Source organism: Patescibacteria group bacterium (genome assembly GCA_041664365.1).
GTDB lineage: Bacteria > Patescibacteriota > Patescibacteriia > UM-FILTER-42-10 > UM-FILTER-42-10 > JAHJEX01.
The window spans coordinates 172,356-229,453 of the sequence record JBAYKW010000001.1; the positions used below are offsets into that span (position 1 = coordinate 172,356).

General features: G+C 39.2%; 70 protein-coding genes (2 of these 70 cut by a window edge). 58 read left to right on the top strand and 12 right to left on the bottom strand.

The window, feature by feature from the left end; all coding sequences use genetic code 11:
• The 5 genes from WCW66_00920 to WCW66_00940 form a co-directional block, all read left to right on the top strand.
• Positions 1-265, top strand: the 3' portion of a protein-coding gene (locus WCW66_00920) for a hypothetical protein (protein ID MFA6391300.1). The gene continues 14 nt to the left of window position 1, outside the view; 265 of the gene's 279 nt are visible here — the last part of the coding sequence; its start codon lies beyond the left edge, outside the window; its stop codon occupies positions 263-265.
• A 135-nt stretch (positions 266-400) separates the two neighbouring features.
• Positions 401-601, top strand: a complete 201-nt coding sequence (locus WCW66_00925; protein MFA6391301.1) for a hypothetical protein — start codon at positions 401-403, stop codon at positions 599-601.
• A 331-nt stretch (positions 602-932) separates the two neighbouring features.
• Positions 933-3,224 (top strand): PAS domain S-box protein, encoded by a 2,292-nt coding sequence (locus tag WCW66_00930; GenBank protein MFA6391302.1) that lies wholly within the window; start codon positions 933-935, stop codon positions 3,222-3,224.
• A 39-nt stretch (positions 3,225-3,263) separates the two neighbouring features.
• Entirely contained in the window at positions 3,264-3,647 is a 384-nt protein-coding gene (locus WCW66_00935) for a response regulator (GenBank protein ID MFA6391303.1), read from the top strand.
• A 95-nt stretch (positions 3,648-3,742) separates the two neighbouring features.
• On the top strand, positions 3,743-4,372 hold the full coding sequence (locus WCW66_00940; GenBank protein MFA6391304.1) for a methyltransferase domain-containing protein: 630 nt from the start codon (positions 3,743-3,745) through the stop codon (positions 4,370-4,372).
• 157 nt (positions 4,373-4,529) lie between these two features.
• Here WCW66_00940 and def read toward each other — a convergent pair whose 3' ends face one another.
• Complete coding sequence (gene def / locus WCW66_00945; protein ID MFA6391305.1) at positions 4,530-5,009, bottom strand: peptide deformylase; 480 nt, start codon at positions 5,007-5,009, stop codon at positions 4,530-4,532.
• A 188-nt stretch (positions 5,010-5,197) separates the two neighbouring features.
• On the opposite strand from def, the gene WCW66_00950 reads away from it, so the two are divergent.
• From WCW66_00950 to WCW66_01040, 19 genes are all read left to right on the top strand, one after another.
• Positions 5,198-6,004, top strand: a complete 807-nt coding sequence (locus WCW66_00950) for an FTR1 family protein (protein ID MFA6391306.1) — start codon at positions 5,198-5,200, stop codon at positions 6,002-6,004.
• A gap of 82 nt (positions 6,005-6,086) precedes the next feature.
• A complete protein-coding gene (locus tag WCW66_00955; GenBank protein ID MFA6391307.1) occupies positions 6,087-6,644 on the top strand; it encodes an NUDIX hydrolase in 558 nt (185 codons plus the stop codon).
• 10 nt (positions 6,645-6,654) lie between these two features.
• Entirely contained in the window at positions 6,655-7,110 is a 456-nt protein-coding gene (locus tag WCW66_00960) for an NUDIX domain-containing protein (protein ID MFA6391308.1), read from the top strand.
• Between the two features lie 8 nt (positions 7,111-7,118).
• Positions 7,119-7,559, top strand: a complete 441-nt coding sequence (locus tag WCW66_00965; protein ID MFA6391309.1) for an NUDIX domain-containing protein — start codon at positions 7,119-7,121, stop codon at positions 7,557-7,559.
• 73 nt (positions 7,560-7,632) lie between these two features.
• Positions 7,633-8,061: a MarR family transcriptional regulator gene (locus WCW66_00970; protein ID MFA6391310.1), complete on the top strand. Its 429-nt coding sequence runs from the start codon at positions 7,633-7,635 to the stop codon at positions 8,059-8,061.
• A 32-nt stretch (positions 8,062-8,093) separates the two neighbouring features.
• Positions 8,094-9,029, top strand: a complete 936-nt coding sequence (locus WCW66_00975) for an NAD-dependent epimerase/dehydratase family protein (GenBank protein MFA6391311.1) — start codon at positions 8,094-8,096, stop codon at positions 9,027-9,029.
• 61 nt (positions 9,030-9,090) lie between these two features.
• Positions 9,091-9,453, top strand: a complete 363-nt coding sequence (locus tag WCW66_00980; GenBank protein MFA6391312.1) for a DUF1801 domain-containing protein — start codon at positions 9,091-9,093, stop codon at positions 9,451-9,453.
• Positions 9,454-9,464: 11 nt separating this feature from the next.
• Entirely contained in the window at positions 9,465-9,953 is a 489-nt protein-coding gene (locus WCW66_00985; GenBank protein MFA6391313.1) for an HAD family hydrolase, read from the top strand.
• A gap of 2 nt (positions 9,954-9,955) precedes the next feature.
• Complete coding sequence (locus tag WCW66_00990) at positions 9,956-10,693, top strand: SDR family NAD(P)-dependent oxidoreductase (GenBank protein ID MFA6391314.1); 738 nt, start codon at positions 9,956-9,958, stop codon at positions 10,691-10,693.
• A gap of 16 nt (positions 10,694-10,709) precedes the next feature.
• Positions 10,710-11,141, top strand: a complete 432-nt coding sequence (locus WCW66_00995) for a hypothetical protein (protein ID MFA6391315.1) — start codon at positions 10,710-10,712, stop codon at positions 11,139-11,141.
• Positions 11,142-11,207: 66 nt separating this feature from the next.
• Positions 11,208-12,167: a calcium/sodium antiporter gene (locus WCW66_01000; GenBank protein ID MFA6391316.1), complete on the top strand. Its 960-nt coding sequence runs from the start codon at positions 11,208-11,210 to the stop codon at positions 12,165-12,167.
• A 20-nt stretch (positions 12,168-12,187) separates the two neighbouring features.
• On the top strand, positions 12,188-12,715 hold the full coding sequence (locus WCW66_01005; GenBank protein MFA6391317.1) for a cysteine peptidase family C39 domain-containing protein: 528 nt from the start codon (positions 12,188-12,190) through the stop codon (positions 12,713-12,715).
• Positions 12,716-12,834: 119 nt separating this feature from the next.
• Entirely contained in the window at positions 12,835-14,592 is a 1,758-nt protein-coding gene (gene typA, locus WCW66_01010; GenBank protein ID MFA6391318.1) for a translational GTPase TypA, read from the top strand.
• A gap of 110 nt (positions 14,593-14,702) precedes the next feature.
• The gene (locus WCW66_01015; GenBank protein MFA6391319.1) at positions 14,703-15,194 is read left to right on the top strand and encodes a hypothetical protein; all 492 of its coding nucleotides are present in this window, start codon (positions 14,703-14,705) and stop codon (positions 15,192-15,194) included.
• Between the two features lie 211 nt (positions 15,195-15,405).
• A complete protein-coding gene (locus WCW66_01020; GenBank protein ID MFA6391320.1) occupies positions 15,406-15,813 on the top strand; it encodes a hypothetical protein in 408 nt (135 codons plus the stop codon).
• Positions 15,814-15,844: 31 nt separating this feature from the next.
• The gene (locus WCW66_01025; protein ID MFA6391321.1) at positions 15,845-16,402 is read left to right on the top strand and encodes a magnesium transporter; all 558 of its coding nucleotides are present in this window, start codon (positions 15,845-15,847) and stop codon (positions 16,400-16,402) included.
• Positions 16,403-16,427: 25 nt separating this feature from the next.
• Positions 16,428-16,967 carry a hypothetical protein gene (locus WCW66_01030; protein MFA6391322.1) on the top strand — a complete coding sequence of 180 codons (540 nt, stop codon included), beginning with the start codon at positions 16,428-16,430 and terminating at the stop codon, positions 16,965-16,967.
• Between the two features lies 1 nt (position 16,968).
• Positions 16,969-17,613: an HAD family phosphatase gene (locus WCW66_01035; GenBank protein ID MFA6391323.1), complete on the top strand. Its 645-nt coding sequence runs from the start codon at positions 16,969-16,971 to the stop codon at positions 17,611-17,613.
• A 2-nt stretch (positions 17,614-17,615) separates the two neighbouring features.
• Positions 17,616-17,906: a hypothetical protein gene (locus WCW66_01040; GenBank protein ID MFA6391324.1), complete on the top strand. Its 291-nt coding sequence runs from the start codon at positions 17,616-17,618 to the stop codon at positions 17,904-17,906.
• Between the two features lie 36 nt (positions 17,907-17,942).
• On the opposite strand, the gene amrB (WCW66_01045) is transcribed toward WCW66_01040, so the two are convergent.
• Positions 17,943-18,737 carry an AmmeMemoRadiSam system protein B gene (gene amrB / locus WCW66_01045; protein ID MFA6391325.1) on the bottom strand — a complete coding sequence of 265 codons (795 nt, stop codon included), beginning with the start codon at positions 18,735-18,737 and terminating at the stop codon, positions 17,943-17,945.
• Positions 18,738-18,755: 18 nt separating this feature from the next.
• Positions 18,756-20,177: a hypothetical protein gene (locus WCW66_01050; protein MFA6391326.1), complete on the bottom strand. Its 1,422-nt coding sequence runs from the start codon at positions 20,175-20,177 to the stop codon at positions 18,756-18,758.
• 83 nt (positions 20,178-20,260) lie between these two features.
• Between WCW66_01050 and thpR the strand changes: the two genes are divergently transcribed.
• The 22 genes from thpR (at position 20,261) to WCW66_01160 (ending at position 34,407) form a co-directional block, all read left to right on the top strand.
• Positions 20,261-20,809, top strand: a complete 549-nt coding sequence (thpR, locus tag WCW66_01055) for an RNA 2',3'-cyclic phosphodiesterase (GenBank protein MFA6391327.1) — start codon at positions 20,261-20,263, stop codon at positions 20,807-20,809.
• Positions 20,806-21,570 (top strand): WecB/TagA/CpsF family glycosyltransferase, encoded by a 765-nt coding sequence (locus WCW66_01060; protein ID MFA6391328.1) that lies wholly within the window; start codon positions 20,806-20,808, stop codon positions 21,568-21,570. Before thpR ends, WCW66_01060 begins: the two co-directional genes overlap by 4 nt.
• Positions 21,571-21,787: 217 nt before the next feature.
• The gene (locus tag WCW66_01065; protein MFA6391329.1) at positions 21,788-22,075 is read left to right on the top strand and encodes a GIY-YIG nuclease family protein; all 288 of its coding nucleotides are present in this window, start codon (positions 21,788-21,790) and stop codon (positions 22,073-22,075) included.
• A gap of 179 nt (positions 22,076-22,254) precedes the next feature.
• Positions 22,255-23,709, top strand: coding sequence for a glutamate--tRNA ligase (gltX, locus tag WCW66_01070; protein MFA6391330.1), 1,455 nt, complete (start codon positions 22,255-22,257; stop codon positions 23,707-23,709).
• Positions 23,710-23,726: 17 nt separating this feature from the next.
• The gene (locus WCW66_01075; GenBank protein ID MFA6391331.1) at positions 23,727-24,323 is read left to right on the top strand and encodes a CYTH domain-containing protein; all 597 of its coding nucleotides are present in this window, start codon (positions 23,727-23,729) and stop codon (positions 24,321-24,323) included.
• 8 nt (positions 24,324-24,331) lie between these two features.
• The gene (locus tag WCW66_01080; GenBank protein ID MFA6391332.1) at positions 24,332-24,880 is read left to right on the top strand and encodes an NUDIX hydrolase; all 549 of its coding nucleotides are present in this window, start codon (positions 24,332-24,334) and stop codon (positions 24,878-24,880) included.
• A gap of 104 nt (positions 24,881-24,984) precedes the next feature.
• Positions 24,985-25,926: a hypothetical protein gene (locus WCW66_01085; protein ID MFA6391333.1), complete on the top strand. Its 942-nt coding sequence runs from the start codon at positions 24,985-24,987 to the stop codon at positions 25,924-25,926.
• Between the two features lie 58 nt (positions 25,927-25,984).
• Positions 25,985-26,248 carry a DUF3850 domain-containing protein gene (locus tag WCW66_01090; GenBank protein MFA6391334.1) on the top strand — a complete coding sequence of 88 codons (264 nt, stop codon included), beginning with the start codon at positions 25,985-25,987 and terminating at the stop codon, positions 26,246-26,248.
• A gap of 46 nt (positions 26,249-26,294) precedes the next feature.
• Positions 26,295-26,792 carry an NUDIX hydrolase gene (locus WCW66_01095; protein MFA6391335.1) on the top strand — a complete coding sequence of 166 codons (498 nt, stop codon included), beginning with the start codon at positions 26,295-26,297 and terminating at the stop codon, positions 26,790-26,792.
• 190 nt (positions 26,793-26,982) lie between these two features.
• Complete coding sequence (locus tag WCW66_01100) at positions 26,983-27,459, top strand: hypothetical protein (protein ID MFA6391336.1); 477 nt, start codon at positions 26,983-26,985, stop codon at positions 27,457-27,459.
• Positions 27,460-27,477: 18 nt separating this feature from the next.
• Positions 27,478-28,386 carry an NAD(P)-dependent oxidoreductase gene (locus WCW66_01105; GenBank protein ID MFA6391337.1) on the top strand — a complete coding sequence of 303 codons (909 nt, stop codon included), beginning with the start codon at positions 27,478-27,480 and terminating at the stop codon, positions 28,384-28,386.
• A 78-nt stretch (positions 28,387-28,464) separates the two neighbouring features.
• On the top strand, positions 28,465-29,094 hold the full coding sequence (locus WCW66_01110; protein MFA6391338.1) for a GDSL-type esterase/lipase family protein: 630 nt from the start codon (positions 28,465-28,467) through the stop codon (positions 29,092-29,094).
• 3 nt (positions 29,095-29,097) lie between these two features.
• Positions 29,098-29,607: a GNAT family N-acetyltransferase gene (locus tag WCW66_01115; protein MFA6391339.1), complete on the top strand. Its 510-nt coding sequence runs from the start codon at positions 29,098-29,100 to the stop codon at positions 29,605-29,607.
• Between the two features lies 1 nt (position 29,608).
• Entirely contained in the window at positions 29,609-30,082 is a 474-nt protein-coding gene (locus tag WCW66_01120) for a hypothetical protein (GenBank protein ID MFA6391340.1), read from the top strand.
• Positions 30,083-30,084: 2 nt separating this feature from the next.
• Positions 30,085-30,489, top strand: coding sequence for an NUDIX domain-containing protein (locus WCW66_01125; protein MFA6391341.1), 405 nt, complete (start codon positions 30,085-30,087; stop codon positions 30,487-30,489).
• Positions 30,486-31,073, top strand: coding sequence for an MBL fold metallo-hydrolase (locus tag WCW66_01130; protein ID MFA6391342.1), 588 nt, complete (start codon positions 30,486-30,488; stop codon positions 31,071-31,073). The genes WCW66_01125 and WCW66_01130 overlap by 4 nt, the downstream gene beginning before the upstream one ends.
• Positions 31,074-31,104: 31 nt before the next feature.
• Positions 31,105-31,422, top strand: a complete 318-nt coding sequence (locus WCW66_01135; protein MFA6391343.1) for a hypothetical protein — start codon at positions 31,105-31,107, stop codon at positions 31,420-31,422.
• A gap of 4 nt (positions 31,423-31,426) precedes the next feature.
• Complete coding sequence (locus WCW66_01140) at positions 31,427-32,074, top strand: hemolysin III family protein (protein MFA6391344.1); 648 nt, start codon at positions 31,427-31,429, stop codon at positions 32,072-32,074.
• Positions 32,075-32,114: 40 nt separating this feature from the next.
• Positions 32,115-32,546: an EamA family transporter gene (locus WCW66_01145; protein MFA6391345.1), complete on the top strand. Its 432-nt coding sequence runs from the start codon at positions 32,115-32,117 to the stop codon at positions 32,544-32,546.
• A gap of 20 nt (positions 32,547-32,566) precedes the next feature.
• Positions 32,567-33,184, top strand: a complete 618-nt coding sequence (locus tag WCW66_01150) for a histidine phosphatase family protein (GenBank protein ID MFA6391346.1) — start codon at positions 32,567-32,569, stop codon at positions 33,182-33,184.
• Positions 33,185-33,187: 3 nt separating this feature from the next.
• Positions 33,188-33,985 (top strand): endonuclease/exonuclease/phosphatase family protein, encoded by a 798-nt coding sequence (locus tag WCW66_01155; protein ID MFA6391347.1) that lies wholly within the window; start codon positions 33,188-33,190, stop codon positions 33,983-33,985.
• A 14-nt stretch (positions 33,986-33,999) separates the two neighbouring features.
• Positions 34,000-34,407: a DUF5655 domain-containing protein gene (locus tag WCW66_01160; protein MFA6391348.1), complete on the top strand. Its 408-nt coding sequence runs from the start codon at positions 34,000-34,002 to the stop codon at positions 34,405-34,407.
• Positions 34,408-34,477: 70 nt separating this feature from the next.
• Here the strand turns inward: WCW66_01160 and WCW66_01165 are convergent, their stop codons facing one another.
• The gene (locus tag WCW66_01165) at positions 34,478-36,565 is read right to left on the bottom strand and encodes a radical SAM protein (GenBank protein ID MFA6391349.1); all 2,088 of its coding nucleotides are present in this window, start codon (positions 36,563-36,565) and stop codon (positions 34,478-34,480) included.
• Positions 36,566-36,755: 190 nt separating this feature from the next.
• On the opposite strand from WCW66_01165, the gene WCW66_01170 reads away from it, so the two are divergent.
• The 10 genes from WCW66_01170 (at position 36,756) to mscL (ending at position 48,085) form a co-directional block, all read left to right on the top strand.
• Positions 36,756-42,101: an alpha-2-macroglobulin family protein gene (locus WCW66_01170; protein ID MFA6391350.1), complete on the top strand. Its 5,346-nt coding sequence runs from the start codon at positions 36,756-36,758 to the stop codon at positions 42,099-42,101.
• Positions 42,094-42,972, top strand: coding sequence for an AmmeMemoRadiSam system protein B (gene amrB, locus WCW66_01175; GenBank protein MFA6391351.1), 879 nt, complete (start codon positions 42,094-42,096; stop codon positions 42,970-42,972). The genes WCW66_01170 and amrB (WCW66_01175) overlap by 8 nt, the downstream gene beginning before the upstream one ends.
• 4 nt (positions 42,973-42,976) lie before the next feature.
• Complete coding sequence (locus WCW66_01180) at positions 42,977-43,204, top strand: DUF1653 domain-containing protein (protein MFA6391352.1); 228 nt, start codon at positions 42,977-42,979, stop codon at positions 43,202-43,204.
• Between the two features lie 384 nt (positions 43,205-43,588).
• Positions 43,589-44,425: a nitronate monooxygenase family protein gene (locus WCW66_01185; GenBank protein MFA6391353.1), complete on the top strand. Its 837-nt coding sequence runs from the start codon at positions 43,589-43,591 to the stop codon at positions 44,423-44,425.
• A 128-nt stretch (positions 44,426-44,553) separates the two neighbouring features.
• Positions 44,554-45,018, top strand: a complete 465-nt coding sequence (locus WCW66_01190; protein MFA6391354.1) for a hypothetical protein — start codon at positions 44,554-44,556, stop codon at positions 45,016-45,018.
• The gene (locus WCW66_01195) at positions 45,002-45,679 is read left to right on the top strand and encodes an HD domain-containing protein (protein MFA6391355.1); all 678 of its coding nucleotides are present in this window, start codon (positions 45,002-45,004) and stop codon (positions 45,677-45,679) included. The genes WCW66_01190 and WCW66_01195 overlap by 17 nt, the downstream gene beginning before the upstream one ends.
• 563 nt (positions 45,680-46,242) lie before the next feature.
• Positions 46,243-46,866, top strand: coding sequence for a GyrI-like domain-containing protein (locus WCW66_01200; GenBank protein MFA6391356.1), 624 nt, complete (start codon positions 46,243-46,245; stop codon positions 46,864-46,866).
• 27 nt (positions 46,867-46,893) lie between these two features.
• Positions 46,894-47,211, top strand: coding sequence for a MazG nucleotide pyrophosphohydrolase domain-containing protein (locus WCW66_01205; GenBank protein ID MFA6391357.1), 318 nt, complete (start codon positions 46,894-46,896; stop codon positions 47,209-47,211).
• A 35-nt stretch (positions 47,212-47,246) separates the two neighbouring features.
• Positions 47,247-47,672, top strand: a complete 426-nt coding sequence (locus tag WCW66_01210) for a DUF3795 domain-containing protein (GenBank protein ID MFA6391358.1) — start codon at positions 47,247-47,249, stop codon at positions 47,670-47,672.
• A gap of 23 nt (positions 47,673-47,695) precedes the next feature.
• The gene (gene mscL, locus WCW66_01215) at positions 47,696-48,085 is read left to right on the top strand and encodes a large-conductance mechanosensitive channel protein MscL (GenBank protein MFA6391359.1); all 390 of its coding nucleotides are present in this window, start codon (positions 47,696-47,698) and stop codon (positions 48,083-48,085) included.
• Between the two features lie 86 nt (positions 48,086-48,171).
• Here mscL and WCW66_01220 read toward each other — a convergent pair whose 3' ends face one another.
• On the bottom strand, positions 48,172-48,678 hold the full coding sequence (locus WCW66_01220) for a hypothetical protein (GenBank protein MFA6391360.1): 507 nt from the start codon (positions 48,676-48,678) through the stop codon (positions 48,172-48,174).
• A 109-nt stretch (positions 48,679-48,787) separates the two neighbouring features.
• Here WCW66_01220 and WCW66_01225 point away from each other — a divergent pair, with 109 nt between their 5' ends.
• Positions 48,788-50,098 (top strand): peptidoglycan DD-metalloendopeptidase family protein, encoded by a 1,311-nt coding sequence (locus WCW66_01225; protein MFA6391361.1) that lies wholly within the window; start codon positions 48,788-48,790, stop codon positions 50,096-50,098.
• Between the two features lie 39 nt (positions 50,099-50,137).
• A complete protein-coding gene (locus WCW66_01230; protein ID MFA6391362.1) occupies positions 50,138-50,536 on the top strand; it encodes a cupin domain-containing protein in 399 nt (132 codons plus the stop codon).
• Between the two features lie 116 nt (positions 50,537-50,652).
• Here WCW66_01230 and WCW66_01235 read toward each other — a convergent pair whose 3' ends face one another.
• The 7 genes in view from WCW66_01235 to lysS are tightly spaced (at most 15 nt apart) and all read right to left on the bottom strand, a layout consistent with a single transcriptional unit that may run on beyond the window.
• A complete protein-coding gene (locus tag WCW66_01235; GenBank protein ID MFA6391363.1) occupies positions 50,653-51,708 on the bottom strand; it encodes an FtsQ-type POTRA domain-containing protein in 1,056 nt (351 codons plus the stop codon).
• On the bottom strand, positions 51,708-52,859 hold the full coding sequence (locus WCW66_01240; protein ID MFA6391364.1) for a D-alanine--D-alanine ligase family protein: 1,152 nt from the start codon (positions 52,857-52,859) through the stop codon (positions 51,708-51,710). Before WCW66_01240 ends, WCW66_01235 begins: the two co-directional genes overlap by 1 nt.
• Positions 52,860-52,874: 15 nt before the next feature.
• On the bottom strand, positions 52,875-54,011 hold the full coding sequence (gene alr, locus WCW66_01245; GenBank protein ID MFA6391365.1) for an alanine racemase: 1,137 nt from the start codon (positions 54,009-54,011) through the stop codon (positions 52,875-52,877).
• A 3-nt stretch (positions 54,012-54,014) separates the two neighbouring features.
• On the bottom strand, positions 54,015-55,268 hold the full coding sequence (gene serS / locus WCW66_01250) for a serine--tRNA ligase (GenBank protein MFA6391366.1): 1,254 nt from the start codon (positions 55,266-55,268) through the stop codon (positions 54,015-54,017).
• A 4-nt stretch (positions 55,269-55,272) separates the two neighbouring features.
• The gene (locus WCW66_01255) at positions 55,273-55,857 is read right to left on the bottom strand and encodes a non-canonical purine NTP pyrophosphatase (GenBank protein MFA6391367.1); all 585 of its coding nucleotides are present in this window, start codon (positions 55,855-55,857) and stop codon (positions 55,273-55,275) included.
• A 2-nt stretch (positions 55,858-55,859) separates the two neighbouring features.
• Positions 55,860-56,411, bottom strand: coding sequence for an HDIG domain-containing metalloprotein (locus WCW66_01260; GenBank protein MFA6391368.1), 552 nt, complete (start codon positions 56,409-56,411; stop codon positions 55,860-55,862).
• On the bottom strand, positions 56,412-57,098 hold the 3' end of the coding sequence (gene lysS / locus WCW66_01265; GenBank protein ID MFA6391369.1) for a lysine--tRNA ligase. It continues 786 nt past the right edge of the window; only the last 687 of its 1,473 coding nucleotides appear in the window; the start codon falls outside the window, past its right edge; it ends in the stop codon at positions 56,412-56,414.

Genomic DNA, 57,098 nt, shown 5'->3' on the forward strand with positions numbered 1-57,098 from the left:
GGTTGCCAGGATAGCACTGCTTGATCGGATCATGTATTTTATGGGTATTGCGATACCAATATTGACCTCCTCACAAGTATTGAAAATTTGGCTGAGTAAAAATGCTGATGGAGTCTCATTATTGGCCTGGGCCACTTATGCGATTAATTCAATATTGTGGGTGTACTACGGAAAACTGCATAGGAAAAAACCGGTAATATTTGCAAACCTGATGTGTTTTGTAATCAATATCATGGTTGTTATCGGGACAATAATTTATAGCTAAAATTTCCAGTATTGAGCCCGTTAGAGGATTTTTTTCAAACGGGCTTGACAAAATTATTTTGGAGTGATACAATTCCGAGAAGCTCATTTTGTTTTCACCCCGAACGCGCTGTTTCAGCTTTGAAAGGACAGAGCAATGACGGAAGAACCGCTCAAAGAACTGCATGATTTGGATCAACGTGATCCTCTCATCGATGGGGGCATCGAGTTCTGGAAAGGCGAATGGCACGCGGTGCCGCGCGCCGGAAAGATCTTCATTATTGTCCTTACGGTGGCGTTTATGATGATGTTTGTCCACGACATCTACGTGGAAATCAATCTCCCAGCAGTGCAATAAAGAGTGTCTGAAATGAGCTCTTTTTTTATAGTAAAAATATTTAAATATGGATAATATACTGACGAAAATTATAGAATGACTATTTGTTAGAGACTAAATAAACGCTAATATTAGAACTATACTACAAATAATTCATATGTATGCATATCCTTATTCTTTACATATATATGACAATTTAGTAAAATTAATAGTGTCTTTTATCATAAAATTAGCAGTTTTGCATGAATTAAGTAATGATTCAGCTTCAGCAAAAATTATGTAAATAAAATAAATTATAAAAAATTAAAGAATCATTATTACAAATCAAACTTAATGATTCTAACCAAATTAAATGGTAAAGAACATTACATCTCAAGAATCGAAAAATATATTAATCAAATCTGAGCTTCGTTATCGCAGACTTTTTGAAACCGCACAGGATGGCATACTATTGGTTGATTATAGCAATGGAATGATTCTGGATGTAAATCCTTACTTAATAAAAATGCTTGGTTACCCCAAGTCTATTTTTTTAAAAAAATATCTTTGGGAAATTGGAATTTTTAAAGACATTGCGGCATCTAAAAATAATTTCAAAATACTAAAGAAAAAGAATTATGTCCGCTTTGAAGATCTACCGCTTGAATCAAAAAATGGAAATAGAGTAGATGTTGAATTTGTCTCTAACGTCTATAAAGTCGGTAATGAAACAATCATTCAGTGCAACATACGGAATATCACAGATCGTGTGGATGCGGTAAAGCGCATGAAGGACAGTGAAAGGCAATTCAGGCATCTCTTTGAAAATATGGATAGCGGAGCTATTATTTATCGGCCAATAAAAAATGGTAATGATTTTATAATTATAGATTTAAATAAAGCGGTAGAAAAGATAGAAAAAGTTCAAAAAGATAAGATAATTGGTAAAAGTATTTTGAAAGTATTCCCGGGTATAAAAGATTTCGGTCTTTTTAGTGTTTTGCAAAAAGTATGGAAAACCGGCAGATCAGCACATCATCCAATTTTGTTTTATCAAGATAAACGAATAACCGGTTGGAGAGAAAATAGGGTCAATAAGCTTCCGAACGGAGATATTTTTACTATCTATAATGATCTTTCCGAGCGTCGAGAAATGGAGCATCATATCGAAACATCTGAACTTCGATATCGGAGACTTTTCGAAACGGCTAAAGATGGAATTTTGCTATTAGACTTTTATACCGGTATGATCATCGATGTGAACCAATATCTGATTGATATGTTAGGGTATCCTAAGTCAGTTTTTTTGAAAAAATATCTTTGGGAGATCGGTACATTTAGAGATATAGCAGCTTCAAAAGATAATTTTAAGACACTGCAGAAAAAGAAATATGTCCGCTTTGAAGATCTGCCACTGGTAACAAAAAAAGGAGAAAAGGTGGCGGTTGAGTTTGTTTCAAATGCCTACAAGGTAGATGGGGAAAAAATTATTCAGTGTAACATTCGTAACATTACAGATCGGAAAAGGGCTCAACAAGAGACGATAGATAAAGTAAATGAGATTAGTTTGAGAGATGAGGCAATCTTAGATTCAATCGGAGAGGCTGTCTTTGCGTGTGATCGGAATGGAATAATATTTATCTACAACAGAATTGCTGAACAAATGATCGGTGTTTCTGTAAAAAACGCTATTGGTAAACATTACAATAAAATAGTAGATTTTGTTAAAGCAAGTGACGGTAAACCCGGGGATGATTTTATAAAAAAAGCAATCAAAGAGGATAAAATTACAAGAATGTCTATTAAGACACTTTTAATCAATACCAATGGCGATAAAATACCGGTGCTGGAGGTTGCTTCGCCAATAAAAGATTTAGCGGATAAAATTGTCGGCACGGTCGTTGTTTTTCATGATGTTACGAAGGAATTTCAAATAGATAAGGCAAAAACGGAATTTGTTTCACTTGCATCACATCAACTCCGCACTCCCTTAGCCAGTATCAACTGGACCAGCGAAATGCTTCTTAATAACGATTTCGGCAAAATCTCAGAAAAACAAAAGGAAGGTTTGAAAATAGTTCACAGTTCAGGCAGAAGAATGGCCGTGCTAATTAGCGCGCTTCTGAATGTTTCCAGATTGGAACTTGGTACTTTTCCCGTTAATTCAAGGCCATTAAAATTAGCAAAAATCTGTGATGAAGTGCTGGAAGAATTACGTGAAGATACTAGATCAAAGCAAATCAAGATCGTGAAAGAATATTTTAAAGGTGAATTTCAGATTAATGCCGATCCAATTCTTTTGAAAATTATATGCCAGAATATAATTGCTAATGCTATTCGTTACTCGAAATCACAATCAGAAGTTACTATTAAAATTGATAAAGATAAATATAATATTTTACTGAGTGTCAGTGATCATGGGATTGGTATTCCAAAAGAAGAACAAGTAAAAGTATTTACTAAATTGTTCCGCGCGAGTAACGCTCAGCAAATGGAGACAGATGGTACTGGATTAGGGCTATATATTGTAAAATCAATTTTGGATTCAACTGGTGGTAAGATTTGGTTTAGTTCCGTGCTAGGTAATGGTTCTAAATTTTATGTGTCAATTCCACTGACTGGCATGCTATCTAAAAAGGGGACCAAACCACTCGAAATTTTATAACAAAATAAATTTAAATATTAGAACAACTATTTCACACCTATGACAAATACAAAAAAGAAACTACTAATTATAGAAGATGATGAGGCAATCCTTTTTTCTTTAAAGAAAAAACTTGAATTAATACCAGAAATTCAGATTTTTAGTGCTTTGAATGGTGAGGAAGGGTTAAAGATTGCAATCGATGAAACACCGGACCTGATATTATTGGATATTGTATTGCCAAAAATGAATGGTTTAGAGATGCTGAAAAAATTTCGGCAGAAAAATCCATCGAAAGATGTAAAAGTGATTATTTTGTCAAATCTTTCTAATACCAATGTGGAAGCAGAAGCAGTGGAGTTAGGAGTGAAAATGTATATAATTAAGGCGGACTGGAAGCTCGAGGATGTAATAACCAAGGTTAAAGAGAGTCTGGAAATATAATAGTATATTTCAAAATGATAATCTTAATTATCAATGATTTTTGTGATTAATAATATATCTAGGTAAAAATTTGTATAGTAATTTATCATAATAAAATGACAATTTGGAATAATATATATAGCGATTATCAAAAAGGTGGGGAGGCTTGGGCGAGTTTAAAAGAAAGTCTGCTTCCACGTTTTGTCACTTTCGTTCAGAATAATGAATTTAATGAAAAAAGTGCTTTTGATATCGGAGTTGGCACAGGAAAATATTTGGCTTATCTGAAGAATTTAGGATTTGCAATCGCCGGAATTGATTCAAGTGAGGTTGCTGTTGAGATGACCAAAAAAGTTTTGGACAGTGATACAAATGTGCTGTGCGTTAACATGTATGAATATGAAATTCCGGAAAATAGATATGATTTTATATTTTCAATTTCTACAATATATCATGGCACAAAGAAGGAAGTAATAAGCCTGTTAGATCAAATTTATTATAAAATTATGCCTGGAGGCAAGATATTTATAACTCTGCCGGATACGGCAAGTAGCAAAAATTGGAAAACATTTAAAGAGAGTAAAGAAACATCTCCCGGAACATATATCCCTCAAACCGGACCGGAAAAAGGTTTACCACACAGTTTTTTTTCAGCGCAGGAAATTAGTAATATTTTTTCGAAATTTAGTAAAGTTGAATTTGAGTTAGGAGACAAAGGGAAATGGTGTATCATGGGGCAGAAGTAGTTATCAAGTTTGAATAAAGTATTATCTTTGCGACAAACTTATCAAAATGCTTGTCTATGGTGGCAATAAAAAAACAAGCTGTGAAAACAGCTAAGGGTGATGGTAAGATATACCGTGAATTGAAAAATAGTTTTATTAAGTCAATTATCAAAAATAACTAAAGGATATTGTCATCCTGCGGATCGCGGGTTTTTTTGACCATCTTGTCGATAAAAAGTATGCCATTCAGGTGGTCAACCTCGTGCTGGATTACTCTGGCGAGCAAACCTTCCGCCTTAATTGTAAATAACTTTCCAGTGCTGTCCAAGGCATTGGCCTTAATTTTTTTTGATCGCTTAACCATGCCAAAAATTCCTGGTACACTGAGGCATCCTTCTTCAGCAATCTCGGTGCGGATCGATTTTATTATAATTTTCGGATTGATCATCACCAATGGTTTATCTTTATGATTGATAATAATCATCTGAATTGATTCGCCGACCTGCGGGGCGGCGATACCAATCCCGTCCTCTTGAATCATAGTTTCTGTAAGTATTGGGATCAGTTTCTGAATAGCTGCATCTAGCGGATTTTTGATTGTTTCCGCTTTTTTTCTCAATATTGGACTAGGGTTGATAACAATGGGTAGAGTTGGCATTTGATTGAAATATTGGTAATTTTGCACAAATCACGGGTTATAAGTATAATTAGACTACCGCATGTTTGCAAAATGTGCAAATTTGCCTGAATTTAGATTTTAGAGTACTGCTTGGCTAGAGGCAGGCTCAATAAATATTAAACTGTAGAGAATTAATCTATTTGAGCAACTTGTTACCCGGAATCATCATGTCATTTCGGGAGGGGCTGGAGGCATTTTTAATCCTAATATTGATATTCAGATTTTTAACAAAAACTGAAAATCAACATTTAAATCGAAGCGTTATCTATGGCTTTATATCCAGTATCGTCTTTTCTTTAGTTTTCGGGGGGCTACTGTTTATTATCGGATCACAGTTCGATAACCTGGATGAAATCGGTAAGGTATGGGAAAGCATAATCAGCATTGTAGCTGTCGGATTTGTTACGTCGTTTATTATCTGGATGATACGTCATGGCGACGGTATAAAAAGTTATGTAGAAAGCAAAACGGCTTTCAGACTTACAAAAAAGGGGATATACATTATATCGTTTGTGCTGGTGGGTAGAGAGGGTGTGGAAATCGCGTTATTCTCATTTGCCGGTCAGTACCATTACTTATCAGTTGTCATCGGAATATTCCTTGCTATGATTGTTGCGCTGGGAATATTCTTCTCACTGTTTAGGATAAATATTTCTGTTTTATTTAAAATCACACTCCTTTATATAATTATTCAGGTTGGTTATTTATTGGGATATGGAATCCACGAGGGATTATCGGCACTTAATTCCACCGGTTACCTGGAATCAAATAGCTTCCTGCTGACCAAAGCATATGATATGTCAAATACTGTTTTGAATCACAAGGAAGGTATAATCGGATTGCCCTTGAATATTCTGGTCGGTTGGTATTCCAAACCGGAATGGACCCAGTTATTTGCACAATATACATTTACAATCTACCTATTACTCTACTGGTTAAGTTACAATCGGAAAAAATCGAAATTAAGCGTATAATGGTATAATATGATAATATAAAGATATTAAACTATTCTTTAGTATTGTAATAATTTATTGAAAATCAGGCATTTCTCATAATATGAAATTTCCAAAAAATTCGAAAAAGGTATTTACAGGAAAAATATTCAGTGTATATCAATGGCGCCAGAAGATGTATGACGGGACGTATAAGATATTTGAAGGTGCCTATCGAAAGGCAACTGTTGATATTATTGCAACGGTTGGTGATAAAATAATCGTACTGAAGCAGGAACAGCCAACTAAACCGCTTTTTCCGTCGCTTCCGGGTGGTGGTATTGAAAGCGGCCAAACTGCTTTACAAACCGTAAAAAGGGAACTGCTGGAAGAAACCGGGTTTGCTGCAAAAAAAATTATTAAATATAAATATTTTGAAGGAACTCCCAAGATAATATTTCATCAGTTTGTTTTTATAGCCAAAGAATGTGCCAAAGTTTCCGATCAGCATCTGGATAGCGGTGAAAGAATTACAGTTACTTTTAAAACCTTTGATCAGTTTTTGCAGCTTTGCCGTGACGAACGTTTTACCGCAGTACTCGGCCTACGATTTATAATGTATGAAGCACTTTTGGATCGGAAAAAATATATGGAATTGAAAAAAGTGATATTCAAAAAATAGACGAAAACTTATGCCCAAGAGAGACTATTACCACATATCTTTAAAGCTGATTTTAAAAAATGAAAAAGACGAAGTTTTGGTATTGGGTTCAGACCCGAAAGGGAGTCTGTTAGGCAAATATGATTTGCCCGGCGGTAGAATTGACGAGTCGGAATTTAGTACTCCCTATGAGCAAATTATCAGACGCGAAGTTTCCGAGGAAGTCGGTAATATTGAATTATCACTAAATCAAAAGCCGGTCGCCATCGGTCGCCATTTAATTCCGAAAAAATTAACGAGTGAGAATAAGGATATTCACATCATGTATATATTTTTTGAAGCAAAAATGATCAGTGGCAACATACAGATCAGTTCAGAACATAATGGATATAAATGGGTTAAACTTGGCGAGAATGATCCCGCTGACTATTTCACATCCGGTATTTTGGAAGGAATAAATATGTATCTATCTAATTCTAATAAATAATTTATAAAATGAAGATCAAAGTCATTTGCGGTGCCGTGGTTGTAAAAGATAATAAATTTGTGATAGTCCAGGAAGCACAAGGTCTCGTGCGCGGTCTGTGGAATATTCCGGCCGGCCATCTGGATGACGAAGAGGATCTTAAAAGTGCGGCTGTACGAGAGGTGAAAGAGGAGACGGGTCTGGATGTTAAACTGGAAGGTCTGATTGGCATTTACCAACATAAAAGCTTGCATGGCAATAATGTCGTTGGCTTTTATTTCAAAGCGTCTGTACTAGGCGGTGAGCTGTTAATTAATCCTGTTGAAATCCTTGATTCCAAATGGGTAACTTTTGAGGAGTTTTTGAATTACCCAGAAAATATTGTCCGAGCGCTACTGTTGAAAACAGTCATCAAAGACTATTTGGATCATGGCTCTGTTGATAATAGAATAAATAGCGGAATTAATTAGTAACCTGTTAACATTGACAGCTAGATTTAGTTGATATATACTTGATATGTTAAGTAAATATTAATTGACCATTATGACAACAGTAAATCCTTCGCTAAAACTATTTATTAATTTATCCCGTGTTCTGACCGAAAACAGCCGTAGATTCAACGGCGGACTGGACGGAATAGGATTTAACGAATTTGTGATACTTTTTCATTTGAACCAAGCGGAAGGTGCTAAAATGCGCCGGATTGATTTGGCTGAAAAAATGGGTCTGACCGCGTCCGGCGTGACCAGAATTCTGGCACCAATGGAGAAAATAGGACTGGTGAAAAGAGAAGCTTCAACCGGTGATGCCCGCGTAAGTTTTGTAGCTATAACTACAAGCGGGCAACGCAATTTAAAAGAGACTCTAGTCCATTCGGAACCGTTTTTTGAGGAGATATTTCCAAGCGAGAAATTGAAAAAAATTTCCGGTCTATCAGATTTACTGATCGAACTGGGTGGGGCGGTTAAATAATATTATTAGCTAATTAGCATTATTGTTAAAACATGAAAAAAATCATTGTCACCGGTGCAACCGGGCAAATCGGGTCGGAACTTGTGGATGAGTTAAGAAAAAAGTACGGCAAGGATCAAGTCGTTGCTGTCGGCCATTCCAAACCTAAAGCGGGCGACGACAATAGCGGACCGTTTGAAAGTGTGGATGTAACAAATAAACAAGCATTGGATGAATTGGTAAAAAAGCATGAGCCGGATACAATTTTTCATTTGGTTGGAATATTGTCGGCTACCGGAGAGAAAAATCCGGAATTAGCCTGGAATGTAAACATGGGTGGTCTGAAAAACGTCCTGGATATTTCTATCGCCCGCGGAGTGAAACATGTTTTTTGGCCAAGTTCAATTGCAGCGTTCGGACCGACTACGCCCCGCGATTTTACTCCTCAGCATACAATTTTAGAACCGACCACAATATACGGTGTAACAAAGGTTGCCGGGGAACTTTTGTGCCAGTACTATTTTAAAAAATTTGCACTGGATATCCGCAGTCTGCGCTACCCGGGGTTAATTAGCTATAAAACCCCTCCGGGTGGAGGCACGACAGATTACGCAGTGGCAATATATTTTGATGCAATAAAAAATAAAACATATGATTGTTTTGTCGGACCGGATACTGTCCTGCCAATGATGTACATGGCTGACGGTGTCCGTGCAACGATAGAATTAATGGAGGCTCCGGCGGAAAATATCAAGGTGCGTACAAGTTACAACCTTACTGCTATGAGTTTTTCTGCGGAAGAGCTGGCAGAGTCAGTCGCCAAGCACATTCCTGATTTTGTATGTACATACAATCCGGATGAACGTCAGAAAATAGCTGACTCGTGGCCGAAATCGATAGATGACAGCGCTGCCAGAGCGGATTGGGGTTGGAAACATGAATTTGATCTGGATAGGATGACGGCTGACATGCTTAAAAATGTGAAATAATTATTGATTATTAATCAAAATTTATAAGGATTAATTTTCTAGGAAGGTCTAGTCATAATTTATGAAGGATTTTAAAACGATTAATGATTACATCAAATCGTTTCCGGAAAGTACGCAAGTGCTGCTAAAGAAGATGAGAAAGACAATTACGGAGGCCGCGCCCACCGCAGATGAAGCAATAAGATATGGCATGCCAACATTCAGGCTTAATGACAGAAATCTGGTACATTTTGCTGGGTATGCCAAGCATATTGGTTTTTATCCGGCGCCGAGCGGTATTATTGCATTCAAAAAGGAATTATTTAATTTCAAAACTTCCAAAGGCGCAATTCAGTTTCCGATTAGTGAAGAACTACCACTTGCTCTGATAAAAAAGATTGTAAAATATCGAGTAAAAGAGAATGCAGGACGAATAAAGAAGTAAAAGAAAGATACATGATAAAAGCAATTGTCAGTGATTTTTCCAGGGTAGTGTTACTACCGAATGATGAAACCTATACCGGGGGTCTTAATGCGTTGCATAAAAAATTATCCAAAGACGGGGAATATGATTTTTGGAATTACTTCCGATTAAACAGTGATTTAGTTGATTTTTACAAATCTATCAGTAGTAAAGTTGATGTATATATTTTTACAAAAGGATATATCCAAGAATACCCTGTATTGAAAGAAAAAATTAGAGGAAGTTTTAAGAATATTTTTAGCGCCTCAGAATTAGGAATAAAAAAAGATAACGACGAATCATATCGGATAATTGCGGATCTAATTAAAATTGAGCCAGAACAAGTAATTTATATCGACGACAATCAGGATAATTTAAATTCAGCAAAAAAAGCAGGTATGCACGTAATTTGCTATAATTCAAATGAACAGGTGATCAATAGTATTAGTGAGGAACTAAAATTAAACATTAATAAAAATTAAATATGAGATTAGAAAATAAGGTCGCAATAGTAACAGGATCAGCATCCGGAATAGGCAAAGCGATCGCTGAACAATTTATAAAAGAAGGAGCCAAAGTTGTTTTCAGTGACATTAACGGAGATGATTCAATTTCTGCGGAATTTGGTGACAAGGCAATATTTGTAAAATGTGATGTATCAAAATCGCAGGATGTAAAGAATTTAGTTGAAAAAACATTAGCACATTTCGGACAGCTGGATGTAATGGTGAATAATGCCGGAATCGGCGGTTTGGGCGGGATTATTGATATTACGGATGAGAGTTGGGAAAAAACAATCGGAATCAACCTTTCCGGAACAATGTTTGGGATGAGAGCAGCGGCTGGCGTCATGAAAGATAAAGGTATAAAAGGTTCAATTATTAATTTGAGTTCAATACTTGGAAAAGTGGGTTTCAGCGGTGCGATAGCCTACTGTGCGTCAAAAGGAGGAGTTGTTCAGTTAACTCATGCCGGGGCTTTGGACTTAGCACCGGACCAAATCAGGGTAAATGCCATTGCGCCGGGATTTATAGAAACGAATATGACTAAGGATGTTCTTGAGATGAAAGAGTTTAACGATTTAGTTATATCATCAACGCCACTCGGTTATGTCGGCAAGACTGAGGACATTGCTAACGCAGCAGTATATTTGGCATCGGACGAATCCGGCTATGTAACCGGTACCGTGATTTATGTAGACGGCGGTTGGACAGCTAAATAAATACAAAAATATTCATATGAAAATAGGATTAATGCACAGCCTGGATTTTTCTAACGAAGTTCTGGCGATAAAAAAGCAACTGGAGGAAAAAGGACACAGTGTTTCCATGTGTTATTCAGTTTCAAAAATAGAGAACGGAATATTCAGTGTTCAGGAAGTATTGGATTTGAAAAAATCCGGTAATTTTTCTGACTATACTATTTCCAAGGATTTGATCAGATGGAATTGGGAACGGATGAAGAAAGATGATGCTATCCTGGTTATCAATCTAGATAAAAATGGAATTGAAAATTATATCGGCGGTAATACATTCCTAGAAATAGGATTTGCGCATGTACTGAATAAGAAAATATTTTTGTGGAATGATGTCCCGGCAATGCCTTATTCTGACGAGATAAAAGCAATGCAGCCAGTGGTAATTAACCACAATTTAGATTTGATTGTTTAGGTATTAGAGCGTTGCCGGTTTAGGTTCACGATGATATAATTACTGATAATATTTAATAAAATTTCAATGCTAACGTATATCTTGTTTGTAATTGGATTCGTAGTTTTAATTAAAGGAGCGGATCTCCTGGTGGACGGCGCGGCTTCGGTCGCCAAAAAAATGAAAGTATCCAGCATCGTGATTGGACTCACGATTGTGGCTTTTGGAACGTCCGCGCCGGAGTTCATTGTAAATATCTTCGCCAGTTTTCAGGGCAATACTGAAATTGCCATTGGTAATATTTTGGGCAGTAATATCGCCAATATACTTCTTATTCTGGGAATCTCAGCCATTATATTTCCATTAGTATCAAAGAAAAATACAGTTTGGAAAGAAATACCACTCGCACTGCTCGCGGCGCTTTTGCTTGGGGTTATGGCAAACGACATTCGAATTGATAATGGAATATATTCCGGTTTGACCAGGATTGACGGTATGGTACTTTTAAGTTTCTTTATCATATTCATGTATTATACTTTCGGAATATCAAAAGTAACTGGAGATGGTGCGGACGATGGTAATATCAAAAAGATGAGTTATCCAATGGCTACACTCTACATAATTGGTGGACTAGTACTATTGATATTTGGAGGAAAATGGATTGTGGATGGTGCGGTTAAAATTGCCGAAGCATTTAATGTTAGTGAGTCGCTGATCGGTTTGACGGTTGTTGCGGTCGGCACATCCCTACCTGAGCTTGCGACGTCCGCAATCGCCGCCCGCAAAAAACAAACTGATATTGCAATTGGAAATATCGTCGGGTCGAACATCTTTAATATTTTCTGGATTCTGGGTGTAAGTGCTTTGATTCGACCACTCCCTTTCAGCCCCACAAATAATGTAGATATTATAATGACGGTTGTAGCAAGCGTGATTCTTTTTATGATTATGTTTATCGGAAAGCGCCATACGATAGAAAGATGGCAGGGGGTGTTAATGATCATGATTTATGTCGGTTATGTCGTATTTTTGGTCATGACTAAATAGATTAAATATTCCTAAATTACTTGAAAGTATTAGATTTCCCGTCAATTCGGCAAACATATAAATGGGACTGCGGAGCAAACGTCGTCCAATCTCTTTTGGAGTATTACGGCATTGACCGGCGGGAAGATAATACAATTAAATCAGTCGGAACAGATCAGAGTGGCACATCGGTTATTCAAATACAGAAAGCATTTAAAAAGTTCGGGTTAAATGTATATGCCGGTGAAATGATGGTAGATGATATAAAAAAATATATCGATAATAAAATTCCGATAATTATACCGCTTCAGGCCTGGACAAATAAGAAAAAAGTAAATTGGGAGGAAAATTGGACGGACGGGCATTACGTTGTGGTTATCGGTTATGATCAAAAGAAAATATATTTTGAGGACCCTTCATCTTTTAATCGCACATATCTTGCATATGCAGAGCTAAAAAAACGCTGGCATGATGAAGGAGTGGACGGAAAAAAATATATCAACTGGGGGATTGCCGTTTACGGAAAAAAACCGGTTTATAACTCCAGAAAAATAAAGCACATGGATTAACAATTAGATAGCGCAATATTAGGCAATATGCGTCAGGAGTTGACAGAAACATCGTTATCAGGCATACTGTACGAGTTAATCAATCTAGTCGCAATTTGCGCGACTTTTTTTAATAAAATATGGAAATTAGAAATATAGCGATCATTGCTCATGTTGATCACGGAAAAACCGCTTTGACGGATGCTTTGATGCGCCAGTGCAACATGGTTGAAGAAGGCGTTAGTATGGACAGCAATGATTTGGAATTGGAAAGAGGAATCACGATTTATTCCAAGAATACGTCGGTTTTTTACAAAGACACAAAAATTAATATCGTGGATACCCCGGGACATGCTGATTTCGGTTCCGAAGTGGAACGGGTATTGCGTTCGATTGATTGCGTATTGCTGGTTGTGGATGCTCAGGAAGGTCCGATGCCCCAGACCACATTTGTATTGAGAAAATCGCTGGAACTGGGATTGAAACCGATTGTTGTTCTGAATAAGATTGATAAGCCGGCAGCGAGACCAGACTGGGCGCATGACGCCGTATTTGAACTGTTTATGAGTCTCGGCGCATCTGACGAACAGCTGGATTTTGCCGTGATATACACAATCGGCAGAGACGGCTTAGCCAAATTAAAAATGGAAGATGAGGCGAAGGATCTGACTCCGCTTCTGGATTTAATTTTGCGTGAAGTACCGCCGGCGTCATCAGAAGTATTTGAAGAAAAGGATTTGGCAGCACAAGTTTTTAATCTGGGTTATGATAATTTTCTGGGTCGTATGGCTGTTTCCAGAATATACACAGGCAAGCTGAAAGTCGGAGATAGTGTATTTATCAAGAAGATCGGCGGTGAGACCAATTCAAATAAGATTACAAAAATATATACATTTGAGGGTATAAAGAAAAAGGAAGTACCTGAGGCCTCCGCGGGAGATATTGTTATGATTGCCGGCATCCCCGATATATTTATTGGTGAAACAATTTGTGAAAAAGAAGATCGCGAGGCACTACCAGCTATTATGGTGGACGAACCGACAATCTCTTTGGACTTCCTCGCTAATAATTCACCATTTGCGGGAAAGGACGGAAAGTATGTTACTACCAGGCAAATAAAAGAACGCCTGCAGAAAGAACTGGAGATCAATGTCGGTTTGAAGATTGATTTTTCATCAACAGATCACTATAAAGTGTTCGGCAGGGGAGAATTGCACATTGCTATTCTGCTCGAGAACATGCGCAGAGAAGGATATGAACTGCAGGTTTCCCAACCGCAGGTCATCATCAAAGAAATTGACGGAGTAAAATGCGAACCTTTTGAGGAGATAACTGTGGATGTTCCGGTAGACTATTCCGGCATTGTGATAGAAAAGCTTTCCAAACGCAAAGCGAACATGCTGGAAATGCGTCCGGAACTGAGTCATATCCGAATAATTTTTGAAATACCAACCAGAGGTTATCTCGGTTATCGTAATGAATTTGTGATTGATACCAAAGGCGAGGGGATCATCAGTTCGCGCATTACAGGATTTAAACCGTATGTTGAAGGAATAGAAAAACACAGCTTTGGTTCCATGATTTCCATGGCGACCGGCAAAGCGCTCGGATTTTCACTTTCCAATTTGCAGGATAGAGGAACTCTGTATATTGGACCTGGAGTAGATGTATATGAAGGAATGATAATTGGTAGCGCTGCAAAGGGATATAATATGGATGTAAACCCGATCAAAGGAAAACATCTGACCAATATGCGCGCTTCGGCAGCCGACGATGCTCTGAATCTGGCGCCTCCGATGGAGCTGACCCTGGAACGCGGTCTGGAAATAATCAAAGAAGATGAATATTTGGAAATAACTCCGAAAAATATCCGCCTTAGAATCAACAAACGGAAATAATATTATTAGTTAAAATCGACTGTAAAATTGAGCAGTCGGTTTTGATTTACAGTTGATTTTTAAGCTAAAATATGCTAAGATACGGTCATCTAAGTATTAATCAAAATATTATGGCAGATCCAAAAATGCCAATGCCTGGCACACCAGATGATAATATGCCTGACGAGACTTCAGTTGATGAGAATAATCAGGAGACAATGGAGGCGGAAGTAAACGAAAAAATAAGAGTATTTTTTGCTGATATAACAGAGTTGCGAGCTACCGGTGAGTTTGCTAGGAAAGACATATATAGTCAGTATTTTGACCAAGTATTTGATTCAATAAGTAAAAGTAAAGGTGAATATGTAAATTTTGATCATGTTGCTAACCAAGTTGACAATGCTACAGATATAATAAGAAGACTTCAGTTTAAATGCGAAGCCGAAGCGCGTCATAAAAAGGATGAAGGAAATGATGTTATTAGTGAAAAAATGAATCAATTAGTAAAAAGAGCAGAAGAGATCTTACATCAGATAATGGTAATAGCTTATAGAAAACATTACGATCTAGATTATGATGAGGTCCAGAGGGCATATGCAGAAATTCAAAAAGACGAAGAATGACATTTTGATGAAAATTTAAACAATAGTAAGAAAGATCAAGTGAAATTGTAACTCATAGAATTGGTGATTGATAGCAATCATCATGATCAGTAATCTTAGAAAAGAATAGTCAGTAAAATAGACCACAATAGTAGGTGGTCTATTGTTTTGTAGCTTGATTTTTAAGCTAAAATGTGGTAAACTTCACTTAATTAAGTATTAAAACAATATTATGGCTGATCCAAAACTACCAACATATGGGCAGGATAAAGAGTCTGAAAATAATGTGGAAGTAATGAAGTCATTAGTAAGTCAAAAAACAGAATCGCTATTTTCTGATTTAATGGAATCATATTCAGAAGATGAAGATCTTAACCTGGAGGATTATCATAGTCAGAATTTTGAATATTATCTAAATAGAATAAGACAATATAGTTATATATATCCAGATGGACAGAATCCTGATATGGAGGAAGATGAGCGTTCCTTTTTAAAAAGAATTAAAACTATATGTGAAATGGAAAAAGAATTTCAGGCAGAAAATATGAATGAAGTTCTGCGAAATAAATATCAAAATTTTACTGAAAGAGCCGAAGAAATTTTACAACTGATAGGTGCCATAATTGATGCGTCAAAATAAATAATTATAGTGATAAATAAAGAAAATATTTATGCAAGAAAAACAAGATCCGATATACGCAGATGATGATTATGAATCTGTCGGACTGCTATTTCGGCTACGCGCGCCGGCACTGATTATTGGGCTGTTTTTGGGCATTATCATTTCTTTTGTTACTTCTAATTTTGAGAAAGTTTTGGAAAAAGACTTTCAAGTTGCCTATTTTATTCCGTTTATTGTCTATATCGCAGACGCGATTGGCTCACAGACGACGGCTATCTATTCGCGCGACTTAAAGTCCGGAACGACAAAGCTTGGGAACTATATGAAAAAAGAGTTTTTGCTCGGCCTGTTATTTGGAACAGCGTTTGGTGTTGTATCAGGATTCGTGACTTATTTATGGCTACATAATTATTTATTATCAATTACGATAGCTATTTCGGCGGTGCTGGCTATTACTACCGCACCATTAGTAGCCTTGGTTGTAGCCACTTTGTTCCAAAGATCGCACAGAGATCCGGCGGCGGGAACCGCTCCTATCGCAACCGTACTCCAGGATATTCTAAGCGTTGTGATATACGGTACTGTGGCAAGTATCATAATATTATAAACACATAATAAACTAACTAAATTTTATGGGAGATCCAAAACCACCGTTACCAGATGAATTTAACGATCCGCAAATTGACCGTGTGCTTGGCGATGCAGAAATGAGTGATACGAACCACCTCATTGATAGTGCTGCAAGTGCGGGCAATCCTGAGCAAGGCACCTACCGTGAACCAGCCGACCTAGAAGCACACATCGCGTTGCGAGACGAGATGTTGGATCAATACTACCGCTATAAAGATAAGTCAAAGCGACCAACTCAAAGAATTGGAGAAAATTTTGAGCCAGCGGCAGATCTGGATGGTCTTTTGCGACAGATAGAGGTTGTTACCGATGAGTGGCACCGTGATCTGGGTCCTGACGATTCACTAGATTATATGCGAAACGAAGCAGTTCGTGTACTAGAACTACCACTTATTCAATCACTCGCAATACGTATTAACGAGATACCTGAAGAAAAGCGTAGCGACGTCATTGCACTTCTAGAAGACTTTGCAACTATTGGTGATGATAGGCGCGCAAGAGAAGAAGCACAATCCATTATTGAACGTCTTCAAGGTGCATAGTATGGTAAAAGCTGTAATATTCGACATGGATGGTGTGATATCAGACACGCAGAAATTCCACTCAAAAGTTGAAAGTGAATTACTTGGTCGTTTCGGGATTGTTATAACCCCGGCGCAGATAACCGAAAGGTATGCCGGAGTAAAGACGACTGAATTTTTTACAGATTTGCTGGAAAAAAACGGCGCAAGTTTTGATCTGGATGAACTGATGAAAGAAAAATGGGTGATGATGGAAAATTTATCAAAGTCACATGTAGATGAAATTACTGGATCCGTCTCTCTGATAAAAATGCTGACTGAGATGAATATTAAACTAGCAGTGGCATCGGCGTCTGATACAAAATATGTAATTTCAGTATTGGATAAATTAGCGATAAGGGACTATTTTGAAGCGGTTGTAACGGGACAAATGGTTTCTCGCGGAAAGCCCGATCCGGAAATATTTCTGCTGGCTGCGGAAAAAATTGGTGTTGATCCGAAAAATTGCGTAGTTATTGAAGACGGAAAAAGCGGGATGCAGGCAGCAGCTGCTGCGCAAATGAAAAGTATTGGCTTGGTTAACGATAAAAATGCTGATTACCCGACAAAAAACCTGGTAACTACTTTGCCTGAAATTACATTTGGATATATTAATAAATTGGTTTGAATATGAACCGTGCACCGTTAAAAAAATCAGAAATGGAAAATATCGGTGATATTTTCAAGAAAAAAACCCCCGGCAAAAAACCGCCCGCTTACCAGTGGCAGGATCTGGCATTGCGGGTGATTGAGGATTTACATATACCCAGTTTCAAAAGGAATTCCGTCTTTAAAGCCTGCCGGGATCATGATAAATATTTTATCCAGAAGTGTGTAGCAGACACGAAAGAATTGGCGGATGAAGGAGAAAAGTGGAAATACTTTTTCAAACTGGTTGGTAAAAAGCCTGAGGAAAAATAAAAAAGAGTTTAGTCGCTAAGCTCTTTTTTTGTTTGATTACCCAAGCAAAAAATTACAGGTCAGATAACCGACGCCGAATGGATGTTCGTACGCCAAAACGTTTGCGCGATAATTAATCCCTTTCAAAATTCCCATCAGCATCACCATTGAACGGTATCCGCATTCTGCAGCTTCTTCCACAAATTTGGGATCCAATTTTAATATGTTTTGTTCCTGTTTATTCTTCAGCATATCGACTATCATTTCATCAAATTCTTTCCCTTTTTCGTTGAAACCGGCCGGAGCTTCGGAAGTTATGGCGTGAGAAAGGTCGCCGGAAGCGATTACGGCAATTCTTTTATTCGTCTTCATTATTTCTCTTTGTAAAAGCTTTCCGAATTCAAAGTGCGTCTTTACGTCCAAAAAACTGAAACTGATCGGAACTATCGGTACGCTTTTAAGATTTTTCATAAGGTAAAAAAGCGGAACAGCACAGCCGTGATCCAGCTTTGATTCACAGATCAGATTTAGAGGAATACCCTCATCCTGAGTGCGCATTTTTATATTGGCGGAAAGTTCCAGATCAGGCTTGAAGGAAAAGGAAGTTTCGAAATCACCAAAATCTTCAAAATCGCAGTTAAATTTTTCGCAAGCATTAATAAAAAAAGTGTCCTCGGAAATCGGAGCGTGCGGGGAAATTATAATAACTGTATCCGGCTTTGAAGCGTAAAGTTCATTCGCCAGACTATGCAGGGCCTGTTCTGATTTCTTAACCCTCTCTAAATTTTCCCGTCCGACATTCGGGATGAGCAGGGGAGGATGCGGTGTGATGGCGCTGAAAATAAGCGACATAACTTTTATGTGAGTTATTTATTCTACCTTAATCGAAGGCCCGGTTGGGTGAATGTCTAGCGATCTTTGATTGGTATGGATGATATTATCCCATTTGTAGCCGAAGGAAACAAAAGCATCGCCATTTTTGAACGGTCTTTTCTCGCCGTTGGAGATAACGTAAACTATACCTGTCTGATCGGATGTAACTAATTCACCATCCTTGAATTTGACGTAATCTCCCTTGGGATATTTTTCCATATCAGCCTGGTCAACCTGTGTCAGCACTCTGTTTCGATAGCGGGATTGCAGAATCTCTTTGGACATTATTGGATGGAGGACGCCGTCTTCAATATAGGCAACACCGCCAGTCTCTTTGGATTGGAGCAGTATGCCCGTTGGAAAAACGGAATCAATTGTAATCGGTTCTCCTTCCGCTATTGAATTAATCTCATTCCAACTGGCAGGGATTACTTCTTCCGGATTGAATCCGAGATACGCAAAAACATCCTGAGAAGTCATCCCACGTCTTTCACCGTTGATAATTATATAAACAGTTCCTTTTGGCGATTGGATCAATACATTATCAGGAAATTTTATCTCAGGCCCGTCTTCATAAGCATCAAGTTCGTTCGGGCTGACGATGATTATTTTGTTCGGGTCATAATTAGCCAGTAAAGTAGTCCTGTTTCGGAATGGATACTTTTTTCCGTTCTTAATCAGATAAACACCGTTCTGTCCTTCTGCCTGAACAAGTGTCCCGTCCAGATAGTGTCTGACAAACCATTCCTGGAAAAGTTTGCCAACAAGCGATGTCCCACCCCAGTTTGTAGCACCGCCGCCGTATTTTCCAACCCATGGCGTATAGGTGTATAGGGCAGCAGTTGCCGCATTTTCAGGAGTAACCGCTATACCTTCTTGCGTTATTTTTGTTATGCCTGGTCCCCAGCCGCTGATAGTTGTACCTGTTGTAGCAATACGGGTTAAATATCCTCTAGGGTTACCATATTTATCAAGTTCTTCATTAATAAAAACTTTTGCACCCCAATTAATCTGATTAAAAAATCCTATATATTCCGGATTACATGGTCGTCCATCCGCGCAGGAATATCCCATAGCATAATCTACTTGTCTCTGAGTAGGATCATTATCATATATCAGGCTTTGTTCCACCTGTAATCTAACTAGTAAATATTTAGGGCTTATTTGGTAAAAATTAGCGGCATCAAAGATAATTTCTGCCGCGGTTTTAGGAGCCCCACCGACACCTTCTGTCATGTAACCAGCAAGATAACTGCCTTTATCTTTCAAAAAATTCTGAATTCTCACTATTGACATAGAATCGTAATCAAGTAATTCCGAATCTGAAAGAATATTATTCCTATTGATTGAATAAGCCTGTGTAATAGTAGGTAAAACCAGTGAGAAAGCAACTGAAAAAATAGCGATTTTTTTGAGCATATTTTGTATCTATTTTAATATTATTACGAATTTAAGTATATCATAAAATGTGATATAATTCAATTGAATAAATATATGAAATTATGAAATATCGTGCATTTTTAGCGATTTATCCTAGCACTGAGATTATAAAATTACTGGGCAGGGTACTCGCGGATTTAAAAGGCAGTTCAATTCCCGCGAAGTGGGTTGAGAAGCAGAATCTGCACCTGACTTTGAAATTTTTCGGCGCGCAAGCTGACGATCGGATATATGATATTGAACAGGTACTGGAGGATGTTTTGTCAGACTTTAATCCCTTTACATTACGATTGAAGGGAGTTTCCATATTTCCTGAGGGCAATCCGAAAATTGTCAGTGCTGATCTGGATGTTTCGCAGGAACTTACAAAAATTAAAAGAACGATTGACAGCGAGGTTTCTAATCTGCCGTTTGTCCAAGGAGACCGGCGTTCTTTCCTGACGCACATTACTCTGGGTAGAATCAGTTCGCAATTGTCGGAAGATCATAGAAAGTTATTGAGCAATATTGTACTTGATGACGTGTGGGAAGTAGGCTCCGTGCATCTGATGGAGAGCGATCTCACAGGAGCATCGCCTAATTATTCCGTATTACAATCATATCAATTATGAAACAGGATATATTAGGGGTACAAGTCAGTAGGATTAATATGAAGGAAGCGCTGGATGTTATAGAACAATGCGTAGTTTTTCCGCGCTTGAATTATATCGTTACTCCCAACCCGGAATTCATTGTACGCGCACAAAAAGATAAAATATTCCGGGACATTTTGAATAACGCTGTGATTGCGCTTCCAGATGGATTTGGTCTGATGCTCGCCGCGAAGTTTTTGAAACGCCCGCTTAACCAGCGCATAACTGGAGTTGATTTTATCTGGCATGTTGCTGAGCTTGCCGAGAAAAATGATTATTCAATATATTTATACGGCGCTGGAAAAGGCATTGCAAAAAAAACAGCACAGAGATTACAGAAAAGATTTCCACATTTGAAAATTCTGGGTGCGGAAAGCGGGTATGACAAAGATGGTAAAATGAATGATGCTTTGTTTGTTGAAGACATCCGGTTAAAATCCCCGGATATACTGCTGGTTGCGCTGGGAGCACCAAAACAGGAAAAATGGATCGCCGCGCATTTGCCGGATTTTACCGGTGTGAAAGTGGCAATGGGCGTGGGCGGAGCATTCGATTATATTTCCGGCAGTATCAAGCGAGCGCCAAAACTTATTCGAAAGATTGGACTGGAGTGGCTCTACCGTTTAATTCTTCAGCCATGGCGCATAAAGCGGATTTTTACCGCTACAATTCATTTTACATATTTAGTTATTAAGGTAAAGATAATGGATTCCCGCCTGCGCGGGAATGACATACAATAACAATTCAATAGTGTCATCTTCGGACTCGACTTTAATGTAATTACCGCTATCTCTCTGTCATTATCGGGCTTGGCCCGGTAATCCAAAAACAATCAATGGATCCCCGGACCACCTTCTGCGAAGGCGTCCGAGGATGACAATACTGGGGTTTACTGACATGTCAAATACAATTTTTAATGTCATCTTCGGACTTGGTCCGGAGATCCACGAATAGAATATGAACCAATACTACGTTTACATAATGGCAAGTAAAAAGAATGGAACGCTTTACATAGGCGTTACGAATAATATTATCAGAAGAGTATATGAGCATAAGAATAATGAAGTTGAAGGATTTTCGAAGAAATATAAAGTGCATAGACTAGTCTATTACGAGCAAACAGAAAATGTGGAGAGTGCATTGAATCGTGAAAAGCAATTAAAAAAGTGGAATAGAGAGTGGAAAATTAATTTAATACAAAAAGAAAATCCGAATTGGAAAGATTTATATAACGAGCTAATATAAAGACATGGATTCCCGTTCCCCGATCAAGTCGAGGACAAGCTTTGCGGGAATGACAAACAATGTAGTATAACAAATGTCATCTTCGGACTTGGTCCGGAGATCCACAAACAATCTAAAACTGTCATTCTCGGGCTTGACCCGGGAATCCAAAAAATAAATAAAATAAGTAATATAACAGCATGAAAAATAAAGAAGTCAGAGTCCGAATTGCTCCATCACCAACCGGCTCCTTGCATTTAGGAACGGCGAGGTCCGCTTTGTATAACTATTTATTTGCCAAAAGAGAAGGCGGAACATTTATTCTGCGCATAGAAGATACCGACCTGGAACGCTCTGAAGAAAGATTCACCAAACAAATTATAGAGGGTTTGGAATGGCTAGGCATAGAGTGGGACGAAGGTCCGACATTAGACGGAAAAGAAAAAGGCAAATATGGTCCGTATTTCCAGACCAAACGAACCGCAACTTATGAAAAATATATAAAACAGCTTCTGGATGAAGACAAGGCGTATTATTGCTACTGCACCAAAGAAGAGCTGGAAGCGGAAAGAAAAGCGATGGGAGAAAAAGGTGAAGCGCCGATCTATAGCGGTAAATGCGCGCATTTATCAAAAGAAGAAAAAGAAGCATTTGAAAAAGAAGGAAGGAATTCAATCATCCGATATCGTGTGCCGGAAAGTACGATCAAATTCAAAGACATGATCAGGGGCGATATGAGTTTTGAAGCCGGGCTGATGGGCGATATTGCCGTGGCACGCGATGTTAAAACTCCGCTCTACAATCTGGCAGTCGTGATCGACGACTACATGATGGAGATATCGCACGTGATCCGTGGAGAGGATCATTTATCCAACACACCAAAGCAGATATTAATGACCGAGGCGCTGGGATTTCCCGTGCCGGAATTTGGGCATCTGCCTTTGATTCTCAATGAAGATAAAACCAAACTTTCCAAACGCAAGACCAAGGTAACGATAGATGATTATAAAGAAGAGGGCTATCTGCCGGAAGCAATCTTAAACTTTGTATTACTTCTCGGTTGGAACCCGAAAACCGAACAGGAAATGTTTACTCTGCCTGAGATGGTTCATGTATTCAATATCGGCGGTGTGCACAAGGGTGGTGCGGTTTTCGCCAAGGATAAATTGGACTGGATCAATTCCCAATATCTGCGCAAACTTTCTCCCGACCAATTCCTGGAACTTGCTTTACCATTCTTAGAAAAAGCGGGGATTAATATTAGCGACAAAGAATATGTGAGGAAAGCAATCGTGTTGGAACAGGAGCGGATTAAAAAACTTTCCGACCTGCCCGAAATGGTGAAATTCTTCTTCAATGACATTTCCTACGACCCGAAACTTTTGGTCTGGAAAAAATCCGATCCGGAAGTTACAAAAGTAAATTTAAAATTGGCTTTGGAATTCTTTGAAAGCCTGGATGAAAAAGACTGGTCCGAGGAGAAAATAGAAAATGGATTGATGAAACTGATTGAAGAAAAGGGATTGAAAAACGGTGAAATCCTCTGGCCGATCCGCGTGGCTTTGACGGGGGAAGAAAAATCCCCAAGTCCTTTTGAAGTCGCGGGGGTTTTGGGTAAGGAGAGGGTGGTGGAGAGGTTAAATAATGTTGTTTAATTTTTTCAAATGTAAATATGAAGTTTGAAGTTGAAAAAAGAAGTAAAATAGATGATGCTGAAGAAATAGAAAGAGTTAAGGAATACTTATCTGCACACGGAGAGTACCTGGGCTCAAAAATGATGCGCTCTTTTCTATTTCGGAATCCTACATCTCTACGAATTCGTCTGATTGAAGGAAAGGATTCAGCATTGGTTACAATAAAGAAAGGTGAATATGCTGATCCGGCGATGGAAGAAGAGGAGTATGAAGTACCATTAACAGAATTAGATGCTTTTATTGAGCAAAAAAAAGTTGAAGGCTATGAGGCATGTTCAGAAGTAAATACTTTTCGCGAAACATATATTTTAAATGGATTGAAAATTGAGATAAATGATATTGATTCTTTGGGTTTGATTATTGAGATAGAGGCATTGACTGAAGATAAAGATGAAATAGATGGTTTAGAAGAACGAATTCGTGAGACAATGCAGGAATTAAATTTGCCGGAACTCGATCCATCTGAATATAAATTGATGATGGACGCAATGCAGGACGAAACAAATAGGCCAGTAAGTGAGCAAGTTTTTACAGTTGATTGGGATGAAGATATTAATGAGAAGAAAATTAAGTAATGAGTCTAATGAGTAGAACCTGGAAAAAATTGAATTCAAAGATTGTATATAGTAACTCTTGGATAAAAGTCCATGAGGATCAAGTTTTGAAGCCGGATGGTAAGGAAGGTATCTATGGTTATCTGGAAAAAAACCAAGCTTGCTTTGTGATAGCGCTGGATAATGAAGAAAATATCTATCTGGTAAAACAGTTCAGATATGCTCTGCAAAAAACAATTCTGGAATTACCGGCCGGTACGGTAAATAATGAAGATATCGCTGATAGAGCAAAAGCGGAACTTTTGGAAGAAGCAGGAATAGAAGCAAAGGAATGGAAAAGGCTGGGTGGGTTTTACGTAGCACCAGGGCATGAATCTACTTATATTAATGTTTACCTCGCGACGGATTTAGATTTATCCAAACTATCTACCAGTGGGCAAGATGATGATGAATCAATATTGGAGATAGTTAAAGTAAGTCAGCCAGAATTAAAGAAGATGTTAACAGATGGAAAGATTGAATGCGGAATATCGATAGCCGCTTTGAATCTGTTTTTTCTGAGTCATAATAAAAGTTAAGATTGTGAGTATGAAAAAGATTGAGAAAAAAGTTTGGCAGGAATATTTTCAGTAAATATTGGATGGTAACAAAAAATTAAAAACTTTATTGTTAAATAAATATTATGCTAGAAAAATCAACCCAGGAGAAAGAGCAAAAACGTATTGTTAAAAAAATTAGCGGTTTTACAATATTAGGAATATTTTTGACTGTAGGTTCCTTGCCGGTTTGGTTTGGTGGTAATATGGTAGGATACTTGCTACGTTTTGAAGAGTGGTATGCCTTCAATATTTTTAATTATTTTGCATTTGTCATGCTTCTTGTTGGTGTGTATTTCCTCATCAAGGCAAACCAAAAAAGCCAACAAAAAAATATACCAACAAATTCTACTAAGTATGCATTTATCGCTGCATCTTTTTGTCTATTGATAATATTCTTAACAATAGTGTTTCCCAGTTTAAACACAATTATTAAAAAAAACATAACTCCTTTATCAACATTTGTTCTTGATGACGGATCATTTATTAGTGTACGTGAATATAGAGAATACTCAAAAAAATTGATTGGCATTTTACCTGGAAATAATTTAAATGAGGATAGAGTTGATGTTGTAAGAGCACGTGTTGTAAACAGCAAATACGAATTTATTTGGGAAAATGTATATTTGAGAAAATCAACACAAGGTTTAAGTGTGACGCCAGGTACAGCAATAGAGGGTGCAAACATTATGGAAGAGATTTCTAATAGAATTCCAAATGTTCTGCATTTGGATAACTATGATGGTAAGACGATTAGGAAATGTTCAGATGGAAGTATTCAAATTGCCTGGGAAAAAACAAGTCGGGATAGTTCCCCAATAAATGATGCACATATAGATATTGATACAGGAAAAACTGTTGCATTTCAGAATGTTGCATTTCCACATCTGGAATTTGAGCAACCATTATGTGACGAAACTATACCTGAAAGTATATGGCAAGATATGAGTCACTGTCTTGGAAACAGCCAGATCGAAACATTATCTGGCAAAGAGTGTTCCGAGGCTGTCTTTAAGACTTTGCAATGAGAATCATTATTAGTAAATATAGATATTAGTTTATATTAGAGTATATAATACCCAGAAAATGAAAAAAATTGAGAAAAAAGTTTGGCCGGAATATTTTCAGCAAATACTGGACGGTGACAAGAAATACGAACTTCGTCTTGCTGATTTTGACTGCCAACCCGGTGATGTATTGCTATTAAAAGAATGGGACAATAAAACCAAAAAATATACCGGCAGGGAAATTGAAAAGGAAGTAACTTCCATTTTGAAAACAAAGGATGTAAAATTTTGGAATGAAGAGGAAATAGATAAACATGGGTTTCAGATTATTTCTTTTAAGTAATGTAATAATCACGTTTAAGAAATTAGATTATTAAATAAATAGTTATATGGAAAAATTCAGTCTGCCGATTATTTCCGCGATTATTGAGAGGCAAAAAGACGGAGAAACAGAAATATTGGTTCAAACTAGGTGGAAACCGGAAGAAGATCCTGTATATACGGGATGTTTGGAAATTCCGGCAGGAAAAATAAGGGAATTTGAAAATGTCTATGATGCTTTAAATAGAGAGGTGAAGGAAGAAACGGGGTTGAAAATAACCAGTATTTTTCCAGATATTAAAACAAAAACGCATTCTCCAAAGGATGACGGATCGTTCGCTTTTCAGCCGTTTTGCTGCCAGCAACAAACAAAAGGAGGACGACCATGGATCGGTTTCGTTTTTATTTGCAATGTTGAGGATAAGACACCATTAAAGGAGGGGGATAATACAAGAGATATTCGTTGGATAAAAAAATCTGAATTGAAGAGAATTTTTGAAGAAACACCAGAAAAGATATTTACCCTGCAATTAGGGGTTTTGGATTATTACTTTAATAAAAGTTAGGTATTATTTTGTGATTAAAACATTCAAGGCATTACATGATCAAAATCAGAAAACACTTGCCGAAAGATATTCCGTACCGTGTTTTATGGTTAATTACCACAAGGTAAACAGGTTCACTGGTGAGGGAGTTTGCTTCGAAACCACAATAAAATGATTTTACTAATTATTTAATGATGTGTTCATAGAATTTATGGCATTAATATACGAGTCAATAAACTATATAGTAGAAGCAGTAGAGAAACCTCATGTGGATAGAAATGATGGTGGTCATATTAAGATATATCCAAAAGTTAGAATCATAGATAGGCAGCAACTTTCTCCAAAACTGGCTATTGAATTGATGAGATTGACAATGGTTGTCGGAGAGGCAATGAAGATCGCAATGGCCAAAAGTGGTATTAAAATAATGAGAGTTAATTATCAGGATATGGGTAATTGGGCTTTTAAAAAAAATGAAAAACCATATTTTCATATCCATATTTATGGGAGAGCAAAAAATGCAAAATTTCAACCATTTCAGGAAGCAGTCAAACTGCCTGATAGAGCTTCTGGATTCTATGATAAATTTATTCCCTTAAATCCTGTAGATATCAAGGGCATAAGAGCTGAGATTAACAGGCTAATAAAAGAAAATAAATATTCTGAGTCTGATTGGGGAATTCTATAAAAAATATATGAATAAAATATGAAATTCAAACAGATAGTATTATTAGACAAGGTGGGACTTTCTGATAACGCGGTTGAGAAACTTGCGAAATTTTCTGATAGCCCGATAAAGACATTTTCCTCTGATCCTGCGGATGAAGCGGAAGTGTGTAAAAGAATCTCGGATGCTGACTGCATCATGCTGACCTGGCGGACATCAATATCAAAAGAAGTGCTTGCAAAGTGTGAGAACCTGAAATTCATCTGCCTTTGCTCTACTAATTCCAATAATATTGATCTGAATGAATGTGCAAAAAGAGGTATCACAGTTTCCAACGTGCGCGATTATGGAGACGAGGGAGTTGTGGAGTGGATTATCATGCAGTTATTGCTCCTGTTCAGAGGAGTCGGAAAAAATCAATATAAAGGGTTTAGTTCAGAACTAAGCGGGAAAACAATCGGGATATTTGGTATGGGTGTTGTAGGAAAACTGCTTGCCAAGGCAGCAAAAGGTCTTGGTATAAATGTTTTGTATAACAGTAAAACCAGGAATTCTGATCTGGAAAAACAGGGGATACAGTTTGTGGAGAAAAGCAGTCTGCTGGCGAAGAGTGATATCATTGGCCTGCATACACCGAAGAATGTAAAGATTTTGGACAAATCGGACTTCGATCTGATGCAAGGAAAAATTCTCGTTAATACAACCCTGGGAAAAGCATTTGATTCAAGCGATTTTATGAGATGGATTAAGCGTGAAAATAATTTTGCGATATTTGATGGAGCGTCAGAATTTGGCGCGGAATTTGAGGGATTGGATAGAGTAATATATTCAGATGTAGTCTCTGGTTTAACAAATGAAGCAATAGAAAGATTGAGCCAAAAAACCTTAGATAATGTAGCCTCATATATTTCGGGTAATCCGATTAATGTAGTCACAGGTTTAAAATAAATATAATAATTCATGCTCAAAATCCGAAAAAATTTACCGAGAGATATTCCATGCCGGTTTTTTTAAACAAAAAAATATATGAATAAAAAAAGAATACTATGTTATGGCGATTCCAATACTTGGGGATGTGTCCCTGGAACCAGGTTTGAAAGATTTTCTGAGGAAATCAGATTTCCAAAGCGCCTCCAAAAACTATTAGGGACTGATTTTGAAATTATTGAAGAAGGACTATACAGCCGGACACTGGCATCTGAATATGATCGACCGAATAAAGAGGGTAGAAATGGGAGTACGTATTTTGTCCCATGCCTTTTATCTCATGATCCGCTAGATTTGGTAATTATAATGCTTGGAACTACAGAATTAAAAGCAGAATTCAATAATTCGGTGGAAGAAATTGGTAGATATCTGGAGGACTATTATATTAGAGTTATTTCGAAAATCAAATATCTGACTCGAGATGAATCTCCTGAATTATTAATTATATGTCCACCAATAATTAACGAGAGTCTTACGTCCAAAAGATATGCCGGTGGGGAGGAGAAATCGAAACAGTTAGCTGGGGTGTATTCAAAAATTTCCAATAGTAACAAATGTGCGTTTATTGACGCAAGTAAACTAATGGTTGGTTCTGACGGAGTTCATATGACGGAAGAAAGTCATAAGAAACTTGCGGAAATGATTGCATATGAAATAAATAAGAAGTAATTTATGCTCAAAATCAGAAAACATTTACCGAAAGATATTCCGTACCGTGTTTTATGGTTGAATGACCATAAGGTAAACAAGTTTACTGGTGAGGAAGTTTGGGAAGAGACAACACTGAGGAAACAAAAACAGTGGTTTGCCGAATATCAAAAGTCTGACGAAAAACGTTTTTTTACCATCTGTGACGGAACGAAGCCGGTTGGATTCATGGGACTGTCTAAAATATCCAAGATAAATAAAAATGCGGATTTGTTTGTTGCCATCGGTGATGCTGATTACCGCGGAAAAGGCGTAGGAAGATTAGTAATGACCTGGATAATTGATTACGGTTTTAATAAGCTCAAACTGCATAAAATTTATTTGAACGTCTATGAGGATAATATTCCGGCAGTTAATTTATATAAATCTTTGGGCTTTGTCGTAGAGGGGAAGATAAAAGATGATGTTTTCTTTGGAGGGAAATTCCATAACACTTTGTACATGGCAAAATTTTATAAACGATCTAAAAAGTAATTTGAAATTTACCAATATGCGCCACAAAGCTTTTTCTTCCATCGTCAATATACTTACGCTTTGCATAATCATCGGAGCAGTAAGTTTTTATTCAATTGATCATTCTGAATGGACCGGAATTATTCTTATTCTATTATCCGTTATCTGCGTAGTTTCATTGTTGCCGTTTAAAATAAAATTAAAATCATTGAAACCAGATATTATATTCGGTTTGATTGATAATGGCATTCTCGCCGTGATGGCGATATTCGGCGGACATTTTGCCGGGGTGGCTGGCGCGGTTATGGGTGGAGTGGTTGGCAATGCCATCACGGACGGTATCGCGGGCATCTTTGAGGGACGGTCGGCGGAAAAACTGCGCCAACAGCTGATACCGGAAGAGCGTACTATGCTGAAATCAGCAGTCGGCAAAATGGCCGGGTGTCTTTTGGGTGCCGGGATAATTTTATTAATTGCGGATTTATTTAACTTTTAAATATGTCAGAAAAAAGAGTTTCAGCAGTGATTATCAGTGGAGATAAACAAATATTGTTAGTCCATAGGATAAAAAATGGCAGTGAATATTTTGTTTTGCCCGGCGGGAGTGTTGAGACGGAAGAAGATCATATATCTGCCCTGATCAGAGAAGTAAAAGAGGAAACAAATTTAGATGTGAAAATTGGAAAAGAACTTTGGCAGGTAAAAAGTGATGCTGATCGGAGAATTCAACATATATTCCTAGTTTCAAAATATGCTGGTAATCTGGAATTAGGCAGTCCGGAAAAAGAAAGGCAATCAGAAAGTAACAAATACTTTTTGGAGTGGCGTAAGATTGAAGATATTAGCAATATTGATTTTTATCCAGAAGAAATTAGATTAAACATTATTAAAGAATTCGCATGAGCACAGTAACAACCATTATCGAAGGATATGTTCGCGATGAAGGCGAAGATGAATACGCCTCATCTTCAGTTACGCTGGTTCGTGATGGCAATATAAATATTCTCGTGGATGTCGGTATGGACCGGGAGCGCCTGCTGGATGCGCTGAACAATGAAAATTTAAGACCGATTGATATTGACTTTGTTGTTTTGACTCATACCCATTTGGATCATTGTTTACTCACTGGAATATTTGAGAACGCAAAAATTTTGGATGTCTCAAGCATCTATTCTTTTGACGGTAAAATTACCGAACATAAAGGTAAAATTCCCGGAACAGAAATAGAAATAATTCCTACACCCGGTCACGACCATCACCACTCGGCAGTACTCGTTAAAACTGAGGAATTCGGCATGGTAGCAATCGTCGCGGATCTCTTCTGGTGGGAAGACGGCCAGGAGCAGAAAACTGATCGCATGAGTTTACTCAATCTGAAAGATCCGTATCTGAATGACGGTGTTATTTTGAGAATGAGCCGTGAAAAAGTTCTAAAAATGGCTGACTATATCATTCCTGGTCACGGCAAACCATTTAAGCTACAATAGACTTGAATAGGGTAATTAAACTTCATAAAAAATGTCAATTGAAGGCGAGCAAAACGTAGATCGGGACCGAAAACCGCAAGCATTTATCCGCTTCGGTCTGCCGGGCCATGAGACGGAATATGTGTTCAAAACACAGGCGAATAAGTACAGCGAAGCTGAAACGATGTCGGACGAATGGGAATACGCAATTACGCAACAACTGGGCGCGGAATGGGCTGTGATGAATCGCGGTGAAAGAATAGAAATAATCCCTCCGCGTAGTCAGCGGACTCCAGAAACGGATCAAAAAGTTAATCAAGTGATAATGTCTGTAATTGGGGATGGTTACGAATTTCCTGAGGAAGAATAATAGTATGAAACCAAAAAAACAAAATGAACCGCTCAGCGCACTAACCCATTTGATTGGGGCGATTTTATCTGTTGTTGCCTTGGTTCTGATGGTTGTATTTGCGTCAATGAAGGGAACGGCAGTACATGTCATTGGTGTTTCTATTTTCGGCGCCAGTTTAATAATTCTTTATACAACCAGCACGTTGTATCATTTTTTTCCGCAGGAAACGAAAGTTAAAACTGTTTTCCAGCGTTTGGATCATGCCATGATCTATTTTTTAATTGCCGGCTCATATACGCCAATTACTTTACTGATGCCCCAGAGAGTATGGGGCTGGAGTATTTTCGGTGTTGTCTGGGCTATTGCAATCGCTGGAATAATTATGAAAAGTCTCGGCATCAAAATGACCGGCTGGCTTTCCGTGGTTATGTATATCGGAATGGGCTGGATGCTCCTGATTGCAATTCGCCCACTGGCTGAGTGGCTTTCTCCCGGTGCTTTGACGTGGCTGTTTGTTGGTGGAGTGATGTACACTGCTGGATGCCTTTTTTACGCGCTGGACAAATACGTTCCGCGTACCAGATGGTTCGGGATGCACGAAATATTCCATCTCTTTGTAATCGCCGGAAGCTTCAGTCATTTTTGGATGATGATTAAATACGTTGTATAATTTTAATACTTTTTGATTAGAAATCAGTTTGAAAAAAAATATGGATAATGTTTGGATAATTTACGCGTTGCTTTCGGCTTTTGGCGCGGCGCTTGTAGCCATTTTCGGAAAAATTGGTTTGCAGGGGATTGATACAAATGTCGCGACCGCGATCAGGGCAGTAGTCATGGCACTTTTTTTGATTGGTATAATCTTTATTCAAGGCAAGCTGGTTGATATCAAACCGGTTCTGACGAATCACAAAGCACTGCTTTTTATTGTTTTGAGCGGAGTGGCCGGAGCGGTGTCGTGGCTTTTCTATTTCATTGCGCTGAAAAACGCCAAGGTGTCGCAGATTGTACCGATTGACCGCCTGAGCGTAGTATTTGCTCTGCTACTGGCATTTATTATCTTGGGTGAAAAGATATCACTACAGGCGTGGATTGGCGCGGTACTGGCGGTGATTGGTGGCATACTGATTGCGCTGGGATAAAAGATTAATTTAATAAATATATGCTGAATATTTACGTAGCACGGCACGGGCAGGATGAGGATAACCGGAGGGGAATCCTGAACGGCAGGAGAAACATGGGTCTGACCAGTCTGGGGATTGAGGAAGCAATATCGGTCGGGAAGAGGATCGCAGAGCACCAAATAAACTTTGATCAGATTTATTCCTCTCCCTTAAAAAGGGCCATGCATACGGCAGAACTGATTGCTTCTGAAGCCGGCGGTCCCCAGCCGCAAATTATCGAAGACCTAATTGAGCGGGATTTCGGCGTTATGACCGGGCTTCCGCATTCCAGCATTATCCCGATGTGCTCGCCGGATGTAATTATTTCGGAACATGTGGACTACTTTCTTAATCCGGAAAACGGCGAAACATTTCCACAACTGATTGAAAGAGGGAAAAGGGTAATCAATGATCTACACATAGCCCACCCGGAAGGAAATATACTGTTGGTTACTCATGGCGACACAGGTATGATGATGTATAATGAATTTTACAAACTGGAATGGATGAAAACTTTGAAAGATTTCTATTTTCATAACGCGGAACTCATTTTGCTTTCCAAAGATACATCGCCTGAAAATCCGCATGTATTTAGAATTAATGATTACAAAAAGTAACCAATGAAGATTATCAGCTTAAATGTCGGGATTAAGATTGACAACTCAAAACAAGTTGGTGAGTTTATTCAATCACAGAATCCGGATATAGTTGCATTTCAGGAAATTATCCGAAATTTGGATGAATCAGTTTATGATATTTACCGCTCAAAAGAACATATCGAGAAAATAATCGGTAAAGAACTGCCGTATTCTTTTTTCGGTCCGCTTTTTGTTGCTAGAGATTTTACGAAGGATGGAAAGATTCATAGAGATTTTGGCGGTTACATAGAACAGGGGAATGAGGTTATCTCAAAATTTCCGATTAATGAAGCAACAAACGAATTTTATTATAAAGCGTATTCATACGATAAAGACCGCACGAACTTTGCAACAGAGGATAATTCAAGGGCACTACAGGTTGTTGATTTGGATATCGCTGGTCAAAAATTGATTATTATCAATGTGCACGGAACATACTCAAAAGATAAGCAGGATAGCGAAAGATCACTCGCGCAGTCAAAATATGTAATTAAAGTAGCGTTAAGGAAAAAATTGCCAACTATAATAGTCGGTGATTTTAACCTGTTTCCGGAGACAAACAGTATTAAAATTATCAACAGAAAATTCAGAAATTTAGTTGTTGAAAATAAAATAAAAACAACCAGGCCTAAATTTGATGATGGTTTAGATAAAGGAGAAAATGTCGTGGATTATATTTTTGTTAATGATCAGATCAAAGTTAATAAGTTTGAGCTTATTGATACCAATATTTCAGACCATCTTCCAATAATACTGGATTTCGATATTATAAAAAAATAATTTGTAAATATATTATGTGGACATGTCCAAAATGCAAAAGGGTGTTTCAGCGCGCCGGGCAACAGCACTCATGTGCGACAAAACCACTGAGTGAACACTTTAAGAACAAGCAGGAGGCTTTTAGTTTATATAAAAATCTTTTGAAAGTAATTGAAAACAAAGTTGGCAAGTTCAAAGTAATATCAATTCCTTGCTGTATCCATTTGTTCGGCAAGTATGACTTTTTAGCAATATTGCCAAAAAAAGATGGTGTAATTGAAATACGGATTGCACTGAATCATGCAATTAAAGACAAAAGCATTGTTAACTGTGTTCCACTTTCCTCGACATGCTATAAGAATTGCATGAATATTAAATCGTCTGCAGATATTAATTCAAAACTGATCGGATGGTTGAAGGAGTCGTATGATTTGCAACGGTAAAATATTTTGATCAAATAAAAAAACCGCATTCAGCAAAGATTGCTGGTGCGGTGTGGGGAATGAACGGCGTTCAGCGCGGTTTTTTTGCATGCAGCAGATCTTTGAGAAATGCTGAAAACAGCGCTAGGTCAGCATGAGCGAAACGGATTGTTCTGGCGCTGAAAAGTAGCCAGATCCTTCCGTGGGCAACTCTGTGTTTCAAAATCCGCCAATGCTCCTCAATGTCCACCCGTGTGTTTCTGGCTGAAGTACGCATGTTGGCCAGTCGTAAACCACTTGGTACCTTATGACCATGTGATTTATACAAACTCCTTAGCTCAGAGAGTTTGAGGTTCGGCCAATGGCCCGCATGCTTCTTTTCAACCAGCTGGATGACCTCTTCCTCGATCTTGCCCTGTTCACGGGTTTGTAGCCACACTTCCAGCATGATCCGCAGGAACCGGGCTGTCTCCCGGGCTAGGCGGATGTTTTCACGCGTGTTGTAGACCCAAAACTGGAACAGATTGAGCTGAGGAAAACTGCTCCTCCTCGAATGCCGGGATCGCACCCGGGCAAAACCCGCCACCATCGGATGGCGTTTCGGCACCATCAGCGCGTATTTGTACCAGACGAGGTTCCAGAAGATCTTCCAGTAATCCTGCCTTTCCGTATGTTTGAGGATACGTACCATGTTCTCGGTGGAATAGAACGTCTCCCACGCAGACCGGTAGGCGGATAGCCACTCCTCCCGGGTCATCAGCGGGTGATCTATGACCGGATGTGAGAATGAGTCGAAGGAGTTCAGGTCCGAATCCATCGGTACACCGGCTAGGAACAGCCGTTTGTGATCCATTGCTCCCGGCAGTGGTGTGGCAATGAAAAACGACACGGTATCCGGTTCCAGCTCCATCAGCTGAAGAACGTCCTTATGCACTGATTCCGGCGTGTCGTGCGGCAGGCCGATCATGAAGGCAAGGTGGGTCGCGATGCCGTGCTTTTTGAAGGCAGACATCATTTCCCGGAACTGCTCCACGTGGTTTTGGCCTTTGCCGACCGCAGACAAGTTCAAAGGGTTCAGACTTTCGATCCCGATGAACGCCATCGAACAGCCGGCCAGCGCCGCTTTTTCTAGGAATTGCGGAATCTTGTGGCACTGGGTATCCACCTGCATCAGGAAGTGAATATGGATTCTTTCTTCTTTCTGCATGGCGATCAGCGTGTCGAAGCGCTCTTCCCAAAAAGGATCTCGGGCTGTGTTGTCAGAAGTCAGGAAGTAGACCCGAATGCCCAATCTCCAGTTGGCTCGGATCGCGTCCGCGAAACCCTGAACGCCTCGCGCCCTAATCACCCTGCCTTGGACTACCCAGATCGTGCAGTACTGGCAGTTGAATGGGCATCCACGGCACGCGTCGATGGTGCTGGTGTTCGGATAGACGAATCGGTGCTTAATCTCCGCAATGGACATTGGAACCGGTTCCTCCAGAAGGCTCGGCGGATCGTCGACGTAGTTGTATGTCGGCTTGAGACCGCCGGACAGAAAGTCCTGCAGCAATCCCAGCATCCTGCCTTCTGCTTCACCGGCAAACAGCGCCACGCCATTGTCGGTCAGAGCTTTCAGACCCAGTTCCTTGTAGGCTCTCATGTTATCCGCGCTCCCGTCCTGCGGAAACTGCTTCAGGATTCCGGACACATGGTATCCGCCCATGATCACGGAAATTCCCCGTTTCCTGAACTCGAGCGCAAGATCGGAAGCTCGTACGAACTGGCTGGTTTGAACACCGGCCAGCATTACCAGAGTACGTCCGGGAAGGGTACGGCAGAGAAAAGCTATCCTGCTCGGCAGAACAGCCTCCACCGCCTCGTCGTAGATTCTGACGACGATGTGCACCTTGATTCCCAGTCGCAGATTTTGCCTCACATCCTGAATCAGGCTGTAAAGCGTCGCCAGCGTATTGCTGGGATACACGCCCCGGAAGTCCTGCCAGACAAAGCCGTTCTCATCGTCGTATTTTGACGGTTTGATCAGCACCAAGTTGAGGACTTTCTTTCCCGAAAGCACAGCCCAGAAAGACGTTGTTTGTCTCGCCAATTCACGCAGAACGGCGATGACAGCATGCGACCAGCTGGACCAGAGCAGGAACTTCAACATGGCAAAAAAGAGCCGTGCTGCGTTCTTCATCTTTTACCTCTTTCGTTTCAAGTTTTCTGTCAACGAACGCATCCTCTAACGTAAAAACATTTTAGACTTTCTTTTATTAATGGTCAAACATATTTGGGCAATATCCGCTAATTACAGGATAAAATGGAATAATGTGCTTTGTTTATGATTGTGATATAATTAAATCAATGTAAAACTTAACGAAAAATTTATGCAGGAAATAAATCAAACACCCGTACAGCCAGCTAAACCAAAGTGGAGTTACAACTGGCTGATCGCGACGTTTGCATTTGTTATATTAGTTGCCGTAGTTTTATACGGCATTTTTTATTTTCTGGGAGATAAAAACGGAAATGAAACTGCTGATGAACCTGTTTTTGTCCCGGTAAGCCTGGAATTTGCCGATAATAATTTCAACCTGACAGCGGATAATCAGGATCGGCTGGGTGTTGCCAAAGATACTCAATTCACTCTGACCAGTGAAGAACCAATAACAGAAAACGTGGTAGAAAAGAGCCTATCTGTTACACCGCAGGTGGAATTCGCCGTGCAGGAAATCAATGCAAATGAATTTAAGATCGTTCCGGCTGTTCAGCTGGAAGATGGAGGAGTTTACCAGTTCAAAGTTGCAACAGCGGTGAATACAGAAGCGGGCGCAAATGAAGAACAAGGCAGAGAATACAGCTGGGCGTATCAGATAAAAACTCCGCTGAAGATTGTCCACACATTGCCCGGGGATAAGACAACATCAGTGCCGTCGGATTCAGGAATTGAAATTACTTTTTCTACTGATACTTTCTACGATTTTGAAAAATATTTTGAAATCAGCCCGTCAGTGGAAGGGACTTTTGAACAGCATAAAAGGACTATGGTATTTGTTCCGAAACAGCTTGAATCAGAAAAACTTTACCAGGTAAAAATTAAAGCCGGCTTGCCGTTTAATGGAACTGACAACGTTTTGGAGGAAGATTACGTATTTCAATTTGAAACCAGTGATAACAGCGGTTCAGCATCGGAGCAGTATTTTAATTTCAGTAAAACACTGAACAGTTTTGATTCTGTATCAGAACCTGTGTTTGAGGTTTATAATTTTCCGCAGGGAACTGAGCGCGAATTTGTACTTTACCAGTTTGAAAGTTTTGACCAATTCAAAGAATCGTTCAATTCGTATCTGACATATCCCGGCTGGGCTTACTATGCCCGCAGAAACCAGCAATATTCGGTGGATGATTTGACGGAAGTAATGCGTTTTTCCGCCGCTCCGGAAGAATATTCTTATAATAATTACCTGGTTTTCCCGGAAAGTATTCCGGCAGGGTATTATATAGTTCAAACAATTATTGATGGTCAGCCGGTACAATCATGGGTTCAGGTCAGTAACCAGTCCGCTTTCAGCACTGTCAGCGAAACAAAGACGCTGGTTTGGGTGAACAATGTTGATACGCACGGGCCGGTTGCCGGTGCAACAGTCTCATTGTCGGAAAATGATTTGTCGGCTACGACAGACATACAAGGTGTGGCGTTTTTCGGTACGCCGGATATATTAAAAACAGCAAACCCGGATAAATCATATTATTTTACAATCACCGGGCCAGGTGGTGAGCAGATAATAATTCCAGCAACCAGCGAATACGGTTACTACCGGTATAGTGACTGGAATGGAGAAAATAACACAACGCAATTCTGGGATTATTTATATCTCGACCGGCCGATCTACCAGAAAACAGATACCGTAAAATTCTGGGGTTTAGCGAAGCCTCGTGACGGGCAGGATCAACCGAGTAATATCACTGTAAAATTAAACGGATATGATTATCAACCTTACAGCTATGAACAAATAAACATTGCCGAAGCGAATGTCGCGGTCAATGCCAGCGGTACCTATATCGGTGAGTTTTCGTTCAGTAATCTGGAGCCGGGTTATTACACGCTGAATGTTTTTGTCGGTGAGGCGTTACTGAGCACAAAGCAGGTATATGTGGAGGAGTACGTTAAACCGCATTACACTCTATCAGCAACGAGTGAGAAAAAAGTAATGGTAATCGATGAACCGAACAACATCAATATTAAATCAGAATTTTTTGACGGAACTGTAGTACCAAATATTGAGACTAGCTATGGAAGCATGTACGGATCTGGCAGTGTCACTACTGATGAATCGGGGAATGCATCATTCCAGGTAACTCCGACAGCTCAATATGATAACCCGCATACTGACTATGTTACGATATCATCGTCCGGCGCAGAAAATGCGGAAATATCCACTTCACTGAAATACAAAATATTCAACTCCGATATCTGGTTAGATGTTGAAACGGACACAAATAACGAGACAGCGACCATTAATACTGATTTGCATTATTTGGATTTCGCGGCAATGAACGCGGATGATTACGACATCTGGTCTGAGATGATTTTAAGCGATCCGGTTGCGAATCATCAGATTACCGGCAAAATTAAGAAAGTAATATATGATAAGGTTGAAACAGGGCAGTATTATGATTTTATCAACAAAGTGACCAGAAAAACATATTCATATAACAGGCATGCGGATCCAATTCAGGATGTTAATATCACTACAGATGAACAGGGTAATGCTGATTATTCTTTTACAATGGAGGATGATCAGGAATATGAAATAGATCTGCAATATACGGATTTTGCCGGGAGGACTATAGGCTTAACAAGAGGAATATGGAACGGTATTAACTACTATTCGTCATCTGATACTAATCTGTCTCTGCAGAATACGGATGATAAAGAATACCTGCTGAATGAGCAGGCAAACTTCTCCCTCTATAAACAGGATGTTACACTTCCGGTTAACGTGCCGGGCAATTCCTATCTTTACTACCAGGCGAAGCTTGGTCTGTTGAATTACTCTGTTGAACAGGATCCGGATTACTCTTTCACATTTCAGGAGCAGAATATTCCGAATACATATGTGAATGGTGTTTGGTTTGACGGAAAAAATTATGAGACATCAAATCAATACTATTACGATAATGTGCAGGCGGTATTTGATTCCAAAAACCAGGTCCTGGATTTACAAGTTACGGCGGATAAAGCCAGGTACGAACCGGGAGAAGATGTAGTATTGACTGTTAACACGAAAAATGTTGACGCACAACCGGTTTCTGCCAAAGTAAATTTGAATCTGGTGGATGAAGCCATATACAGTTTGCGTGAAGATGTTGCAAATCCGATTTCTGAAATATATGAATCGGTCAGTAGCGGAATTTACCAGACCTACGTTTCACACGAAAAGGTTTCATATGATCTTGCGGCGGAGCGCGGGGGCTGTTTTGTACAGGGGACGCCAATTTTAATGGCCGATGGTACGACCAAGCCAATTGAACAGATTAAAGAGAATGACCGGATCTTAACGCGTTCATCTGAAAATAATTCTGAAATGGTTCCGGCACATATCAGTAAAACTTTTGAACATCTGGTGGATGAATACTTGATCATCAACGGCACTCTGGAGATTACACCGAATCATATATTATGGGTTAATGGTAGCTGGCAGTCAGCTGAAAGCATTAAAATTGGTGACTGGCTTCTAAATGCTAATAATGAACGAGTGATGGTAGAAACTATCAATAAGAAAGTAGCACCAGTTTTTGTCTATAATTTGTCAGTTGACCAGTATCATACCTTTATCGCATCCAATATCTATGTCCACAATGACAAAGGCGACGCGAGAAAGAATTTCCAGGATGCTATCCTGTTTACAGAGGTAGAAACGAATAACCAGGGTAGAGCGACGGTAAAATTCACTCTGCCGGATGACATAACATCCTGGCGGGTAACAGCACAGGCAATCAGCGACAATCTCCAGGTCGGCCTGACCACAGAACAGATTCCGGTGTCACTGCCTTTCTTTGTTGAAACAAATCTGGCAAAGGAATATCTTGTTGGCGACCGTCCGACAATTGAATTACTGGCCTACGGAGACGGCCTGTCGAACGGAGATGTTGTTGAATTCAAGTTAAAAAATGAAGCGCTGGGTCTGGACGAAACTGTGGATGGAACGGCATTTAATCCGACTGAGATCAATCTTCCGATAATGCCAGAGGGGGACTATGAGATAGTGGTCAGCGGAAAAATAAATGAATTGGAAGACGCGATTGTTAAAAAAACCAGCGTTGTAGAGAGTCATTGGCAGCATGAGAAAGTCAGTTTCAGTACTTTGTCGGAAAACATCTCAATTCCGGGAAATACAAACGGGCAGACAACATTGCAATTCATGGATAAAAATAGAGGTTATTTTTACCGGGATTTAATGGGCTTGTATTATTCGTGGGGGGAGCGGGTAGATCAAAGTTATGCAAAATACATGGCAGCTTCGCTCATGAATTCGTACTTCGGGGATCAGCAGGCACTGCCGGAATTTGATGGAGGATTATATCAGAGATCGGATGGTGGTATCGGTATACTGCCTTATTCCTCATCGGAAATACTGCTTTCTGCTAACCTTGCTGGTCTTGCTCCAGATGAATTTGATCGCAGTAATTTAACAAATTATTTTAATCTGAAACTTGCCGATAACGGTGCGGGACTGGATGAAGTGGTCTGGTCATTATACGGCCTGGCAAATCTCGGTGAGCCGGTGCTAAACTCCATAATTGATGTACTAAAAAACCAAAGTGTAAATAATCAACAATCTCTGTATCTGGCATTGGGGCTTGAAAGACTGGGTGCCGGTGAATACGCGCGTACTGTGTATAAGAAGATTATCAGCGAGACTGCAGAGGAGTTTGACGCGTACTTGAGGATAAAGATCGGCGAGGATGAAGATGACTATCTGCAATATACTATGCTGGCCGCGCTACTTGCCAGCCGGATCGGGGAGGAGGGCGAAGAGCAGTTGTTTTCCTACGTGCGTGACAATTGGCCGGAGGATATTCTTATTAATATAGAAAAACTGATGTATCTGCAATCGGCTATTCCAAAACTACCGAATGAGCCGGTCAGTTTCAACTATACTGTCGGTGACCGTAGTGAAGATGTGGCCTTGCAAAAAGCGGAGCGGTATGCCGTCTCAGTTTCAAATGAGGAGCTTGCTGATCTGTCATTCACCAGAATATCCGGCACTGTCGGTGTTATCAGTTATTATCAGGAACTCGCTAATCCGGAAACTATTACAGTTGACCCACAAATCGCAATCAACCGGACGTATTCGGTCATTGGCAGGACAGACGCAAACAGATTCAGCGAGGGAGATATTGTAAAAATTACGCTGAATGGCACGATTAATCCAAATGCGATTGATGATGCTTACCAGGTAACAGATTATGTCCCGGCTGGGTTGGCAATTGTAAGCAGGCCATATCAAAGTATGTTCAATGGGGATTTTGATTCCAGTTGGCCATACAAAATTGACGGCCAAAAAATTAGTTTCCTGCTATGGAAAACCTGGAACAAACCGATTGTGTATTATGCTCGCGTGCGTAACAAAGGCGTATTTCGGGCAGAGCCGGCGATGATCCAGGGCTTTCAGGCAAAAAGCAGTATCAACATGTTATTTGAGTCATCCCAAATTGAAATTGATTAGCAAAAAATTTGTAAAATCTTTTCCGGCAGTAATTTTAATTATTATTGCCGGTTTGGCTTGGCTAGTCAGCGATTCGCGAGCCACACAAAAATATACTGTAAAGCAGGAAATGAATTCAGCTCAATTTTTTGCAGATGATTTCTATGCTTCTTTGAACAAGCTAGAGATTACATCTGATTGTGATAAAGGATTCAGAGCCGGTATTACCACCCATCACAGCTTGGCAAGTGGTTTAGTGGATCAATTTTTCCGCTGTATTCAAAGAAATACGGATCCAAAAACTGTGATTCTGATCGGACCGAACCACTATTCGGGCGGGAGTAGCGGGGCTATAACCGGACAAAACGATTGGCAGACTCCTTTTGGCACATTGCCTGCATCAGAAGAAATGATAAATCGACTGGCTGGAGTATCCGTTGAAATAAACGACCGGGTTGTTGAAAATGATCACGCAATTGCATTTATTGTTCCGTATATCAAATATTATTTGCCGAACACTAAAATTGTTCCACTGCTTATCCGTTCCAGTTTCACTAAAAATGAAGTGGATGGTCTTATTACGCAGATTTCGGAAACCATTGATGAAGAAACAATAATAATCGGATCAATAGATTTTTCCCATTATCAAAATATAGCCCAGGGATCAATCAATGATGCCGAAACAAAAGTAATTATTACAGAAAGAAATTTGTCGGATGTTTATCAAAATGGAGACGAACATTATGATTCAGCACCGGGAATTTATGCAATATTGTCATTTCTTAAAAATAATAACATAGCATCGACTTACGAACTGAATCACTCATCCTCTTCGGAATTCACTCCAGCCACACAAAATGTGACCACATATTTTAACTGGTTGTTTTACTAATATCATGAAAATAAAACCGGGAAAATACAAACATTACAAGGGAGGAGAGTATGAGGTTTTAGGAATTGCAATACATAACGAAACGCTCGAAGAGTTGGTTGTGTATAGAGCGCTATATGAATCAGCGGAATTCGGTAAGAATGCTTTATGGGTCAGGCCTCTGTCTAGATTCATCGAGATGCTAGAAATAGACGGAAAAATGGTGCCTCGATTTGAGCCCGTAATTAAATAATTAAGCTAACATAGGGCCTTTTTTATAATTGGTCTTTTATTATTGCAAAATAATCCAAATGATGTGCTATACTGCTATTACTCAAAATGCTTGAGTGAACATTGAGAACAACAGAAACCGTGAAGGAGGTGAGACATGGAAATCATTCAACCGCTCAGGATCGGGAAATTGGTAGCAATAAACTCGATCCTCCAGGGAGCAATGGGACTCTACGTCTCACGTAAGCTTCAAAAGCCCGCCATGAAGGAAGGATGTATCAGTACGGCCTCCGGCATTTGCTTTCTTGGCCAGACAAGGAACTTTGTCGAGCTCGCCAATGAAGCGCTAGTCAAGGAGATTCGGGACAGCAGGGACTCTGTTGATGATCCGCTCGCGGTCAATGTCATGGAGGTGCTCGGTAACGCGCGGGAACTGGTCAAAACGGCAGTTGCAGAACGGGTCCGCATGCTGGTGGTCGGCGCCGGCTTGTGGATGGATCTCCCGCGTCATGTTGAGGATACGGAAGTAGCCCTAGTTCCCATTGTGGGCAATGTGCGCGCGACCAATCTGATTCTGCGCAACTGGGACCGCAAATACGGCCGGGTACCTGGCGCAGTGATCGTGGAAGGACCGCTTGCCGGTGGACATCTGGGCCATTCGCTTGCGGATCTGGCTGATCCTGAGAATGTCTGTCTTGAAAGAATCATTCCTGCGGTTTTACAGGTGATTGAACCATATCAGCAAAAATATGGTATCAAGATTCCTGTAATCGCTGCGGGTGGAATTCACGACGGACACGACATGGCCCGCATGCTTCGCTTGGGAGCATCCGGTGTGCAGATAGCCACCAGTTTCGTCGTTTGTGATGAATGTACAGCGCATCCGAATTTCAAGCAGATGTATCTGGACTGCACAGAAGATGATCTGGTGGTCATCAAAAGCCCGGTTGGGATGCCGGCCAAAGCTATCGTCAATCCATTCGTGCGTGGGTTGGCGAGTAATGTCGCAACAAGAGTCGTGTGCCCTTATCATTGCCTCAAATCGTGCAAAAGAGAACAAGCGCTCTATTGCATTGCTGAAAGGCTGACGATGGCATACAACGGCGATGTAACCAACGGATTGGTTTTCGCCGGCGCCAAGGCACATCTGCTCAAAAAGACTACAACCGTAAGGGGGGTGATTCAGGGATTGCTTGCCGATCTCAAGGAGGAGGGATTTGTACCTTCAGTTCCATTAACGTGATTAGTTGCGCCGTATACCTGGTTGGTTGCCCGGCGCTTTTTTTATCCTAGCATATTTTCATTTACCCTAATATTTGCTAAAATAACTGCAATAGAAGTGTCTATGATAATTATTGATTGTGGATGTTCATGCGCCATTGGAAGTTTAATAAAATTATTAAATATATTGCGGAACGTGGTATTGAGGCGGTAAATGCCAATACCGATGAGTTTCCGGTTACCATAGATTATCTGTCTATTTTTGCTAAAGATGAGGCAGAATATCAGGATCTGATTGAATATACCCGCGAACTTGGCAAAGCTACAGATGAAAAATTGGCAAAGACTGGGAAAACAATAATTCTGAAAAGTCCGATTGAAACCGAGGCTGGGCTTTTGAAAGTCATAAAAATCAGGAAACCGGATGCTACTCGTCCGCAACGCGGAGCTCCTGATTTCAGAGTAGACGACTATCAGGAATTCAAAAGCAAGTACATTATGGCAAACGGGAATTTTACTTTGATGCTACGTGCGGATTATGAAATGATTGAGCTGAAAGGCGTTGATGTACTGGTATATTTCCCCAGTAAATTATTTGATGAAAGGAAAAACTAGAGTGAAAAAAGTAATTGAGCAACTGGAAAAACGAATATATGGAATGTTCCACAAGGAAACAAGCGGGCATGACATTTATCATCTCAAGCGGACACTGAATCTCGCCCAGAAGTTGCAGGAGATGGAAGGGGGAGACAGGACTGTAGTTGCAATCGCTGCATTTCTTCATGACATACACCGAATAATTCAGAATGATACTGGAAAACCATGTTTACCAAAGGATTCTTTACATAAAGTTGAGGAACTTCTTGAGGGAATAGAAATTACAGATGAGCAGAAGAATAAAATTTTGCATTGTATTGAGTTTCACGAAGAATACGCATTTTCAAAGGAGGGAATTACTGTTCACGATATTGAGGCGAAGATTGTCCAGGATGCGGATAATCTTGATGGTATTGGCGCAATAGGAATCGGGAGAACTTTTACTTACAATGGTGCTCATGGAATTCCCATGTGGGATCCTGATATACCGTTTGCGGAAGGTGAAGAATATGATGACTCAACGCATGATCCATCCGCACTGCATCATTTCATAAATAAGCTACTAAGACTGGCAAATCACATGAATACGGAAACAGCTAAAAAAATGGCAAAAAGCCGCCATGATTTTATGGAGAAATATTTTGAGGAATTTTTTTCTGAATGGAAAGGTGAAAAATAATATGAAATATGAATGGAAAAAGGCGGTTTCGCGCCAAAGAGTTTTTATGAATATAATGTTTACTCTTTGGAGGGGGGTCGGATATTACAGATGTGGTAAAAAAGAAGGGTATAGCAGAATATAATAAGAACAATTTTTAAATATATTATTAATAAACTTTATAAGAGTATGAATATTAAAGTAAGGAAAGATTTATTAGTTATGAGTTTGATTTTTTTATTATTTTCTATTTATCAACAATTTGTAAACATTGGATTTATTCTAAGATTACAGAGTAGTACAATATTTGAGCCTTACCTTTTGGGGTTGATTTTTAGTTGTCTGTTTGTTTACTTGATGCTCCGGGGTCATAAATTTGCTGTATGGATTTTAGGTATTTCCTTAATAATCATCAGTATATATCAATTATATGTATTATTGTTTGTTGGGCAGCAGTTAGTTGAAATATTAAGGAATAGTTTTTTCTTGTTGTTTTTTATTTATTATTTATATTGTATTTTTTTCGGTATATATATAATAACGACTCGGAATAAAAACAGATCGTAAAATTAGTAAAAACTAACATGAAACATGTATGGAAAAATGCGGAGAAGCAATTCTATCTGCCGAAAGCTAAACCGGAAATTGTTGATATACCAAAATTTTCATTCTTTTCAATCGCGGGGCAGGGTAATCCGAATAGTGAATTTTTTGGAGAATATATTCAGGTCTTGTATGCTTTGTCTTATGGTGTACGGATGTCGGAGAAAGGTGGCTTTGCACCAAAAGGATTTTTTGAATATACAGTTTATCCGCTAGAAGGCGTGTGGGACATTACCGAAGAAGCAAAAAAGAAAGGAATCGCCAAACTGGATAAAAGCACTTTGGTTTTCAACCTCATGATAAGACAGCCCGATTTTGTGACAAAAGAATTTTTTTCAAAAATTGTGGAGAAAACGAAGAAAAAGAAACCGCTCAAGCTCCTTGAGAAGGCTAAATTTGAAACAATAAATGATGGTAAATGCGTTCAAATGTTACATATTGGCAGCTATGATAATGAGCCGGCTAGTTTCGAAATCATGGAGAAATTTGCTGAAAATAATGATTTAAAAAGAATCTCAAGAAAACACCGTGAAATATATCTGTCAGATGCCAGAAAAGTGTCATCGGATAAATTAAAAACGGTTTTAAGATTTAAAGCAAGATAGCGCTAACAATTAAGTATTTGAAATTATATGTCAAACCTGAAAAAACATCCGACGCTAGAGGATTTTCAGCAATATGTAAGGGAAATAGTGATGGAGCGAGGGTTTAATGATCAATCTAAAATTCAAAAATGTTTGATGCTTGGTGAAGAGGTCGGTGAGTTATTTAAAGCAGTGAGAAAAGCTGAAAATATAAAAATTGACCGTAATTCCGATGTCGGTTCCGTTGAAAACGAATTATCTGATGTATTAATATTTATTTTAGAAATCGCAAATATGTATGGAATTGATTTAGAAAAAGCGTTCAGAGCAAAGGAAGTAATAAATAGTAAAAGAGTATGGAAATAATTTTCCACATAGTTAGTATTTAATTGCGGCACAATATGAATAAATTAAAATCAAAACTAATCGCTCCGTGTGGTATGAACTGCGGAATCTGTCTGGGTTATTTGCGGGAGAAAAATAAATGCCCTGGCTGCCGCATGGACGGGCGTGGCAAGCCTAATTTCTGCCGGAAGTGCACGCTAAAATATTGCGAAGAGCACAAAGGTAAAAAGTCTGTTTTCTGTTTTGAGTGTGATAAGTATCCGTGCCGAAGATTAAAGCAGCTGGATAAAAGGTACAGAACAAATTACGGAATGAGTATGCTGGAGAACTTGCAATACATTCAGGAGAAGGGGATTCAGAAATTTATGGTGAAGGAAGAAAAACGTTGGACCTGCAAAAAGTGCCACAGTATTGTGTGCGTACATCGGCCAAATTGCCTTGATTGCGGAGCGCAGGTTGTAAAGACAAAATATAATATATAAACTAAGAATTAATAAATAATTGTATGTTGCAGGAGTTTAAGAAATTTGCACTGAAGGGCAATGTCATGGATATGGCGGTTGGTGTAATTATCGGAGCCGCTTTTGGTAAAATAGTCAGTTCATTTGTGTCAGATGTTATAATGCCGCCGATTGGTTTTCTGACAGGTGGCGTAAATTTCGACGGTTTATTTATCACATTAAAAAAAGCAACCGATACTACCGATGCTGTTAATCTGAATTACGGATTATTTATAAATGCAATTATTGATTTCGTAATTATTGCTTTTGTAATATTTATTGCTGTTAAGCAGATAAATAGACTGAGGAAAAAAGAAGAGGAAAAACCGGTGGCTCCGTCCGAGGAAATTTTGTTGTTGCGGGAAATCAGGGATTCACTGAAGAATACAAAATAGCATTTTAAAATAGTAAATTATTTTCTGCTGAAATTCGCATAATAAAAAAAGCCCCGCTTGTGAATCAGGGCGTGCAAGAGCAACGTCTACCGCACTTCATCCAAGCGCTGGCATTTGACGCACGTGAGGAAGTTTTCGCAGAAGGCGTCGCGAAGAAAGAACGACTCGAAGCTGGGACTGACCCGCGCGATCGCGAGGATGAAGGATCCCCAGAAATTGGGGGCTTCGAAGAACTTGGCCGCCTCGGAAGGCCAGTCGAAATCCAGTCGGGGGTAGTTCGGACCGCCGTCGCGGGACCAGTAAATGGATTTGATCCGGACGATCATGTAGCCGATCCGGCCGCCGTGGTCCTGAAACAGCATGGCCACGTTCATGCCCTTCCTGAGCTGAAGAATGAACTCCAAGACGCTTTTGTCCATCCAGTAGCAGTAGGGCGCATGGCTATCAAGAGCTTCAAACCCGGACTTCGCAGATTCTTCCACGGGCCGCTGATCCGGCCTCAGGTTGACCGCCATTTGTGGCAGGCGGTCGCGAACTGCAAGGACGCACTCGGGGACCGACGTCAGGGTCATCGGAAGCTTTGAAGTCAGCATACAAACAGCCTCTCGTTTGAGAACACAGTTCAGAGCGAATTGAAATATTAAAATAATATATGCTAATTGTCAAGACACAGTATTGCTACTTGCCAAAATATGTAATTCAATGTATACTGAAGTTACTAAAATAACGAATATGCTATTTTGGCTTAAAACAAAAACAGAGAACAAAAACCTGCAAATTATCGGATTGGCGTTATTTTTCGCCAGTTTTTTATTTATTCCAAATCTTGCTTCACTCGAAGATGAGGTTCCGATCACAGACGAAAAAAAGGAAGAAATTGTAACGGAAATTAATCAGCAAATCGATGAAAAACAGGAACAAATTGACGAATTGCAGAAAAAAATCGACACATTTAAAAAAAATATCGCTCTGAAGCAAAGAGAACAGGCAACAATACAAAATGAGGTTTCGCTAATCGGTGAAAGAATAGACAAAAAAGAAACTGATATCCTTGCCAAGCAGACTGCAATTGAAAAACTGGAACTTGAAATCACTGATCTGCAGTACAAAATAGGGGAGAAGTCATCTGAAATTGGAAATGAGAAAGAGGATTTAGGTGAAATAATCCGCGAAATGTATGAGTATGATCAGAAGACATATTTAGAAGTTGTAATATCCAACGAAAACTTTTCAGATTATTTTCTTCAGTTGCAGTATATTGAAGAGCTCGGAAATAAAACAAAGGATGCCTTGGATACATTAAAAACCCTTAAAGACAGTCTGATCCAGCAGAATGTTAGTTTAGACGAAAAGAAAGTTGATGTTGAGCAGGAAAAAAATCAGCTTTTAGGAGAACGGCAGGATCTGGAAGGGGAAAAATCCTATAAAGACCAGCTGCTTTATCAGACGCAAATGGATGAAGATAAATTCCAAAGATTAGTTGAAGAAGTTAAGTCAGAACAGAACAGGGCAAATTCAGCAATCACCGACTTAGAAAGAGAAATGCGCACCCGTTTAGAGGGAGGGGAATACGATGGTAACGGTGCAGAAATCATCGCCGGGACGGCAACATTATCCTGGCCTGTGGACCCTTCTTTGGGCATATCATGCGGCTTCCATTGCGGTGACTATCCATTTATCAGATGGTTCCAGCACAATGCAATAGATATTAGAACACCGCAGGGTACATCGCTGAAAGCAGCTGCTTCAGGTTATGTTGCAATTGCGAAGGACTCCGGACTTGGCTACAGCTACATTCTGATTGTACACGGTGACGGACTCGCTACTGTATATGGTCATGTCAGCAGAATTGATGTAGTTCCGGACCAGTTTGTGCGCAGGGGCGATATAATTGGAGCGACCGGAGGTATGCCGGGATCACCGGGAACAGGAAGTTTCAGTACAGGAGCGCATTTACACTTTGAGGTCAGAATTGATGGTCTACCGGACGATCCTATGAAATACTTACCTTAATTTTGAAAAAAGTCTATTATCAAACAATAAAAAACTAATATGAAGGGATATTCAGATAATATAGAAAAAGCAACACTGGATAATGAAGACTTCCGCAGAGTGCTTTATACCACAAAGGAGAGTCAGCTAGTTTTAATGGCGCTCAAGCCTAAGGAAGAAATCGGCATGGAGACACACAAAGACAATACTCAGTTCTTTCGGTTCGAATCGGGAGAGGGGAAGGTGATAATTGACGACAATGAGTATCTGGTGAAGGACGGAAGTGCTGTAATTGTCCCGGCTGGAGCTAAACATAATATTATCAATACATCCACATCTGAGATGTTGAAACTATATACGATCTATTCGCCAGCGCATCATAAGGACGGAATCGTACGCGCTACTAAAACAGAAGCGGAAGAAAAAGATGAAGAGTTTGATGGTACGACAACTGAATAAATACACATAAAAGAAAGGGGGAGCTTATTAGCCCCCTTATTGTTTAATAAGCTTGGCGTCGTACAATATACCTTTTATGACGTCTGAATAGTACAATATATATAGCAAACCAATATCTACTCCATTATATAGATCTTTTCTCCGAATCTCAGGTCAATGTAATCAATATTCTCTCTTGTTTCTTTGTCTGCTGCTTTCTTAAGCAAATATACTTTTAGTCTTTCCAATTGAGTTGCTATATCGTCATTAATGGTAAAATATGCCTTCCAGCCTTCTGTGGTTAAAACTGCTATATCCTGAATTGCTTGAACTAAATTACATTCTATTTCCTTTGTTTGCGATTTATTTAAATTGTTTGCCGCATTTGAGTTTTTGATCGCTCTATTTGTATTTAATGCAGACTTATTCGTGTTACTATTTGATATATTTATATTATCAAGTATCTCAGGATCATTTTCATCATCAGATTGGATTGAACTGCAGGTAGTTTCAGGTATAAGAAAACGGTCAATATCAGTATTTGTTTTAGTACTGAATGAGTCTTTGATTATAAATATAGCATTAACCAGGTCACTCGATATGATTTTATCCTTAAGTTTGATTGTTCTTTGATTCAAATCCTCAACTTTTGGAAAATACTCCTTGATCTCTGCTTCCGGAACTACATTCGTGACAACTCCTTCACGATCCATGTAATAAAAAGACTTCTGCGTCATTAAGGTCAGATTAGGAATTCTTTCCTCCAGATTTACAACCAATTTATTTGGAAATCTTTTTGTGACCGTAACTTTATTTAAAACAAATGTATCCCAAAGACGCTCCTTGGACTTATTTGAATTCAGCATGAAAAGATTACTCTGCTTGAATATAAAAAATCGCCTTTCAATAAATGATTTGTTTACTTCAAATCTGATTGTATCGTATGATAATTCCTGATTTCCATTGATTTCGACTTCTTTAATCGTGAAATATGGTGCATAAAAAAACAGGTAGATCAATCCCCCAATGCACAAATACATAATGATTAATTTCGGTTTGTTTAAGAGTCGCAAAATAATGCCAGGTCTCTTCTTTTTGAAGTACGGATTTTTATATACCGGCTTGTTGACGACCTTTATTTCTCTTTTGCGGAATCCCCTTTGTCTTTTGGATCTCGAGCTTATGCGGAACATTATTTTTTACTTTGTTTATACCAATTTATTTTCGGTTTGTATGATGTCAGCGATTTCCTGGAGTCATTAAATCTTTCAAATGCAAGATCAATAAGTCTGTTGATCAGATTTTTATATGAAAGACCGGAAGCTTCCCATAATTTAGGATACATACTGATGGATGTAAAGCCAGGTATCGTGTTGATTTCGTTTAAATATATTTTGTTTGTCTTATGATCAATCAAAAAATCCACTCTTGCCATTCCACTGCAATCGACAGTTTTATATGCTTTAATTGCCATTGCAGTTATCTGTTTTGTGATTGTTTTAGATAATTTAGCCGGAATAATTGCCTTTGATTTCTCGTCTATATATTTCGCATCGTAGTCATAAAAATCATTGCAGGGTATTATCTCGCCCGGCACTGATGCTTTTGGATCATTATTCCCAAGAATACTAATTTCAATCTCTCTCGGCTTCTTTAATCCCTGCTCAATTAATAGCTTCCTGTCATACCGTGAGGCCTCCAAAATTGACGATATCAGGCTTTTTTCATCGTTTGCCATCCCAATTCCCACTGATGATCCTAAATTAGCCGGTTTAACAAATATCGGGAATTTCAACGATTTATAGATAGTCTTGATTATCGCTCTATTATTTGATTTCCAATCACTTCTCAAAAAACTGACTGACGGTAATACGGGCAATCCCGCCTGTTTGAATAATTGTTTTGATATAACTTTATCCATCGCAACGGATGAAGCTAATACGCCAGCTCCAGCATATGGTATATCAGCAAGTTCTAATAATCCCTGTAATGTACCGTCCTCGCCGAATGGTCCGTGGATAATCGGTATTATTACATCTAAACCCAAAACACCATTTTTCCCGGTGCTATTGCTTGATACAGGGACCAAACCTTTTTTACTTGAATCGGGAGTAATAAGCTTCTCGTATTTCGGCAAAATATTCTTTGTACCGGATTTCAAAGCTTCAAATGCAGTTGAGCCGGCAATCCATTTTCCAGTTTTGGTTATACCAATGGGAATAATTTCATATTTATTCTTATCCAAGGAATTAATAACACTCTCAGCAGAAACAATGGACACTTCATGTTCCCCCGATCTTCCACCGAAGATCACCCCTACCCTGATTTTTTTATCGCTTTTCATAAGCGTCGTAAAACATTATATAATTATTCTCGGAATTAGTGGATTGATTCTTGTAACAACTTCATAATTAATTGTTTTAGTCTGTTCGGCAATTTGATCGGCGGTAATTTCGTATTTACCCTGTCTGCCGATAATTACTACTTCATCCCCCACTGTTACAGATTCACAAACTGATACATCAATAATGGTCAGGTTCATGCATATTTTTCCAATTACCGGACACTTCTTCCCGTTCACCAATACAATTCCTTTACTGGAAAGCATTCTGCTGTAACCCTCGTTATAACCAATCGGTATAACTGCAATTGTAGAGTCTTTTTTCAATTTATAGGAGCATCCGTATCCGATTGGAGTCCCTTTGGGCAGGTTTTTAATCTGGATTATTTTTGCTTTCCAAGAAAGTACAGGCTTTATATCAAAATCAGGATATTTCTTTTGGACTATCTGTTTGTTCTTTTGCGACGGCCACAGACCATAAATAGATATTCCGACACGAACCATATTAAAATGTGAATTAGCAGAAATAATTGTCGCGGCACTGCAGGCAGCGTGAGGGATAGGAATTTTAATATTGCTTCTTTGAAGTGAAAATAGGAGATCACGAAACTTTTCAATTTGCCCGTCCGTAAATGTCCAATCGCTGTTTTCAGAATCTGCAAAGTGAGTGAACACCCCGACGATCTGCACCATACTTAGTTTAGAACAGGATTCAATGAATTCCACAGCATCCTGTACCAATATACCGAGACGAGATGTGCCCGTGTCTATTTTTATATGGACCTTCGCTACTATATTTATTTTTGCTGCAATATCTGAAATTTCTTTTGCCGTATCAATGTCATAAACAACCAAATCAATGTTTTCGCGCAGTAACTCCTCGATTTGGTTTTTTGCATAATAACTTAGAACAAGTACGGGCGTCTTTATCGATTTACTTCGGATCAGCAGCGCTTCTGTTCCGTTTACGACACCCAGGTAATCAACACCAAAATCAGATGCAAGTGCAGCAATTTCTAGGATTCCGTGACCATAGGCATTACTTTTTATGATCGGCATCAGTAAAACCTGCGGTCCGATAATTTCTCGAAATTTGCTTAAATTGTTTTTAAAAGCTTCTGAATCAATTTCGACCCAGGATAGATTTTCAGGCATATTTTACTTTTGCTTTATTATTTTCATCCCGCCGAGGTATGGCTGGAGTTTTACCGGAACAGTTACACTACCGTCCGACTGTTGATTTTGTTCCAGAATCGCGGGAAATATCCTGCTGGTTGCCAAACCTGACGCATTCAATGTATGAACAAATATACTTTTACCATCTTCTGCCTTAAACCGGATATTACCGCGTCGCGCCTGGTAGTCCAAAGCATTCGAAATGCTGGATACTTCTTTATAAGTATTCATACTAGGTATCCATACCTCTAGGTCGATTGTTTTTGCCATTGCCGCTGAAGTATCTCCTGCTGCTAATTGCACGGTGTTGTAATGCAGATCCAGACCTTCAACCAGCTCCTTTGCATGTTTAACCAGATCGTCAAAAGATTGCCATGATTCTTCAGGTTTTGTGAGGTGGAACATTTCTATTTTATTGAACTGATGCCCGCGTACCATTCCCCTCTCTTCTGTCCGGTAGGCACCCGCCTCTTTTCTGAAACAGGTAGAGAGTGCGAAGTATTTGAGTGGCAAACTTGTGCTATCAAGTATTTCACCGGCATGGTAATTTCCCATCATCATTTCACTCGTTGCATTTAAGCAAAGTTTATCATCATCAGTCCAGTACAAATCTTCTTTAAATTTCGGTAAGTGCCCGGAAATAAATGCGGAATTTTGATTAAGAAGATAGGGAGGAATTACGAACTGGTAATCAGTATGAGCCCTGTGATAGTCGATAAAGTAGTTTAACAGCGCCCACTCAAGTAACGCTCCGGTTCCAGTATAAGACCAAAATCCCGATCCGGACATTTTTGCCGACCGCTTGTAATCAATCAAACCAAGTGAAGTGGCAAGCTCAACGTGATCTTTCGGTTTAAAATCAAATTCAGGTTTTTTTCCGAAGGTACCGATGATTTCATTATTTTCATTACCACCGGCAACCACATCTTCGGCAGGAATGTTCGGAAGCGCACCAATCAGAGATTTGAATTCGGATTCCACCTGATCAAGTTTAATCTCCAGCTTTTTAATTGCCGAGCCTGCGGTTTTCATCAGCTCAACGGTTTTTTGGTCCGGCTTTGTTTTGGATGCTTTATTTCTTTTAGCCTGCAGTTCCTCTTTTTCAGTCAGAATTGCTCTGCGTTCAATATCAAGATTTATTATTCTATCCAAATCAAATTCTTTCTTTGCCAGACGCTTCAGCAAAGATTTTTCAATCTCGTTCTTATTTTCCGCTATGTATTTGATGTCCAGCATATATTTACAAATATTTTATTATTTCCTCAATATTTTTTCTTCGGCTGTCAATTGTTTCGTATTCTTCTGCCGTAAGATCAGAGAGGTATTTATTGTATGTCCTTTCAATAAACAATGCGCGATATGGAAATCCGGGACGAAAATATTTATGTACTTTGTCAGTCAATTCACCGTGGATTGCATGATGGACAGTATATATTTCATCTGGCGATTTTACCAGACACGCAACCGCTGTAAAATGTGCTGTTCTATGTTTTGGAGGGATATTTTGTACTTTTTCTTTGAGAAGTCTGAGCATTTCTTCATCTGACATTGTATAACCAAGCCAGCGTCTGGATTTAACTCCCGGTTCGCCGTTGAGATAATCTATCTCAAGACCGGAATCCTCCGCGATGGTGGGGATTTTAGCAATTTGGTAATAATAAATAGCCTTCCCCTGCGCATTTTCGGTAAATGTCTGTCCTAATTCCTCAAAGGAATCTTTAATATCAAGACTTGCTAGAGTTTCCACCTCAATATTAAATTCCGACAGTAATTCAGTATATGCCTGTATTTTTGCCGGGTTGCCTGTTGCTATTAATACTTTCATAATTATAGACCTAAATTATTGCTTATCTGTTTCATCGCATCAAGTGATAATGCGGTGAATTCATTTAAAGTCAGATTAATCTCATGGCATTTACTGATTGTTTCGCGATTTGCTCCCCTGGCGAATGATTTTTCCTTGAAGCGGTTCAGTATATTATCAACTGTTAAGGAGGCCAATTTACGCTCCGGAATTACCAGTGCGGATGCAACGATCAGTCCGGTAATTGGGTCGGAGCAGAATAATGATTTAGCCATCAGGGTTTCTCTCGGTGTGCCGTGTATTTCATTGTGCGCAATTACCGCATCTACAATTTCTAGATCCAAACCATTGTCTTTCAGCATTTTCCCGCCCACTATTGAATGCTGTTCTTCATCATTCTTTGTGGTTTCGTAGTCAATATCGTGCAGTAAACCGGCTAGCGACCATCTTTCCTCATCTTCCCCAAAATGCTGTGCCAGTTTTTTCATAACAGCTTCAACAGCCAAGGAATGCTTGATCAGATTTTTACTTTGTATATTTTGCTCTAAAAATATTAATGCTTCCTGCCTGTTCATTTATTCTGGTTTTAACGTCGGGAACAGAATAACTTCTTTGATGCTGTGAGTGTTAGTTATTACGTTAACTAACCGGTCTATACCCATGCCAAATCCTGCGGTTGGCGGCATACCATATTTCAACGCTTCAACAAATTCATCATCTTTTTTCATCGCTTCCTCATCCCCTTTTTTTGTCAGTTGCGACTGATGTTTAAATCTTTCTTCCTGTTCAATCGGATCGTTAAGTTCACTGTAGGCATTGCATAGTTCAATAGCACCGCCGACTACAATCTGAAAACGCTCAACGTAGTTTGGGCGTCCCGGAATTTGCTTAGCCAAAGGAGATAATTCAATTGGATGATTAATAATAAAAGTCGGATTGATAAAAGTAGGTCGAACAAACTTTTTAAATAGTTCGTCGGCAATCTTACCCTTGCCCCATTCTTTTTCAACTCTTAGACCCTTTTCCTTAGCAATTTTTACAATGCTGCTTTCATCATATTCATCCAGATCCACGCCACATCCGCTGATTAGCGCTTCACGGTAATCAACTTTGTTATATGGTGGAGTGAAGTCCAGTTCACTATTGTTATAACTTAGCTTAGCTGATCCCGTGACTTCTTTTACTATATTGAACAGCAATTGTTCGGTAAATTTCATTAGTTCCTTATAGTCTTTGTATGCCCAATAAAATTCAATTTGGGT

Bases quoted from the DNA above. Each gene is read 5' to 3' on its own strand.
- WCW66_01230 (MFA6391362.1), top strand. From the start codon at position 50,138: ATGAAGGGATATTCAGATAATATAGAAAAAGCAACACTGGATAATGAA.
- typA (MFA6391318.1), top strand. From the start codon at position 12,835: ATGGAAATTAGAAATATAGCGATCATTGCTCATGTTGATCACGGAAAA.
- WCW66_00930 (MFA6391302.1), top strand. From the start codon at position 933: ATGGTAAAGAACATTACATCTCAAGAATCGAAAAATATATTAATCAAA.
- WCW66_01165 (MFA6391349.1), bottom strand. From the start codon at position 36,565: ATGAAGAACGCAGCACGGCTCTTTTTTGCCATGTTGAAGTTCCTGCTC.
- WCW66_01170 (MFA6391350.1), top strand. From the start codon at position 36,756: ATGCAGGAAATAAATCAAACACCCGTACAGCCAGCTAAACCAAAGTGG.
- WCW66_00925 (MFA6391301.1), top strand. From the start codon at position 401: ATGACGGAAGAACCGCTCAAAGAACTGCATGATTTGGATCAACGTGAT.
- WCW66_00965 (MFA6391309.1), top strand. From the start codon at position 7,119: ATGAAGATCAAAGTCATTTGCGGTGCCGTGGTTGTAAAAGATAATAAA.
- WCW66_01150 (MFA6391346.1), top strand. From the start codon at position 32,567: ATGCTGAATATTTACGTAGCACGGCACGGGCAGGATGAGGATAACCGG.
- WCW66_01100 (MFA6391336.1), top strand. From the start codon at position 26,983: ATGGCATTAATATACGAGTCAATAAACTATATAGTAGAAGCAGTAGAG.
- WCW66_01190 (MFA6391354.1), top strand. From the start codon at position 44,554: ATGCGCCATTGGAAGTTTAATAAAATTATTAAATATATTGCGGAACGT.
- WCW66_00960 (MFA6391308.1), top strand. From the start codon at position 6,655: ATGCCCAAGAGAGACTATTACCACATATCTTTAAAGCTGATTTTAAAA.
- WCW66_00980 (MFA6391312.1), top strand. From the start codon at position 9,091: ATGAAGGATTTTAAAACGATTAATGATTACATCAAATCGTTTCCGGAA.
- WCW66_00940 (MFA6391304.1), top strand. From the start codon at position 3,743: ATGACAATTTGGAATAATATATATAGCGATTATCAAAAAGGTGGGGAG.
- WCW66_01185 (MFA6391353.1), top strand. From the start codon at position 43,589: ATGGAGGTGCTCGGTAACGCGCGGGAACTGGTCAAAACGGCAGTTGCA.
- WCW66_01205 (MFA6391357.1), top strand. From the start codon at position 46,894: ATGTCAAACCTGAAAAAACATCCGACGCTAGAGGATTTTCAGCAATAT.
- gltX (MFA6391330.1), top strand. From the start codon at position 22,255: ATGAAAAATAAAGAAGTCAGAGTCCGAATTGCTCCATCACCAACCGGC.
- WCW66_01255 (MFA6391367.1), bottom strand. From the start codon at position 55,857: ATGAAAGTATTAATAGCAACAGGCAACCCGGCAAAAATACAGGCATAT.
- WCW66_01130 (MFA6391342.1), top strand. From the start codon at position 30,486: ATGAGCACAGTAACAACCATTATCGAAGGATATGTTCGCGATGAAGGC.
- WCW66_01075 (MFA6391331.1), top strand. From the start codon at position 23,727: ATGAAGTTTGAAGTTGAAAAAAGAAGTAAAATAGATGATGCTGAAGAA.
- WCW66_01180 (MFA6391352.1), top strand. From the start codon at position 42,977: ATGAAAATAAAACCGGGAAAATACAAACATTACAAGGGAGGAGAGTAT.
- WCW66_01155 (MFA6391347.1), top strand. From the start codon at position 33,188: ATGAAGATTATCAGCTTAAATGTCGGGATTAAGATTGACAACTCAAAA.
- WCW66_00985 (MFA6391313.1), top strand. From the start codon at position 9,465: ATGATAAAAGCAATTGTCAGTGATTTTTCCAGGGTAGTGTTACTACCG.
- WCW66_01220 (MFA6391360.1), bottom strand. From the start codon at position 48,678: ATGCTGACTTCAAAGCTTCCGATGACCCTGACGTCGGTCCCCGAGTGC.
- WCW66_01235 (MFA6391363.1), bottom strand. From the start codon at position 51,708: ATGTTCCGCATAAGCTCGAGATCCAAAAGACAAAGGGGATTCCGCAAA.
- WCW66_01140 (MFA6391344.1), top strand. From the start codon at position 31,427: ATGAAACCAAAAAAACAAAATGAACCGCTCAGCGCACTAACCCATTTG.
- WCW66_01035 (MFA6391323.1), top strand. From the start codon at position 16,969: ATGGTAAAAGCTGTAATATTCGACATGGATGGTGTGATATCAGACACG.
- WCW66_00975 (MFA6391311.1), top strand. From the start codon at position 8,094: ATGAAAAAAATCATTGTCACCGGTGCAACCGGGCAAATCGGGTCGGAA.
- WCW66_01015 (MFA6391319.1), top strand. From the start codon at position 14,703: ATGGCAGATCCAAAAATGCCAATGCCTGGCACACCAGATGATAATATG.
- WCW66_01240 (MFA6391364.1), bottom strand. From the start codon at position 52,859: ATGAAAAGCGATAAAAAAATCAGGGTAGGGGTGATCTTCGGTGGAAGA.
- WCW66_01160 (MFA6391348.1), top strand. From the start codon at position 34,000: ATGTGGACATGTCCAAAATGCAAAAGGGTGTTTCAGCGCGCCGGGCAA.
- WCW66_00950 (MFA6391306.1), top strand. From the start codon at position 5,198: ATGTCATTTCGGGAGGGGCTGGAGGCATTTTTAATCCTAATATTGATA.
- amrB (MFA6391325.1), bottom strand. From the start codon at position 18,737: ATGTCGCTTATTTTCAGCGCCATCACACCGCATCCTCCCCTGCTCATC.
- WCW66_01050 (MFA6391326.1), bottom strand. From the start codon at position 20,177: ATGCTCAAAAAAATCGCTATTTTTTCAGTTGCTTTCTCACTGGTTTTA.
- WCW66_00970 (MFA6391310.1), top strand. From the start codon at position 7,633: ATGACAACAGTAAATCCTTCGCTAAAACTATTTATTAATTTATCCCGT.
- WCW66_01060 (MFA6391328.1), top strand. From the start codon at position 20,806: ATGAAACAGGATATATTAGGGGTACAAGTCAGTAGGATTAATATGAAG.
- WCW66_01195 (MFA6391355.1), top strand. From the start codon at position 45,002: ATGAAAGGAAAAACTAGAGTGAAAAAAGTAATTGAGCAACTGGAAAAA.
- WCW66_01115 (MFA6391339.1), top strand. From the start codon at position 29,098: ATGCTCAAAATCAGAAAACATTTACCGAAAGATATTCCGTACCGTGTT.
- WCW66_01145 (MFA6391345.1), top strand. From the start codon at position 32,115: ATGGATAATGTTTGGATAATTTACGCGTTGCTTTCGGCTTTTGGCGCG.
- WCW66_01080 (MFA6391332.1), top strand. From the start codon at position 24,332: ATGAGTAGAACCTGGAAAAAATTGAATTCAAAGATTGTATATAGTAAC.
- WCW66_01030 (MFA6391322.1), top strand. From the start codon at position 16,428: ATGGGAGATCCAAAACCACCGTTACCAGATGAATTTAACGATCCGCAA.
- WCW66_01090 (MFA6391334.1), top strand. From the start codon at position 25,985: ATGAAAAAAATTGAGAAAAAAGTTTGGCCGGAATATTTTCAGCAAATA.
- WCW66_01225 (MFA6391361.1), top strand. From the start codon at position 48,788: ATGTATACTGAAGTTACTAAAATAACGAATATGCTATTTTGGCTTAAA.
- WCW66_01095 (MFA6391335.1), top strand. From the start codon at position 26,295: ATGGAAAAATTCAGTCTGCCGATTATTTCCGCGATTATTGAGAGGCAA.
- thpR (MFA6391327.1), top strand. From the start codon at position 20,261: ATGAAATATCGTGCATTTTTAGCGATTTATCCTAGCACTGAGATTATA.
- WCW66_01000 (MFA6391316.1), top strand. From the start codon at position 11,208: ATGCTAACGTATATCTTGTTTGTAATTGGATTCGTAGTTTTAATTAAA.
- WCW66_01040 (MFA6391324.1), top strand. From the start codon at position 17,616: ATGAACCGTGCACCGTTAAAAAAATCAGAAATGGAAAATATCGGTGAT.
- WCW66_01020 (MFA6391320.1), top strand. From the start codon at position 15,406: ATGGCTGATCCAAAACTACCAACATATGGGCAGGATAAAGAGTCTGAA.
- WCW66_01065 (MFA6391329.1), top strand. From the start codon at position 21,788: ATGAACCAATACTACGTTTACATAATGGCAAGTAAAAAGAATGGAACG.
- WCW66_01125 (MFA6391341.1), top strand. From the start codon at position 30,085: ATGTCAGAAAAAAGAGTTTCAGCAGTGATTATCAGTGGAGATAAACAA.
- mscL (MFA6391359.1), top strand. From the start codon at position 47,696: ATGTTGCAGGAGTTTAAGAAATTTGCACTGAAGGGCAATGTCATGGAT.
- WCW66_01135 (MFA6391343.1), top strand. From the start codon at position 31,105: ATGTCAATTGAAGGCGAGCAAAACGTAGATCGGGACCGAAAACCGCAA.
- WCW66_01260 (MFA6391368.1), bottom strand. From the start codon at position 56,411: ATGAACAGGCAGGAAGCATTAATATTTTTAGAGCAAAATATACAAAGT.
- WCW66_01025 (MFA6391321.1), top strand. From the start codon at position 15,845: ATGCAAGAAAAACAAGATCCGATATACGCAGATGATGATTATGAATCT.
- WCW66_01110 (MFA6391338.1), top strand. From the start codon at position 28,465: ATGAATAAAAAAAGAATACTATGTTATGGCGATTCCAATACTTGGGGA.
- WCW66_01200 (MFA6391356.1), top strand. From the start codon at position 46,243: ATGAAACATGTATGGAAAAATGCGGAGAAGCAATTCTATCTGCCGAAA.
- serS (MFA6391366.1), bottom strand. From the start codon at position 55,268: ATGCTGGACATCAAATACATAGCGGAAAATAAGAACGAGATTGAAAAA.
- WCW66_00955 (MFA6391307.1), top strand. From the start codon at position 6,087: ATGAAATTTCCAAAAAATTCGAAAAAGGTATTTACAGGAAAAATATTC.
- alr (MFA6391365.1), bottom strand. From the start codon at position 54,011: ATGCCTGAAAATCTATCCTGGGTCGAAATTGATTCAGAAGCTTTTAAA.
- def (MFA6391305.1), bottom strand. From the start codon at position 5,009: ATGCCAACTCTACCCATTGTTATCAACCCTAGTCCAATATTGAGAAAA.
- WCW66_01105 (MFA6391337.1), top strand. From the start codon at position 27,478: ATGAAATTCAAACAGATAGTATTATTAGACAAGGTGGGACTTTCTGAT.
- WCW66_01210 (MFA6391358.1), top strand. From the start codon at position 47,247: ATGAATAAATTAAAATCAAAACTAATCGCTCCGTGTGGTATGAACTGC.
- WCW66_00995 (MFA6391315.1), top strand. From the start codon at position 10,710: ATGAAAATAGGATTAATGCACAGCCTGGATTTTTCTAACGAAGTTCTG.
- WCW66_01085 (MFA6391333.1), top strand. From the start codon at position 24,985: ATGCTAGAAAAATCAACCCAGGAGAAAGAGCAAAAACGTATTGTTAAA.
- WCW66_00935 (MFA6391303.1), top strand. From the start codon at position 3,264: ATGACAAATACAAAAAAGAAACTACTAATTATAGAAGATGATGAGGCA.
- WCW66_00990 (MFA6391314.1), top strand. From the start codon at position 9,956: ATGAGATTAGAAAATAAGGTCGCAATAGTAACAGGATCAGCATCCGGA.